Source organism: Cohnella phaseoli (genome assembly GCF_003386235.1).
GTDB classification, from domain to species: domain Bacteria; phylum Bacillota; class Bacilli; order Paenibacillales; family Paenibacillaceae; genus Cohnella; species Cohnella phaseoli.
The window spans coordinates 288358-346028 of sequence record NZ_QRDZ01000005.1; the positions used below are offsets into that span (position 1 = coordinate 288358).

Genomic DNA, 57671 nt, shown 5'->3' on the forward strand with positions numbered 1-57671 from the left:
ATGGCGCCAGCAGCTCGACGACTTCATCGATGACGTTGCCGCCCGCGATCAGGCCGCCGTTCAGCCATGCGTCATTCGCGATCTTGAATACTCGATCTTCCTTAACCGCAGGAAGGTTCCTCCATAGCGGACTGCTCTCCAGCTCCTTCAGGAATGCGTCGCCCGTACCGGCATGGTTGGCGATGAAAATATAGTCCGCATCCAGCTCCGGCAGCATCTCCAGCGACAAATCCGCGCTGCTCTCCTTCTCGACGAACTTAATCTTGCCAAAGCCCAAATCCTGGGCCAACACGTAACCGCCGTAATAATCTCCGCCCATCAGGAAGATGCCTCTATCGTTCATGCGGATGATTACGGCTTTTTTTCCTTCCGCCACCGGAGCCAGCTTGATTCGCGCCTCCTCAACCTTACGCTGATAATCGCTCAGAGCTTGCTCAGCTTCCTGCGACTTGCCTAATAGCTCGCCGAGCTTGCGCAGGGAGCCGTTAAGATCGGAGGAGGATTGCTTAAACGCATAGGTCGGCGCAATTTTCGCGTACTGCTCGTATACGCCGTTATCCGCATAATACGAGTTGCCCAGCACGATAAGGTCCGGTTTGTACGAGGCGACGACCTCGGGAGTAGGCAGCCCTGCGGAGAAATCCGCCTTAGCTACGTCGCCGAGCTGTTCCTGCAAGTATACGGGCACGATGTCTCCGTTGGCCCATTGGGCTGTCGGCTTGACGCCTAGCACGAGCAGCGAATCTTCCATGCCGGGAGCGAAAATCTTTACGGGAACGGCAGGCAGCTTCACCTCGTGTCCCAATTCGTCCTGGAAGGTTTGGGGATATGCAGGTGCGGCTGAAGGCTCGGCCGCTGGGGAAGGGACGCTTTCGGACGACGAGGATGCCGTTACCTCCGGGGAGGAAGCGGCGACGGATGAGCCTGCAGGTTCGGAGCTGTTGCTGGAGCTGCAGGCGGTCAGCAAGCCGGCGACGAGCAGCGCGCCAAGCGCGGAAAGCAGGCCGATTCTCCCGAGCCGGGCAGACAAATTGCGATAACTGGAAAACACGGAAATCCCCCTCTAAATGATAATCATTCTCACCAAATGATTATAATTCAGAGCGTCTCCCGTCTCCATGGACGTATTCCAGATCGTCGTTTGGACATTTTCCGGTAAACATCATCAGCATTTCATTCAACATGCGATTAATCGAGAAGGCGGAATACTCGAACCAGGGATCGGATGGTATCGAATAAACCCGGCCGCCGCTCACCGCGGCAAGAGTGCGCCATTCCGCCGAATGTTGAAGGGCCAGCCAGGCCGTCCGCGTCTCGTCGTCCGGACAGACCAGCAGCAAAATGCGGTCGGGATTAAGGCTTTTAAGCTGCCGGAGACTGATTTTTTCATTATACACATCGGCTTTCAGGCAAGCGGCGCGGAGCTGCAGGTCGTGGTAGACGACATCGCGAATCCCCCGATTGCAGTAGAGATAAAAGTTGTTCCCGCATAAACGCAGGACGACGAACGTATCGCGGCCGACCGCTTGACCGACGAGCTCGCGCGCTTGCTCGGCTTTGCGGCGGTAAGCGGTTATCCAGGCCTCGCAGCGTCCTTGGGCGTCCAGAAACTCGGCGATCTGACGAAGCTGGACCTCCCAGCCGAGCTGACGATCCGGTACGAACAGCGGGAGGGAGCGCCGTTCAAGAGCCGCCAGCAGGCGCGGGCTTCTCGGCTGTTCATAGCCGATCACAGCGTCGGGCCGGCCTCTCAACAGTGCGTTGTCGGCGTCCGTCGCATCCATTTCCCCTTGCTTGAGATGAATCGAAATACGGGAATAGTAGGTGTGATAGTAATAGGGAGTCCATTTGGCATCAATCGGGGCGGCGACCGGAACTATTCCGAGCGCAAGCAAGTATCCGACGGAAGACGGGGACAGGGCGGCGATCCGTCTTGTTGCGCTACGCGTGTAGGCGGAAGGGGGAACCCCTACTTCCTTTTTGAATTTGCGGCTGAAATAAAACTCGTCGGCGTAGCCGACTTTGCGCGCGATGTCGCGCAGCAGTCCGTCCGTGTCGCGTAAATAGCGTTTGGCCTGACTGATTCGAACTTCCGTTACATAGTCGGTTACGCTTTGGCCGAACTGTTTTTTGAACAGCTCTCCGAAATATTTGGGACTGAGCGACGTCATGCCGGCCAGCTGTTCCAGCGTTAACGGCTCGTCGTAATGCTCGGCCACGTATTCGCGAATTTTCTCAAGAGAGCTCCGTACTGAATCCGCCGCCGCATCGCTGTCCGCGTGTTTCAAGAGGCTCATATTCTTTTCTCCTTGAATGAGAATGATTATCATTTATTTCGCATTATAGATGATTAAGGGGAGCTTTGCAAAGCAGACTTTATTGTGCCGATTGCGTTTCACACCCGACAACTCCTGATTCGAAAATCCAATCTAAGCGCTGCGACGGGGGAGATCGGCTATTTTCCGCTGGGAAAAGCCGGTTGGACGTCAATACGCTAAAGCGGAAAATCGATCTTAAATTTGCGAAATGAGCCATTTTGAAAAAAATAGAGTGGATTTTCCAGCTTAAATTCGAAAAAAGCCGATTTTCCGAAAAATAAAGCGGGTACTCCGCTTTAATCCCGCCGAATCTGCCCGATAGCTGAAATTAAAGCGGGAAACCCGCCTTGTTTACCATGAGGTATCGGGGACGCCTGCGCATTATCGACAAGTCACTCCGCCAGCTTTGCTCATCTCATCCTAACGCTGCGAAATTTAGCCATGCACTGTGGAAAAAGCTTATCAATCAATATTGACAATGATAATCATTATCACTTATGATATTACCGAGAAAGCCAGACTTGAGGATACGCATTGCACCAAAGGCACCCATTCCTTTCGGAATACTATAGACACCTACAACGTGATGCTGCTTTGGAGGCGGCGGACGGCAAGAGAGGAGACTGCGGCTTTGGCGGACATCGTTCTGATCTACGCGAGCATGACGGGCAACACGGAGGAGATGGCCGATGCGATCGCTGCAGGCATCCGTTCGGAAGGCGGCGAAGTCGTCGTCAAATCGGTGATGGATGCCAATGCCTCCGAGTTGGAGAGGTACGACGCCGTTCTGCTCGGAGCGTATACGTGGGGAGACGGAGAGCTGCCCGACGAGTTTCTGGATTTTTACGAGGAGATGGACGACATCCGGTTGACGGGACGCAAAGCGGCGGTTTTCGGATCTTGCGATTCCTGTTACCCGGAATACGGCGCAGCGGTGGACCTGTTGATCAACAAACTGAGGGAGACGGGGGCGGATGTAGTGCTGCCCGGACTGAAAGTGGAATTGTCTCCTTCGACGGAGGAGGCGGAAACGTGCAGACGGTTCGGAAGCGAGTTCGTCAAGCTTGCCGCAAGCGGAGCTGCCCGATCCTGACAACGATCTTTAACGATAAAGGAGGAGCAAGTAATGGGTTTATTGTATAAAATCTATCAGTCCGTCCAGATCGACCGCGAGCCGGACGAAGACGACTTGGCCGGGAGAGCGGGAACGTTCGCCCCGGACGAACTTCCGGTTTCGCTGCTGCAACTGCTGGCGAATCCCGTCGGCGGAGCCGCAGGCCGGAAGGACTGAGCGGACACAATCAATCATGACGGGGGCTGCCCGATAAGCTAACCGAGTTGCTGTGAAAGATAATCGATGCTAAAGGTGCAAGGGGTATGTACCTCCTTCCGATGCTATACACTCCCGAAATCTGAATGGGGAAACCCGTGACAAGGTGATTTCGAGAGCGTATGAGGCATCTACAGGAGGTACATACCCCTTACTTTATTGATCGATTATCTCAAGCAACTCTGCTTATGGAACAGCCCCTTCCGTCTGCTTAACGTCGTATCTCCGTATCTCCGTATCGTACTCCCCCCAATTCCATAAAATGACCGAACCACGCCCGCGGACGCATGAGCTATAATGGGAGGAATAAGCATCTGCCGCCAGGGGAGGTCCGCATCATGAATACCGCGCTGCGCCGCATGCCGTTTCGCTCCCTCAGATCAAAGCTCGCGCTGCTGCTTATTCTCGCCGCAGCCATTCCGATCGTGCTGATCGGCTACATTTCTTACAGATGGATCTATATCGTTCAGACGGAAAAAATAGAAACCGAATGGGTCGAGAAAGCCGAGCGGGAGCGGGACGAGTTGGAGCGCAAGCTGGAGGAGCTGGCTCGAGTCTCGCAACTGCTGGACGTCGAAGGAGGAATCGGCCGCGAGGTCGTGCGCTTTATCTCCAGCGGCGATTCCTACGAGCGCTCCATGCTCTATCGCGATATTACCGATTCAATCGCCAACGTCAATTTCTCCAATCCGAATCTCGGAGCGATGTTCTTCTACGCACCTCAGCTGGAGGAGCCTCTGCTATTCCCCAACTTGACCGGCCCGATCTCGTTCTCACTGGAAGTGTTAACCCCGTTCTACAAACAGAAGGCGTTTACGTATTACGGCCCGCATTTTTCCAAGGCTGAGGAAAGGGATGGGGAGCCGGTGTTTTCCTTGCTGCGAAAGTTGGACTATGGGCAGGGGAAGTTTCTGTACGCCTACATCGAGACGGGAATCGGCGGGCTGGAATCGCTGTTCGAGACGGAGCCGAGGGGCGATTCGGGCAGAGCTTTTCCCGTGTACCATGCGCTTGTCGGCCCCGACGGCCGCGTCGTATACGGCAATTTTCGTGCGGAGACCGAAATCGTCGGAAAACCGTTCCGGCAGCCCGCGGGACAGTACCAGACGTTCCGGGCGGAGGGCAGGCACGGCTGGACGCTGTACCAGCTTATTCCCAGATCCGACTACGATAGGGAGATGAACAAGTGGCTGAAGCAATTCGCGCTGTTCGCTTCGCTGTCGCTGCTTGCCGGCATATCATTGGCCTGGCTGATCTGGCGTATGGTCTATCGGCCGATCCGGATCATTAACCGCGAAATTTCCAGGTTCAGCTACAATCAGACGCCTGCGAAGACGGCGGCTACCGGGCTTCCCGAGTTTGATCGCATACTCGACAATTTTCAGGCGATGGGGAGGCGCATCGCCGAGCTGATTCTCGATATCGAGGACAAGGAGAAGCGCAGAGGTCAGCTGGAGGTCGAGAAGCTGCTCGTGCAGATCAACCCTCATTTCCTGCACAATACGCTAAATACGATTCAATGGCTCGCGCGCATTCAAGGACAGGCTAATATCGCCACGCTCGTATCGGTGTTTACGCGGGTACTGCACTATAATCTCGGCAAAAAAACGATCATCGTAACCGTACGCGAAGAAGCCGATGCAGTCCGCGACTACATCGAGCTGCAAAATATTCGTTACGACCACATTTTCAACGTGCGCCTGGATATCGGCGAGGATGCGCTCGACATTCCGATTCCGAGGTTTATTTTGCAGCCGCTCGTGGAGAACGCGCTTTATCACGGCTTCGACGGAGACGAGGTTGGCGCGATCGACGTGACGATCTCTAGGGAAGACAGGACGCTATTGCTGCAGGTTAGCGACAACGGCAAGGGCATTCCGGACGACAAGCTTGCCGACATGCTGGAAGCGAGCGGCGACCGCAAATCCGGGCTCGGTATCGGTCTGCGCTACGTGAAGCAGATGCTATCCGTCTATTACGGCGAGGAGGCGACGCTGACGATGGAGAGTGCGCCAGGCGAAGGCACGCGCGTGACGATTCGGCTGCCGGACGAGATGAAGGGAGGGGACCCGTCATGGACAAGATCAAAGCGCTGATCGTGGATGACGAAAGCTTGGTTCGCAAAGGGCTCAGGCTGATCGTCCCGTGGGAGACCTACGGCATAGAGCTTGCGGGAGAAGCGGCGACTGCGGAGAAGGCGCTGGATTTCGTCCGCAGGGAGCCGGTCGATCTGCTGCTGGCGGATATTACGATGCCGGGCATGTCGGGGCTGGAACTGACCAAGCTTCTGCAGCGGGAGCATCCCGGCATCAAGGTCGTCATTCTGACCTGCCATCAGGATTTCGACTATATTCAGGAAGCGCTTCGCCTCGGAGCGATCGATTATATCGTAAAAACCCAGCTGGAAAACATGGATATGAACGCCGCGATGGAGCGGATCAGCAGGACGGTTCGAGAAAGCAGACGGGTCGAGCCTGTAACCTCCACTCGGCCTATCGAGGCTATGCGCCGATTCGCGGAGTTGTCCGCTGGAGTCGGCTGGATCGCGGAAGAAGCCGGCTTTGCTGCGATGGGGGCGACATTGCGCGATGCGGACGTCGACGGAGGAGCCGAGTTGAGCCGGACGCTGGAGGCCGCCGTCGAAGGCTGGCGGCTGAGATTGCCCCAATTCGTATGGGAGGAGCACCCGTTGCCGGAGCAGGGCGCGCTTCCTTCATGGCTGGAGCGGCTGCGCGATGCGATACTGCGCTGGCTTCGCCGCTCCCAATATTCGGAGGACGTCATCCAGGCAATTCTCAAAGCCGTCGACCGCATCGCCGAACGTCCGGGGAGCCACGAGAGGCAGGGAGAGATCAGCCAAAGCGTCAATCTGAGCAAAAGCTATTTCAGCACCTGCTTCCGCGACATTACCCGCATGACGTTTACGCAGTTTCTTCAGCATATTAGCGTCTACGCGGCGCGGGACATGCTGCTGCAGACCAACTATCCGGTGTACATCGTCGCCGAGAAATGCGGATTCGCGGACCAGCGCTATTTTAGCAAAATGTTCAAGGAGCAGACGGGTCTGCTTCCGTCCGAATACCGGCAGCAGTTTGCGGATCGGGCTTAACGAAGGAAGAGGAGCAGCCTCCGGGACGGAACGGGGAGTCGCTCCTTTTTCGCTTACACGGGAATACGATCCGAAATCGGTAGGACGACGATTCGGGGAACGATAAGAGCCCGGATAATTCTCCTACAAGACGCGGAAAAGCCTCGCTCACACCGGCTTCGGGCCGCTTGCTATAATGACGAAGAAGCTAAGTCAACGCAAAGGGGAGCCATTCGCATGAACCTTAAACAAGGAATATCGGCTATTACCGCTTCCGCTCTGCTGCTCTCGCTGTTGTCCGCATGCAGCGGCGACAACGGCGGCAGCCCGTCCGGGGAGTCAAGCCCCGCGGCAAGCTCGCCGAACGCTTCGGCATCAGCCTCGGCCTCTGCTCCGGCCGATCCGCTCGGCAAATACGAGTCTCCGATTCGGGTATCGGCCGTTCGGGCGATTTCGGAAGGGATGAAATTCAACGAAGGCGAGTCCATCGACAATAACGTCTGGTCGCGCGCCTACGAGAGCGAGCTGGGCATCGCCGTCGACTATCTGTGGACCGCGCCGGCGGCGCAATACGACCAGAAGCTGAACATCGCGATCGCGACGGACGATCTGCCGGACATCATGCCGGTAAACGCCTCGCAGCTCAAGCGTCTCGTTCAGGACGGACAGGTCGAGGATCTGACTGCGGTCTATGAGCAGTACGGCTCCGATTTTACGAAAAAGATTATGAACGAGGACGGCGGGAACGCGCTGAAATCCGCCACCTTCGACGGCAAGCTGTATGCGCTGCCAAGCATGAGCTCCGGTCTCGGCCAGACGCATGTGCTGTGGGTACGCACCGATTGGCTGGAGAAGCTGGGCCTGCCCGAGCCGAAGACGATCGACGACGTGGTCGCGACCGCCGAGGCCTTCGTTGCGCGTGATCCGGACGGCAACAGCAAGGCCGATACGTACGGACTGGGCATCAACAAGGACATTTTCGGCTTTTACGCCGGTATGGAGGGCTTCTTTAACGGCTTCCACGCTTATCCGAACATCTGGGTGAAGGACGAAGCGGGCAAGCTGGCTTACGGAAGCGTCCGGCCGGAGACGAAGGCGGCGCTGGCCAAGCTGCAGGAGATGTACAAGAACGGATGGCTCGACAAGGAATTCGGCACGAAGGACGCCTCCAAGGTGAACGAATCGGCGACCTCCGGCAAGCTCGGCCTGTTCTACGGTTTCTTCTGGAACGTAGGCTGGCTGCAGGACGCGAAGAACGCCAATCCCGACATGCAGTGGAAGGCGCTGCCGCTTCCGTCGGCGGACGATCAGCCGGCCAAGGCGCAGGTGCCGTTCGCAATCAGCAAGTACTATGTCGTGAAGAAGGGCGCGAAAAATCCGGAGGCCGCCGTCAAGCTGCTGAACTTCGGCTTGGAGAAGCTGTGGGGAGCAAGCGCGCAGCCTGACGTATACAACGTGGACGGCAACGGACTTGCGCTGTTCGACTATGCGCTGCTGTACGGAGAGGCGCCGCGCAAAAATCTGGACGCGCATCTGCACGTCGTTCAGGCGCTCGACGCGAACGATCCGTCCAAGCTGAACGCGGAGGAGAAAGGGTACTACGACAACATCGTCGCTTACCGGGGCGGAGACAACAGTCTGTGGGGCAATGAGCGCATGTACGGAGAGGAAGGCTCGCTGGCGGCGATCAACGGCTACGAGACGAACGGTTTCCTGATGGACGACGCCTATTTCGGCGCTCCGACGCAGGGAATGACGGACAACAACGCCACGCTGCAGAAGCTTCAGCTTCAAGCGTTTACCCGCATCATTATGGGCGGTTCGATCGACGAGTTCGACGATTTCGCGGCTCAGTGGAACGATCTGGGCGGAGGAACGATTACCGGGGAAGTAAACGAGTGGCAGGCGTCGCGCTAAGGCGGACGCTTAGGCTCGGCAAGGAAGAGGCGGATAACGCATGAAAAGCAGAAGCTTCCGGGAACTGCCTTTGCATTTGATGATTTTGCCGGGATTCGTGCTGGTGTTTATCTACAGCTATATTCCGATGGCCGGAATCATAATGGCATTCGAACGGCTCGTGCCTTCCAAAGGAATGTTCCTGTCTCCTTGGGTCGGCTGGCAAAATTTCGAATACATGCTGCGCATGCCCGATATCGCCCGAGTGCTGGGGAATACGTTTCTGATTGCGGCAATGAAAATGACGGCGGGTATCGTCGTTCCGGTGACGTTCGCGCTGCTGCTGAACGAGGCGAAAAATCGGCTGTTCAAACGCAGCATTCAGACGATCGTGTATTTCCCGCATTTTCTGTCGTGGGTCATTCTGAGCGGTATTCTGATCGACATCTTGTCGCCGTCCGAGGGGATCGTGAACGGTCTGCTGGGCTGGCTCGGACTGCCTTCGGTATATTTTCTCGGCAATCCCGGCTGGTTCCCGTTCACGATGGTCGTCTCCGATACGTGGAAGGAATTCGGCTATGGCACGATCGTCTATCTGGCGGCGCTGGCGGGCATCAACCCGGCGCTGTACGAGGCGGCGGAGATGGACGGAGCGGGGAGAATCCGCCAGACGTTAAGCGTAACGCTGCCCGCCCTGCTGCCGATCATCGTGCTGATGTCGGTGCTTAGCCTCGGCAACGTGCTGAATGCGGGCTTTGATCAAATTTTTAATCTGTACAGTCCGCAAGTGTACAAGACCGGGGACATCATCGATACGCTGGTGTACCGGATCGGCATCGAGAATGCCAACTACGGCGTGGCGACGGCGGTCGGACTGTTCAAATCGGTCGTATCGTTGGTCATGGTCGGGGCGTCCTACATGCTCGCTTATCGACTGACGGGTTATCGGATTTTCTAAGAGAGGAGGAAACGTCATGGCTCGGGCTTCTACTGGCAGGAAGCTGTTCGTCGTGTTCAACTATTTGTTTCTAGCGGCGACGGCAGCCGCTTGCCTGCTTCCCCTGCTGAACGTGCTGGCGATTTCCTTCAGCTCCAGCTCGGCCGTCGCCGCGGGGGAGGTTACGCTGTGGCCGGTCGATTTCAGTCTGAAGTCGTATGCCTTCGTCATCGGCAAGCCGGAGTTCGGCGACGCGTTCCTGATTTCCGTGCTGCGGGTCGCGGTCGGGATGCCGCTGAACATGCTGCTGACGATTCTCGTCGCATACCCGTTGTCCAAAGAGCGAAAGCATTTTCGCTTTCGCAATGCGTACGCCTGGTATTTCGTGCTGACGATGCTGTTCAGCGGCGGACTGATTCCCTGGTTTATGACGATCAAAATGACGGGAATTATCGATACGTTCTGGGCGCTGATTTTGCCGGGCGCGGTTCCTATTTTCAATGTGATTCTGCTGCTCAACTTTTTCAAGTCGCTGCCGGACGAGATCGAGGAGGCGGCCGAGATCGACGGGGCGGGCCGTTGGCAGGCGCTCTGGCGCATCGCCGTTCCATTGTCGGCTCCCGCAGTCGCCACGCTGACGCTGTTCTGCATCGTCACGCACTGGAACTCGTGGTTCGAGGGACTGATTCTCATGAACAGGCCGGAGCACTATCCGCTGCAGAGCTATTTGCAGACCGTCATCGTCGGTCGCGATATGGCGCTGATGACGGCGGCCGACGTTGCCAGATGGGCGGAAATTTCCGATCGTACGTCGAAGGCGGCGCAGGTGTTCGTTGCGATGCTGCCGGTGCTGCTCGTCTATCCGTTCCTGCAGAAGCATTTTGCCGAAGGGATCGTCATGGGCAGCGTGAAAGGATAAAAATACAATAGATGGGGAGCGGAGAGAAACGATGCTGAAAATCGCCTTTATCGGAGCGGGCAGCACCATATTCGCCAAAAACGTGCTGGGAGACTGCATGCTGACGCCCGCCTTGGCGGATGCGCATCTCGCTTTGCACGACATCGACCTGCAGCGGTTGAAAGAATCGGAGACGATGCTGCAAAACTTGAACGCCAATCTCGGCGGCCAAGCGACGGTTAAAGCGTATGCCGACCGCCGTGAAGCGTTGAAAGGCGCGACCTATGTCGTCAACGCGATTACGGCCGGAGCTTTTGAGCCGTACATTATGGGAGATCACGAGATTCCGCGAAAATACGGGATCAAACAGACGTATGCGGACACGCTCGGCGTCGGCGGCCTGATGCGGGCGCTGCGAACGGCAGGCCCGATGCTGGAGTTTGCGAGGGATATGGAGGAGCTGTGTCCCGACGCCTGGTTTCTGAACTATACGAATCCGATGGCGATCCTGACAGGGGCGATGCTGCGGGGAACGGGCGTCAAAACGGTAGGGCTGTGCCACAGCGTGCAGGTGTGCGCAAGCGAACTGCTCGAAGGGCTCGGCATGAGCGCCGAAGGCGTGCGCTGGCGTATCGCCGGCATCAACCATCAGGCTTGGCTGCTAGACATTACTCGCGGCGGCGAGGACCTGTACCCGGAGATCAAACGGCGGGCGGCTGAGCGGTCGGGTCCTCACGACGATAGGGTCCGTTACGAGATGATGAACACGTTCGGCTATTATGTGACGGAGTCGAGCATGCATAGCGCGGAATATGTGCCTTATTTTCTCAAGAGCGCCTATCCGGAGCTGCTCGAACGCTACAACATCCCGACGGAAAATTACAAAGGCTGGGGCGGCAGCAGACAGCAATATTGGGACAAGGTGATGAACGAGCTGGTGAACGACCGGTCAATCTCGCATGTGCGAACGCACGAATACGCTTCTTACATCATGGAAGCGATGGAGACGAACGTGCCTTTCTCGATTGCCGGCAATGTGCTCAACACCGGCGGCCTCATCTCCAACCTGCCGGAAGAGGCTTGCGTGGAGGTGCCTTGTCTCGTGGACGCCAACGGAATTACGCCGACTCGCTTCGGTGCTCTTCCGCCGCAGCTTGCCGCTTTGAACCGGACCAACGTCAATATGCAGCTGCTGGCGGTAGAGGCGGTGCTGACGGGCAAGAAGGAGCATGTCTACCATGCCGCGCTGCTCGATCCGCATACGTCCGCCGAGCTGCCGATCGACCGGATCAAGGCGCTCGTCGACGAATTGCTGGAGGCGAACCGTCCGATGCTTCCGGACCTGCATTAAGCGCAGCTCCATTCGATGCCAACGGGATTGTCCGCAAGGGCTCGGATCGATGATGATCCGGGGCTTGGGTCGATCCCGTTTTGCGCGTATTCGCGAGAGGATCGGATATTCTATTTTGCCGGCGACGGGAGAGGCGAGAATGATATAATCATAGAAACGCTAATATAGAAATCCGTATAAGTTGGAAGGAGCTTGCCGCCAATGAAAATGAAGACGATCACTCGCACCGATCTCGTCGCATCCGTCATCAGCCTGGGAACCGCCGATCTTGGAGCTTCCGTTCCGGAGAAGGAATCGGAGGAGCTGCTGAATCTGTATACGGATCGCGGAGGCAACTTTCTGGATACGGCCGAAGTGTACGCCAACTGGCTGCCTATCGAGCCTAGCAGCAGCGAAAGGTTTCTCGGAAAATGGATGAAGTCGCGCGGTAACCGCAACGACCTGATCGTCGCCACGAAAGGCGGACATCCGCGGTTGGAGACGATGACGGTCCCCAGAATCACTCCTGCGGATATGACCGCAGATCTGGAAGGCAGTCTGCGCCGATTGGGCACCGATCATATCGATCTATACTATTTGCACAGAGACGATCCTACCGTTCCGGTAGAGACGATCGTAGAGACGTTGGAGCGGTTCGTCCGCGAAGGCAAAATCCGTTATTACGGTTGCTCGAACTGGACGATCGCGCGCGTCGAGCAGGCCAACGAATACGCTGTCGGCAAAGGCTATACCGGCTTCGTTGCCGTGCAAAATCTGTGGAATCTGGCGGAGATCAATCCGGGCGCGATCCCGGACCCGACGCAAGTCGTCACCGACGCGGAGTTCGTCGAATGGCATCGCCGCACCGGAATCGCGGCCGTTCCGTACAGCTCGCAGGCGAACGGTTTTTTTAGCGGTAAGCATCGCCGGGAGACGGCGGCGGAATTGTCCGGCAGCGGAGTCGGCCGCTCTTACTATAACGAGACGAACTTCGCCCGTCTGGAACGGACCGAGCGGCTGGCCCGCGAACTCGGCTCTACCTCGACGCAGGTTGCGCTCGCTTATTTGCTGGCCCATCCGTTCCCGGTATTCCCGATCGTCGGCTGCAAGAAAAAGGAGCATCTGCTGGACAGCTTGTCCGCGGCGGACCTCGCGATCGATTACGACACGGCCGCGTCGCTTGTCGACGGCGGGAACGCGTATTGATGAGGGAATGACGGTCGCCTCGATGGGTCTTCGAAGAGGAACAAACAGGAGATGAAAATGGGAGATAAAAATGTCTTGCCATTCTCTGCGAGTCAAGGTACAATCTAACATCAAACGGAAGGGCTTCTAGGGAGCCGGGAGTCTGGCGCGCAACAGCGCCGAACTCGCCGAACCGAGCGAAGCCGGTTGCGGCTCGCGCCGCATTACACCGCGAGGGATAAAAGACCTTGGGCAAGTTCCGCTGCATTGCGGCGGGACTGGCCAGAGGTCTTTTTTGCTTTACCGAAGCAGAGGGGAGAAGGGGATTGCGATGCTGGCGTTGCAAACGAGAAAGCTGGGCAAAACGTTTCGCGTAAAAAGAAAAGCGGCCGGGCTGTCCGGAAGCTTCCGGGCGCTCTGGAAGCCGACGTGGGAGACGAAGGAAGCGGTGCGGGGCATCGATCTGGACGTAAGGCAGGGGGAGACGGTCGCTTTCCTCGGCCCGAACGGAGCGGGCAAATCGACGACGATCAAGATGCTGACCGGCATTTTGCATCCATCTTACGGGGAGGCGGAGGTGCTCGGCTTAACGCCCTGGAAGGAGCGCGAACGGCTCGCCTTCCGCATCGGCACCGTGTTCGGGCAGAAGTCGCAGCTCTGGTATCACCTGCCGCCGATCGATACGTTCGAGCTGATCGGCCGCATCTACGAGTTGAAGCGCAGCGATTACGGGCAGCGCAGGGACGACCTGATCGAGCGCTTCGAGCTCGGCCCTTATTTGCATACGCCGGTACGCAAGCTGTCCCTCGGAGAACGCATGCGCTGCGAGATCGCCGCCTCGTTCCTGCACCGGCCGCAGCTGCTGTTCATGGACGAACCGACGATCGGGCTGGACGCCGTCGTGAAGCAGCGTATCCGGGAGCTGATTCGCGAGCGGAACCGCGAGGAGGGTACGACCGTATTTCTGACCTCGCACGATGCCGGAGACGTCGAGTCGCTCTGCTCGCGGGCCGTCGTTATCCATCACGGGGGCGTATTGATCGACGAGCCGGTGGAACGGATGAAGCGGGAGGTGCTCAGCCGCAAGCTCGTCACGCTGAAGCTGGCAGAAGGCTTCGATGCGGCGGCGCTGCCGGATATTGAAGGCGCCTGCTGGGAGAGCCGCGGGGGGAGCTGTCGCTTAGCCGTCGATCTGAAGCTGACGACGATCGAGCGCGTGCTGGGGCACTTGCTCGGGCGCGTCGGCTTTACGGATGTGAACGTCGAGGACCCTCCGCTGGAGGAGATCATCAAGCATATTTACGGGATGAGAGAGGAGGCGGAGCGATGATCGAAGAGAGCGGCAGCCGCTGGGCGGCGGCAGGGCGCAAAGCGGCCGCGGTCGGCCGCATCGCCTTTCGTCATCAGCTTGCTTACAAGACCGATTTTGCGATGCGCGGCTTCTTCCTGCTGTTTATCCTGTTCGTCTTCATCCAGCTTTGGTCGGCGGCCTATGGCGGCGATTACGAGCTCGCCATCTCCGGCTTCACGCTGAAGCAGATCGTCTGGTACCTCGTCTTCACCGAAGCGCTGACGATGGCGGCTCCGCCGCTATGCTCCCGCATCGAGGAGGAGGTGAAGAACGGCGACGTCGCAATCCGGCTTATTCGGCCGCAATCGTATGTCGGCTATCACTTCTCGGTGTTCGCGTCCGAAGCGCTGACCCGTTTCGCCGTACATCTGCTCGTCGGCAGCGCCATCGCCTGGCCGTTCGTTGGCCCGCCGGCTTTCGGCCTAGGCTGGCTCGGACTGCTGGCGCTCAGCGTCGGAGCGCTGACGGTTACGTTCCTGCTGCTGATGCTGGTCGGATTGTGCGCCTTCTGGGTGGAGGAGACGAGCGGCTTGTATTTCGTCCTGCAGAAGCTGCAATTTACGATCGGCGGCATGCTGCTGCCGATCGATCTGATGCCGGAATGGCTGCAGCGGATTTGCGCTTGGCTGCCGTTCCAGGCGGCGCTGTATTATCCGGCGAAAATGGCCGTGCACTTCGATGCGGCGCTGCTTGGCCGACAGCTTGCCATTCAAATCGGCTGGATCGTATTGCTTGCGTTGGCGGTGAGCCGAATGTATCGGAGAGGGGTGACGAAGCTTCATGTCAATGGGGGATAAAGGGCTGGCGAACATCCGCTTCGTCTGGACGTGCTGGAAGCTGAATCTGGCCTCGGCTATGGAATATCGGCTCAGCTTCCTGCTCTTGGCGGGGATGATGTTCGTGAACAATACGATCTGGCTGTTTTTCTGGGGACTGTTTTTCAATCGGTTTCCCATCGTGCAAGGCTGGGAGCTGCACGACGTTATGATGCTGTGGGCGGTCAGTACGGGAGGCTTCGGCTGGGCCGCGATGCTGTTCGGGAACTTCAGCCGAATAGCGGGCATCGTGGCGACGGGCCAACTGGACGTGCAGCTGTCGCAGCCGCGGCCGGTACTGCTCAGCGTGCTTGTCAGCCGCTGTTCGGTAACGGCGGCGGGAGATTTGCTATTCGGGGTCGCCGTCTACCTGATGGTTGGGGATACGTCGCTGCGAGGCCTGCTGCTCTTCGGGCTGGCCCTTCTGATCAGCGGAGCGCTGTTTATCGCGGTGATGGTGCTCGCCGGCTGCTCCGCCTTCTGGATCGGCCATGCGGAAGGGATGACGCAGCAGCTATTCCAAAGCTTTATTGCCCTGACGACGTATCCGTCCGATATTTTTCGCGGCGTCGTGAGGCTTGCGCTGTTCTCGCTTGTGCCGGCCGGTTTTATCAGCTATATGCCGATCGGCCTGCTGCGCGATTTCGATCCGCTCTTCGCCGCAGGAGCGGTCGGAATGGCCTGCGGTTTGACGGCAGCAGCCGCGCTGCTCTTCCGTCAAGGCCTGCGCAGATACGCTTCGGGCAACGCCATCGCCATGCGAAGCTAGCTGTCCGAAGAACCGGAACGCAGCTTGGCGACGTAATGCGATGGAGGATAGCCCATTACCCGCACGAATGCTTTATTGAAGGATTGCGGCGTTTCGTAATTCAGGCGTTCCCCGGTCTCCTTGACGGTCAGGTCGCCGTAACGCAGCAGCTCCAGCGCTTTCTCGATTTTCTTCTGATTGATGTAGCGCTGCAGCGTCATGCCCGTCTTCTGCTTAAACGTTCGTGACAAATAAGTATAGCTGTAATTGAGCTCCTCGGAGATTTCCTTGATGCTGGTCAACTCGAACAGGCGATTCTCGACATAACGGATGACGCGGTAGACCGTGTGGCCGACCGAGGGAGCCGTTATGTTCGGCGCATAGGGAGAGAGCTCGCCCGTCTCGGTAAACGTGCGGTACGCCAGCACGAGAATTTGCTCCAGATAGCCGCGAATCATCGTGTGGGAGCCGGGACGGGCGGAATAAAACTCGTCGATATTACGCTTAAAAGGGATGAGCAGATTGTAGGGATCGCGGGCATGACGGTAGGGCGCGGATTGAAAATAGGACCCGATCTCGGAGAAGATGGCGTCGGCCTTCTCGTTGAAACGGAATCCCATGTAGACGTAACGAAGCATGCTGGCAGGATCTGCCGAGATTGCATGCACGTGCCCGACGGCGTTTAAGAAGATATCGCCTTCCGCGACGGGAATCAGAGTATCGTCGATGCGAAAATACCCTTTGCCGGACACGATGCAGCTTAATTCGAGACACATTTGGTTATGAGGCGCAATCTCGTAGCCGCCCTGGCAGCTGATTTCCCCGATCTGATACAGCTCGATGCCGCCGTATACCGCCATTTCCGGCTCGAACACATTATCGAAGTGAAACAGACAGCCTGCATCCCGATTTTCGTTCTCCATCCCCAGCGCCTCGATCCGTGTGAAGTTAGCGGGGGAGGTCGAACCAGCGATAAGGCTCGCGAGCGGCCAGCAGGCCGGCTTCGATAATCGAGACGACGGCGATCGTCTCCGCCGAGTTAACCGGCGTTTCCCCCGTACGGAAAAATTGTACCAGACTCGCGATGAATCCGGCAAAGAAATCCGCTTCCGCAGTCGCGCTGACGGACGAACCCGCGCTATGCTGAACGGTGAGGCGAAACGGGCTATCCTGCAGCAAATGGATCGAAGCCTGTCTGCCGCCGGAGAAGCCGATCAGCAGCGCCGGGGCCGCCTCCGTGCCGATGAACATGACCCGCTCGGCTTCGGGGCCCATCAGGGCGACGACCGGTTCGATCTGATGAACGGCATAGTTGGAGAAGCGGCCCGGTCCGACGCTGCAGATCGCATCGATCGGGCGACCGGCGGCTTCGGCATATTCCGGGGCGAAGCGCAGAGCGGATGACGAGAAGAGCGGCGTTCCGTGCTGCTCGGCTTTCCGGAAGATGCGCATTGCCGCGGCCCGGTCGGGCGCGAACGTCTTGTCGACATATACGGGCTTGCCGGACATGGCGGGCAGTTCCGCTAACGCTTCGTGAAACTCCGGGTTGTCCGGGGACAGCACAATGAGACAGTCGCTCCGCTCGACGACGGCTTCGATGGACACAAGCCGTTCGATGCCCATTTTCTCGCACCAGACGTCATTGGTCAGTCCGCCATCCTTATCCCTCAGGCCATAGGCGTATGCGACCTTCATCGTTCCTCCCGACGCTTGCTCGATCCATGTCGGGTACTGATTCGCATGCCATTCGTCCAGGAAATAATCGATAAAGCCGATTTTGATCATCCTTCGATTCGACCGCCTTCCGCCTGCAGTGCGATTTCGCCGCGTTGCTCCGAAGAGTCGTAGATTGCCTGAATAATCTGGGACGAAAGAATGACGGTATCGATATGAGAGGCCAGCTTCTCTCCGGTGCGTACACAGCGCAGGAAGGCGTCGATCTCGTTCTGGAACATATCCTCCTGCTTGAGCTTAAGCTTCGTCTCGGACAGCGCTCCGTCCTTCGTGCCGTATACGATAAAGTCTTGGCCGTATTGAAGCCGGATGCCGGCCTTGTCGCCGAGAAAGTCGATGAACATTTCTTCGACGCCGATGTTCTGGGCCCATGCGCCGTTAAGCGAAATCGTCGGTCCTTCCGTGCGGATCAGGCCGGTAACGAAGTCGTCCACGTCATAGGTGCCGGACGGATTCGGCGGCCCCGCCCACATATTGGTGTAAGCATAGCCTGCAATATCGCTTCCCAGCTTGCTGTAAGCCTGTCCGGACACGGTCACCGGACGGGGATCGCCTGCGCAGTACATCACGATATCGAGAAAATGCACGCCCCAGTCGATCAGCGCGCCGCCGCCGGCGACCGCCTTCGTCGTAAAGGCGCCGCCGAGTCCGGGAATCGAGCGATGAGAACGGAAGCTGACATAGACATGGTACAATTCGCCGAGCTCGCCGGCTTCGATCATCCGCTTGATCGCATTGACGTTGGCGTTAAAGCGATTGACGACGCCGATATTCAGCGTTGTGCCCGCGTTGTGCTGCGCCTGCTGCATCGTGAGCGCTTCCTCGTAGGTACGCGCGGCCGGCTTCTCGCACAGCACATGCTTACCCGCCTGCAGGCAGGCGATGGAGATCGGGGCGTGCAGATGGTTCGGGGTGCATACGGATACGGCCTCTACCTCGGGATCTTCCAGAATGATTCGATAATCGGAGATGGCCGTTCCGCAGCCGTTGGCGAGCACCGCTTGCTCGGCTCTGGCGAGGTCGATGTCGCAGAAATATTTGATCTCTGCGTCGGCGTTGTTCATATAAGCTTTAATATGCGCATTGCTGGCGATTGCGCCGCAGCCGATAATGGCCGCTTTGATTTTACTCATTCGTAATCCCTCCGCATGTTGTTGGGTATGCGTTCATTGTCCGGCGAACGACGTCGGAAAACAAGGCGGGAATTCGACTATTCGCTTATCCGAATTTGCCTTCGCGAACGATTTGAGATATAGAGCTGCCTCATGCTCGGAGCAATGGAAAGAAGCTGCTCTCGCTATTCATGAAAGCGGTGTTATAATGGGATACATGATTATTTTCCACTGCTTTATCATTTTCCACACGGCTTGAAGCCTTGATAAATAAGGGTTTTCTTATTTTCTGCAACAATGAAGACTTTGAAATTCCGCACTTTGTGAAAACGCTTTATTTACGAAAGCGGAGATTAGGCCCTAGCATTTGGGATGCCAGACCAAACTACGCCACATCAAATTCTGGGGAGGAAAAACAAATGACAAGAAAGCTATGGGGTCTCGTGCTTGCGGTCTCGTTGACGCTAACCGTGTTAGCCGGTTGCTCGGGCAACGATGCGGGCAATAACAAGGGAGCCGGACCGAGTCAATCGGCCCCCGCTTCCACGGAAGCGAGCGGATCGCCCGAAGCGTCATCCGCGCCGTCGGCGAACGATTACGGGGACACCGGAGGCTTGACGCTGCCGCTTGTGGATAAGCCGACTACGATCGACTGGATGCTTGTAAGCGAGTTTCCGGCCAACGACAAGCTGATTGCCAAAGAGATCGAGAAGCGCACGGGCATTAAGGTCAATCTGATCACGGTCTCGCCGACAACGTATCCGGATAAGCTGAGAGTGACGATCGCCTCCGGCAAGCTCCCGGACATTTTCCACGGGCTTAACCCGGCGGAGTTAAAGAAGCTCGGCCAGCAGAAGGCCGTCGTGGCGATCAACGACTATGCGGATATGCTGCCGAACTTCAAACGTTTGTACATCGACGAGAATCCGTGGATCGTGAAATCGTACGGCGACGAAAGCGGCAAGCTTTACTCCTGGCCGATCTACAAGATGAACCGGGCCGTCAACCACGGGATGATGTTCCGCAAGGACGTTTTCGAGAAGAACGGCATCCCGGAATGGACCGATACCGAGAGCTTCTACCAAGCTCTTAAGAAATTGAAGGAAGTTTATCCCGATTCCTATCCGTTCGCTTCCAAAAACAAGGAATATATTTTCAAAAGCTTGGCTTATGGCTGGGGCGTCGGAGGCACTAACTATCCGGCATACTACGACGAGAATGCGAAAGAGTGGAAGTATGCGGCCATCCAACCCGAGCACAAAGAGATGCTCGATTTCCTGAAGAAGCTTTATAACGAAAATCTGCTTGATCCCGAGTTTCTGACGGATACGCCGGACTCCTGGACCTCAAAAATGACGTCGGACAAATCCTTCGTCACCTACGACTGGATTGGCCGAATGGAACTGTTCCGCAATCAGGTCGGCGCGCAGAATCCCGATTACGATCTTCGCTACGGACTGCCGATCGGACCGACGGGCCGTACGCTGACTTTGCCGGAAACCGATATGAGCCTAAGCATCACCGTGGCTAACGGTCCTAAAAAGGAAGTCGCGCTGAAGCTGCTCGATTACTTGACCAGTCCGTCCGGTGCCGCGCTGGTGACGTTGGGCGTAGAAGGCGAGACATTTAACTTCGACGCGAACGGCAAGCCGGTTTATCCCGAGCTCGCCGATGTGCCGAACGTCGATATTAAAGTGCTGGATGAGCGCTACGGCCTCTGGCTGGAAGGGATGTATCTGGCGCCGGACCATCGCAGCGTCTACTACAACCTGACCGAAAGAGAGCAGGAGGCGCAGGACAAGATCATCAAGGACAATCGCTTCGAGCCGCTTGATCCGGTGCTGAATTTCACCGACGACGAGATTGCGGCCATCGCCGAAATTCAAGTGTCGCTGGAGAAGTCGGCTCAGGAATTCAACGCGCGCTACATTCTTGACAAGTCCCACGGCGAGAGCCAGTGGGAGGACTGGAAAAACAACGCGGTCAAGCTGGGTACGACGAAGCTGATCGACATCTTTAACGAAGCGCAGAAGCGCTTCGACGCCGCCAAGTAACCGCCGGACCCGGAGAGCGCATCAGAGTTCCGTTGCGGCGCCCGGACGCAGAGACGTCCGGGCGCCGCAATCGAAGACAGGAGGAATCCGCCCGTGCGGAATACTAACGCGGAGGCCGTTCGTCAGATTCGCCAGCCGGACGCCCGTACGTTCCGAGCGCGAATGTCCGCGACGGCCAAACATCTTGCAAGGGATAAACAATTGTTCGTGCTTTTTATCCCTTGTCTCATTTTTTACGCGATGTTTAGATACGGCCCGTTGTACGGCTTAATTATCGCATTTAAAGACTACAACGTTTTTACGGGAATACTGGACAGTCCATGGGTCGGCTTCAAGCATTTCGAACGCTTCTTTGCCAGCCCGGATTTCTTCGTCCTGTTTCGCAATACGCTGCTGCTCGGACTGCTGACGATGATCTGCGCATTTCCGTTTCCGATTCTGCTCGCGGTCATGTTGAACGAAGTTCGTCTGTCGTGGTTTAAGCGCACGATCCAAACGGCCAGCTATTTGCCTACCTTTTTGTCGGTCGTCATCATCAGCAGCATGATCATCGATTTCCTCTCGCCGAATAACGGTTTGATTAACCGGGTCATTCAAGCATTTGGTTTTCAAGCCAAATATTTTCTGATCGATCCGGACTGGTTTCGCCCCATCTATGTGATGTCGGAAATCTGGTCGACGACGGGCTACGAGGCGATCATCTACCTTGCGGCGATCTCGGGGATCAGTCCGACTCTGTACGAAGCGGCCAAGGTGGACGGAGCCAGCCGCATGCGGATGATTCGCCACATTACGCTGCCCGGCTTGCTGCCTACAATGCTGATTATTCTGATTCTAAAGACAGGCTCGGTCATTCGCGTCGGCTATGAGAAAGTGCTGCTGCTCTATAATTCGATGACCTACGAGGTGGCGGACGTGTTCTCGACGTATGTGTATCGCAAAGGGCTTCTGGAGTCCAACTATAGCTTCGGCGCCGCCGTAGGCATGTTCGAGGCGGTCGTGGCAATGACGCTGCTGCTGGCGGCGAACTATGCGAGCAAACGGCTTGGAGGCAACGGCATATGGTAGGACAACGCAAATGGTCGCCGTTCGGCATCTTTAACGGTCTGGTTCTCATCGCGGTAGCGGTGGCTACCCTCTACCCTATCTTGTATATTACGGCTGTTTCGTTAAGCGATACGGCGAGCGTCACGCAAGGAAAAGTGTTTCTGTGGCCAAAAGGTTTTAATCTGAGCGCTTACGCGCAGGTGCTGACGGACAACAAAATTCCGCGTGCTTATCTGAATACGATCTATTATACTTCTCTAGGCACGTTTCTTAATTTGCTGTTTACGGCGATTGCCGCCTATCCGTTGTCGCAGCCGCAGTTTTTCGGGCGCAAGTGGTGGATGCTCGCCATTGTCGTTACCATGTTTCTGCAGCCGGGCATTATTCCGAACTTCTTGATCGTACAGAAGCTGGGCTTGCTCGACACCGTATGGGCGCTTGTGCTGCCCAACGCCATCTGGACGTTCGAGCTGATCATTCTGAAAAGCTTCTACGAGAGCATGTCCAAGGCGATTCGCGAGGCCGCGCTGATCGACGGCGCGTCGGAATATCGGATTTTGTTCAACATCGTCATTCCTTTGGCCAAGCCGGCCCTGGCGTCCATTGGCTTGTTTTACTTCGTCGGGCACTGGAACAGCTTCTTCATCCCGATGATTTATTTGAACGATCAGACGATGCATCCGCTGCAGGTCGTGCTGAGGGGAATGCTGATTTTCAGCGAGGGCAATACGGCAAGTCTGGTGGACGCGGCCGCTCTGGCGCCGCAAGCGTTGAAGAACGCGACCATCGTCCTATCGATGATTCCCGTGCTGATGATCTATCCGTTCGCGCAGAAATATTTTGCCAAAGGCGTCACGCTGGGATCGGAGAAGGGATAAACGGGCTTTCGGCGAACTAAGGAGATGCGCATCATGAAGGAAAGGGATGAGCGGCGGTGAGAAAGCTATTCAAAAATCTGGGCGTACTGCAAATTTTCCTGTCTATGCTGTCGGTCATCGCCATCATGCTCGCCTCTTCTTATTTCGTGTATCAAAATTCGATTTCCGGCATTTTCGAGAAAGTCAGTGAGAACAACGCGCTTGCGGCCAAATCTCTCGTGCAGTCGTTCGATAACAACTTCCGCACGATCAACAACATCATTCATTCCATTCACGGTCTGCCCCCTTACGACGATCTTGGGACGGCCGATGAGGGCCGCCTGGATATGAGCAAGGTGTACACGATGGTGGACAATTTGTCGACACTGGTGTCGACGGCGGAATTTATAGAAGAAGTAGTCGTTTCCTATCCGGGAGCCAATCTTGCGATTACGTCCAAAGGAACGAGCAGCTTTACGTTTTTCTTCGACGAGCAGTACAAGCACGAGATGTACAATGCGAGCTATTGGCGTACGTTCGCCGCGACCAAGCATGCGTTTAAGGTGTTCCCGGAAGCGGATTTTTCCGTGCTGACGACAGCGGGCCAGAAGCCGCGGCATAAGAAGTTTCTGGTCGCCGTAGGCGGAAACAAGGTGCAGATGTCCAGCAAAAACGTGATGATGCTGATCGACGTGGATGTCTTTATGCAGCACGCGAACCGGAAAACGATGATTCCCGGAGCGTCCTTGATCGTGTTGGACCAGGATCGGAACACCATTCTCAGCACCGACAAGGAGCTGGATCTGGTGAACGTGCTGAGCGACGTCTATTTTAATGCGGATCGGGAAGCGTCCATTACGCGGGAAAATTACGAATACAACTTCTATCAGTCGGAATATAACGGATTTATTTATATCGACAAAGTTCCTTACGAGTTTAAAAACTTGAATACGGTAGCCAGAGCCAATCTGTTGATTATGGGTTCGGCGATCGCGTCGGCGGTGCTGCTGTCGGTTTTCCTTAGCGTGTACTTGAACCGTCCGGTCAAGAGCATTCTTAAGCTGCTTGGGGGCGGGAACAGCAAAGGCAACGATTTTCGGAAAATTTATAGCGGAATCGTGAAGCTGAAGACGGAAAACGAGGATTTCAGAGATCAGGCGGCGCATGACGAGACCGATTTGCGCAGAGGGGCATTCCTGCAGTGGCTTGACGAGTCCGTCCAGAGCGAAGAGCGGCAATGGCGCATGCAGAGAAGTTACCCGGAATTTTTCCGGGAGAAGCATTTCGCCATGGCGCTTATCGAATTTGGCGCGAAGGAGCAGGACAGTCGCCTGGCCCTGCCCGCAGCCGAGCTGGAAAATGCAATTCGGCAAGGGTTAAGGCGAGAGAACGTCGAGGCCCAGGTGTTCCATACGGGAAGCTCGCAATTTGTCGCCGTCATCGGGCTTAAACATCCCGGCGAGAGAGCGGGGATGATCAAGGGCATCGAGGCTTATTTGGAACGCTCGGAGCGGGAAACCTGGGAGGGCTTCGCACTCCGATGCTGCGTCAGCAAGCCGTATCCAAGCGAGCTTGAGAATGGACCGCGCGCTTATCGCGATATGATGGGCGGTCGGCGATCCCGCAGCATAATCGATGCCGACAGGGTGACGGACGCAGCGAAAATTCAGTACGCGCGGACGATCCATTTTCCGATCGAAAGCATGGAGAAGCTGTCCAATCTGTTGGCCAGCGGCAAGGCGGAGGAGAGCGTTCGCGCGATTCGCGACATGATGGAGGAGAATCGGCAGCGCGGCGTTTCTCATCATCAGTTCGTGCATATCGCCAAGACGATTTTATACTCGATGCTGCGACATGCGGGAGATTCGTCGGACGCCGAGCGTCTGTACGACCTGGAACGCCGAGTTTGCGAGCGGATCGAGTCCGCTATGGAATATGGGGAGATTGAACGGACGTTGATTGAGGCAGCCCAAGTTTTGGCGGGATTGGGCGGCAAGGAGAAGCTTAGCAAGCTGAATCCGGCGTTTATCGCCCAGTACGTCGAGCTTCATTATATGGAAAATATGTATCTGGATCATATTGCGGAAGTAACAGGGACGACTCCGAAATATTTCTCGAGCTATTTCAAGAAGACGTTCGGCGTGAACTACGTGGAATATCTTAATAAGATCAGGCTGTCCCATGCGAAAGAGATGCTTAGGGACAGAAGCCTGTCGATTGCGGAAATTGCCGAGAAGACCGGTTACTTAAACGCGTCAACATTCACGACGACGTTCCGGAAATACGTAGGAGTGTCCCCTAGCGAGTATCGCAAGCAATATGAAAGCTGAATGCGATTATTCGGGAGGTCATCGTAGATGCAGGGAATCGTTACAAGGCAGGGGAGAGTCGCTCTTGAGCAGCTGGAGACGCCGACTGTGAGGGAGGGTCATATTCTTGTTCGAACCGAGTTTTCGGCGATCAGTCCTGGCACGGAACTAAGCATCGTTAAGCGGGCGCCGGAGCAGTCGGTTAATTTGGGCTACAGTGCCGTTGGTATCGTGGAGCGGGTCGGAGAGGGAGCGGACGCCGGCTTGCTCGGCAAGCGGGTCGCCTGCTACGGCGCGCCTTATGTGCATCACGCCGAGCGGCTTGCCATGCCGACGAATTTAACGGCGCTTGTTCCCGACTCCGTCGCGGCGGAGGAGGCGGCGTTCGGCGGGCTGGGCGCGATTGCCGTGCATGCGCTTCGGGTTGCCCGGCTCAGCTTCGGAGAGTCGGTTGCTGTCGTTGGCTTGGGGATACTGGGGAATCTGATTGCGCAAATTGCCCATGCGGCAGCCTACCGCACGTTCGGAATCGATCTCGATCGGGCGCGCGTCGAGCAGTTGAAGCGGCTGGGAGTAAAGACTGTGTACGAGGAGGAAGCGCGGCTGGAGGAAGCAATGACGGCGCTCACCGGCGGCATTGGCGTCGATGCCGTTATGGTCTGCGCCAGCGGTCCGGGCGAGCGTCTGCTGAACAAGGCGCTGCAATGGATTCGCCCGCAGGGTAAAGTAGTCGTCGTCGGCGATGTGACGATGGAATTTTCCCGCGAGCTGCTGTTCGCCAAGGAAGCGCAAATGCTTATTTCGCGCGCCGGCGGACCGGGGAGATACGATGCGGCTTACGAGAGGGACAATTGCGATTATCCGATCGGTTATGTGCGCTGGACGGAAGGGCGTAATCTCGGGGAGTATATTCGTCTTCTTTCCGAAGGAAGGATAACGACAAAGCCGCTTGTCACCGGCATATATCCGTTGGCGCAAGCCCCCGAAGCTTATGCGGGAAGCCCCGGGGCGCTGGCGACTCTGATAAGCTATTAGCTGCGTAAGTTGAACCAAATATACATCGAAGAAAGGACCCAATGGAATGGAGAAAGGGAATGGTTTTGCCGCGAGTTTTGGCTTTGGGCTGCTTACCTCTATCGTTCTTATTGATCCAAGCAGCCCAAAACAACCTGTCTGAAGTCGGCAAAACCATCCCTTTTGCAATGAAATGGGCCTCCCCTTCATTGGTTCAACTTTACATAGGCATGACGATCCGCTGCGGATGCGTATACACGTTTAACGAGTCCGCGCGGATGAAGCCGACGCAGGTGATGCCCAGATCGTCGGCGAGGCGCAGGGCGAGATCGGTCGGCGCGGACTTGGACAGCAGAATCGGGCAGCCGATCTTCGCCGCCTTCAACACGACCTCGGAGGAGAGCCGCCCGCTGAAGGCGATGATGCGCCGCTTTGTCGACAGACCGCGGCGCAGGCAGTGGCCGAACAGCTTGTCGAGCGCGTTGTGGCGGCCGATGTCGGCGCGCACGACGAGGCCGTCGCCTGTCTCGTCGCACAGCGCCGCATGGTGGATGCCGCCGGTCAGATGGAAGCCCGCCGAGCTGGCTTGGAGTCTGCTCATCAGCTCAAAGCAGCGCTCGGCCGGGATTGCGGCTCCTCCGGTTATCGTTCTGGCTGTACGGGCATCGTTGTGAAAATAAAACTGTCGACTCTTGCCGCAGCAGGAGCCGATAATTCGTTTGGAATGCAGTTCCTTGGCCGTGGATTGCGGCCGCTGCAGCTCGACGTAGGCGAAGCCGCGCTGCTCGTCGAGAGACCAGTTGCGGATATCGTCTGCCTCGCGGATAACGCCTTCGGAGGCTAGAAAGCCGAAGACGAGATCCGCCAAGTCGTCCGGCGAGCAGACCAATGTCGCAAACTCCTCTCCATCCAGCCGGATCGTCAGCGGGAACTCCGCCGCGATCTCGTCCTCCTTTTCCTCGATATCCCCGCCGCTCAGTCTGAGCGTTCGCCATGCGATGCTGGAGCGGTTTTCCGCTTCCGGTTTTGTTTCCTCTCTTGTCTCCTCGCGATGTTCGCTCATTCCGGCACCTCAAGCTCCAATTCGGCAATTCTTCGTTCGACGTAACGAGTATCCTTCAGCGCATGATACGTGTCCGCCTTCTCGACGATAACGGCCGCGTTGTATTCCGGAATGCCGGCATAAGGCTCGTAAACGCCTTTGGGCAGCAGCACGTTCCCTTCCGGCCAGTACAGCTCGATGTTGCCGGGAGCAATGTCGGCGGACTTGGCCCGCCCGTGAAAAACGCCGTACCGATTGTAGGCGACAATCGCGTCGCCCGTGCGAAGATGAAGCTGCGCGGCGTCCTCGGCGTTCATGAGCACATCGTAGCGATCCGCTCCGTTAAACGGATCGATCTCCCCGTATACCATCGAATTAAACTGCTTGCCGCGTCTTGTCGTCGCATAGAACCGTCCCTCCGGTTTGCGCAGCTCGGGCAGCTCGATCGGCAGCAGCCGTCCCCGGCCGTCCTCCGTCGGACAGACGCCGCCTTCGCACAGCCAGGCGTTGCCCCATTGGAACACGTCTCCCTGCTTTTCCAGTCGTTCGATCCCGGCGTAGTTCGGCGCGGCCAGCGCAATCTCCGCACGAATGCTTGCCGCGTCCTTAAACGCGGCTCCTGCGGCTTGGCCTTCCGTTGCCGGCTTGACCCGCAAAGCCAGTTCGCCATAGATCGACCACTCCGGCCGGGCTTCCGGCATTCGCGGACCGGGAATCTCCGGCGAGAAATAAACGATGCGCTCCGTAGACGTCGACGTTCCGCCGCCCGGCTGCTCGTAGCGCGTCATCGCGGGCAGCACCCACACCTCTTCGCGCGCGTCGGCCAAGGTGGAGGTATTGAACACGATGTCCTGGTGCACGCGCAGCTCGACGTTTTCGAGGCAGCTTCTGACGAAGTCCGGCTCGGGCATCGTTTCGAGGAAGTTGCCTCCGGACGTGTAGAACAGCTTCAGTCTGCGCTCGTGGTCGTCCGGCAGCAGCGCATTCTCCAGCGAGACGCCGACGATATCGCCCTGCCACTTGGGCAGCTCGAAGCCCCACAGCTTCTCGATCCGCCCGATGTCCGTGCCGGCGAACTCTCCGCCGGGCAAGCTGAACGGGTCGGCGCCCATCTCGCCGGAGCCTTGCACGCCGCTATGGCCGCGAATCGGCATGACGCCGCAATGCTCGCGTCCGAGGAAGCCGCGCAGCAGCGCCAGATTGGCGACCTGCGAGACGTTGTCGGTGCCGAAGCGATGCTGCGTCAGCCCCATGCTCCAGACGAAGATGCCGGAATGCGAGGCCGCCAACAGCCGGGCGAACTGGCCGATTCGCTCGCGCGATAAGCCGGAGGAGCGCTCAAGCGTCTCCCAGTCTTGTTTGTCTACGTGCGATCGCAGCTCCTCATAGCCTGACGCATGCTCGCGGACGAATGCATGATCGATCGCCGAGCCCGGTTTCTCCGCCTCCATCTCGAACCACGTCTTCATCACGCCGTTCATAAAAGCGATGTCTCCGCCGATATTGACCTGGTAGAAGTCGTCGGCCAGCTTCGTTCCGAACAGGGCGGATTCCGCGATCGAAGGGATCCAGTAGCCTTCCATCGCAGGCTCGCGGTAAGGATTGATGACGATGATTTTGGTTCCTTTGCGCTTGGCCGCATACATGTATTTGGTCGATACCGGCTGGTTGTTCGCCGCGACGCTGCCCCAGAAGACGAGCACGTCGGTGCCGATCCAGTCCTTGTAATTGCAGCTTGAAGCGCCGATGCCGAGCGATCGCTTCAGCGCCGTCTTCGAAGGGGAATGGCAAATCCGCGAGGCGTTGTCGATATTGTTCGTGCCGATGTATCGAGCCGCCTTCGCCGCTGCATAGTAAGACTCGTTCGTAATGCCGCGCGCGGTAAGGTAGAAGGCGAGCTGCTTCGGGTCGATGGAGCGAATTTTGCCTGCGATTCGCTCCATGGCTTCTTCCCATGTGGCGCGGCGGAAAGCTCGTTCTCCGTTGCGCCGAACGAGCGGGTACGGGATGCGGCCCAGCTTGCGAAGCTGAGCGCTGTCTAGCTTCCGCAGCTCGTCGATGTCGGCGTGCAGCGTCTCGGGCTTCATCGCGGGCATCGTGTTCAGCCGCAGCACGTTAAGCCGTGTCGTGCACAGATGCGGGCCGGTTAACGTCTGGTCGTACAGGCCCGCCACTCCCAATGCGCACCCGTCGCACACGCCCCGGGTCAAAATCCGATACGCATAGGGGAGGTTGTCGCGATTGTCCCACATCACCTTCACCGTGTCGCGAATATGCTTAGGCTTTATTTTTCCCAGTCCGAACGGCACTTTGCTGACCCACAGCTTCGGATCGGGTCTGCCGGGCAGCTTAATTCTTCCGGTATGTTTGGTCGTTCCCACTTGGTCATCCCTCGTCTCCGCGTCGCATCCGTCTGCCGATGGCAGGGGCGTTGATAGACTTATCTTAACAAGAAAACGCATACAGCAGCAATTGGGAGTTTGCTCGCGGCAGGCTTAACGGGAGAGAACCTGCAAAACGGGGCACGAAAAGTCGGATGGGCGGCTGCGGCTTTTGTTAGGCTATATTTAGGAAGGAGGCGCTCAAGATGAATTTTCTGGAGGGCATGAACGCGGCGCTCGGCTATATCGAGGATCGGCTGGCGGAGGAGATCGATTATCAGGAAGTTGCCAGGCGGGCTTATTGTTCGGAATATCATTTTAAGCGGATGTTCTCGTCCTTGGCCGGTGTATCGCTGTCGGAATACATTCGCCGCAGGCGGCTGACGCTTGCCGGGCTTGAGCTGATCGGGAGCGGAGAGAGAGTATTGGACGTCGCGGTAAAGTATGGCTACAGCTCCGCAGATGCGTTCGCCAGAGCGTTCCAGACGGTTCACGGCATGACGCCGTCGGAAGCCCGCAGCGGCAGCCGGACGCTCAAAGCGTATCCCCGCCTTACCTTCCAGCTAACTGTAGGAGGAGGAGATGCCATGCATTATCGGATCGTGGAAAAGGAAGCTTTTCGTCTTGTCGGCGTTATGAAGCGGGTTCCCATCGTTTTTCAGGGGGTTAACCCGGATATTGCGGCGTTGGCGCAGAGTTTGGATGGGGAAGGGATTGCGGAGCTTAAGCAGCTCTCGAACGTGGAACCGCGTGGGATGATCAGCGCTTCGGCCAACTTTTCCGAAGGGAGAATGGAAGAGCGGGGCGAGCTCGACCATTATATCGGAGTGGCGACGACGGAGGATTGTGGGGAGCGCTGGGCGCAGTTGGAGGTGGCGGCTTCTACGTGGGCCGTGTTCGAGGCGGTCGGTCCGTTTCCCGCCGCGCTGCAGAACGTATGGGGCCGAATCTATTCCGAATGGTTCCCGTCGTCCAGCTATGAGCTGGCTGTCGGCCCGGAGGTGCTCTGGAACGAAAGTCCGGACACTTCCTCGCCGACTTACCGGAGCGAGATTTGGATTCCGGTTAGGCTAAGGGAGAGGATGGAGTAGAACTTGTCATTTTAATTCGGTAACAATTGACAAACCGTCTTATTTTCGCTTAAATTAGAGTAAATACTCTAATTGTGGGCGGTGGGAAGGTTTGAACGCCAAGGAACGCATCGTGCAAGCGGCGGCGGTTTTATTCAACGAGCAAGGGACAGGCAAAGTTTCGACGAATCATATCGCCGCCGCGGCCCATATGAGCCCGGGAAACCTGTATTATCACTACAAAAATAAAGAGGAAATCATCGAAGCCATCCTCGACCGGATGTATGCGGAGTGGAACCCCGTATGGGAGCTGCCGGACGAACCCGTCACGAGACAAACGCTGCATGATCGGCTGCTGCGAAACTTCGAAATTTTGTGGCAGTACCGCTTCTTCTATCGGGAAGCGGTCGCGCTGCTGCAGGCGGACGAGCGGCTTAAGCAGAAGCATATTCGCATGACGGAGAGTCGGATGGCGGAACAGGAGCGGTTCGCGCACCGGTTCGTCGTTGACGGCGTCTTGCGGTTTCCGGAAGGTTTCGCAGACGTGCGCAAGCTGGTTACAGCGTGTTGGATCGTGGCGAACAACTGGCTGGCCTTTCTGGAGATGAACGGGGAGGCTGTAGACGCTCGGAGTTTCGGAGAGGGACTAGAGCTGATCTGGACGATTCTAGGACCTTATTTGGCGGAGGGGGAGACGGGGAAATGACGATGATGTCGCGTAGAAGTTTTCTGAAAGGGGCAGCTGCAGTCGCAGCATTGGTATCGGTAGGGGGTGTAACGCATGCCGTGAAGCAGGGGGCGTTCTCTACGGGAACCGGGCCGGCGTACGAGCCTTGGCATACGTGGGAGAACGTGGAGGAAGGAGACTTGCCGCTGCTTCGCATCGTCCGGGCGGCGGTGCTGGCCGCGAATGCGCACAACACGCAGCCTTGGCTGTATCGCATCGGAGACCGCTCGATCGATTTGTTTGCGGACGTCTCCCGCAACATCGGAACGATCGATCCTTGGTTGAGGGAAATGTATATCAGTCTGGGCTGCGCCGTCGAGAATGCCGCACTGGCTGCCCGGGCATACGGATATCAGCCGAGTATTAAGCTGTATTCCGGCGGATTGGAGCGGATTCATGTCGCGGGAATATCGCTTGAGGAAGGGCTGGAAGAGCCTTCCGAGCTGTACCGGGCGATTGGTAATCGTCACACGAATCGCGCGGCGTACGACTCGGAGAAGCCGGTAGAGGATTCGGTTATGAGTGAGCTGGAAAAGCTGACCGATGTGCAGGATGACGCTCGTATCGTCTGGTTTGCCGACGATGCCGGCAGGAGGGAAATGGGCAAGCTGATCGTCGGCGCTACGGAAGCGGTCGCAAGCGATCGGAATCAGTCTGCGGACAGTCATCGATGGTTTCGGAACGACTGGGGCGAAATTCAGAGGCACAAGGATGGCCCTACCATGGATGCAACGGGCAATTCGTCCTTTACGCGCTTTATCGGCAAGCTTTTCCCCGTATCCGAGCAAACGTCCAACGACTATTGGATGAAGGCGACGGAAAATACTTATGTCGCTACGGCGTCGGCCTTCGGTACAATCGCGATCAAGGATCAGACGGATCGCGTGCAATTGATGCAGGCGGGCAGACTGTGGCAGAGAATGCATCTGTGGACGGCCGCAAACGGCCTGGCGGCACAGCCGTTAAACCAGCCGCATGAGCGACGGGATCGCGAGCTGCAGCTTGGCATTGAACCGGTATTCGGCCGGGAATTGGCTCGTCTTGTAAACAAGCCCGGATACGAGGGAGTGTTCACCTTCCGTCTAGGTTATCCCATCAGCCGAGGGCTTCCTAGTCCCCGTCGCTCCGCGGAAGAGGTGCTTTTAGGCGCCTCGAATCCGACTCCTTCGCCTTCTCGGTAAGCCCGAGCGGCTTGTCCGAAAACGAGATGCCAACCTTCCGCGGATTTGATACAATGGAGCTATCCATCAGGAAAGGAGGGAAAGCTACCGTGGATCAAGAGCTGAAAGTGATACTGGAGTCGATTCAAGGCGAACTGAAATCCGTGAAGGAAAATCAGGTAACGTTTGCGAAAGAGGTCAATCAGCGATTTGACGGGATTGACAGCAGGTTTAATGAAGTTGACGACAGATTTAACAGAATTGACAACAGGTTTAATGAAGTTGACGACAGATTTAACAGAATTGACAACAGGTTTAACGAAGTTGACAACAGGTTTAACGAAATGGACGGCAAACTGGGCGAAATTAAGAGTCAGTTGGATCGAATTGAAGCCGAATCCAACGATGACATCGTTGCCCTGCTCGAAACCATCAATGGAAAGCTTGAGACGCTCGCTACGAAAGAAGATGTCGAATATTTGGCAGGGCGAGTAGGCAGAACGGAGCTGGAGATCGATCGGCTCAAGCGCGCGAAATGAGAGTAAGTTTGTACAGTCTGCAAGATGAAGGCTTCTTAGATCAGTCCTCTTTATAACCCGCCGGTATATGCGCAATACATTTCAAATCTGAACCTATGCAAGCTCAATTGTTCGAGGGACCCCGAGGTACTCGAACACTCCCGCCAATCCGACCCCCACTAAGGGAGCACAATAAGAAAACGGCCGCTATCGCCGAAGCCGTCCCTGAAGGGATGAGCAGCGCGAGCAGCAGCCGTTTTTGTTATTTATGCGGAGATCTGTGAATTAGCCTTCAAGCAGCAGCGTTTCCGGATCTTCAAGCATTTCTTTGATTTTGACCAGGAATTGAACAGCCTCTGCGCCGTCGACGATTCTGTGGTCGTAGGAGAGTGCGATGTACATCATCGGACGGTTCTCCATGCGCTCTGCGTCGATCGCGACAGGGCGAAGCTGGATTTTGTGCATGCCGAGAATGCCGACTTGCGGTGCGTTCAAAATCGGCGTCGACAGCAAGGACCCGAAGGTGCCGCCGTTCGTAATGGTGAACGTGCCGCCTTGCAGCTCGGACAATTCCAGCGTATTGTTGCGGGCCTTGCCAGCCAGTTGCACGATCGAGCGCTCGATTTCCGCGAAGCCGAGACGGTCGGCATCCCGAACGACCGGAACGACCAAGCCTTCTTTCGCCGACACGGCGATGCCGATATCGTAATATTTCTTGACGATGATGTCGTCGCCGCTGATTTCCGCGTTCAGGTGAGGGAACGCCTTAAGCGCGCCAACGACAGCCTTCGTGAAGAAGGACATGAAGCCGAGGCCGACCTCGTGCTTCTCCTTGAAAGAGTCTTTACGACGCTTGCGAATTTCCATAATCGCGCTCATGTCGACTTCGTTAAATGTCGTCAGCATAGCTGCCGTATGCTGCGCTTCGACCAGACGCTTGGCGATCGTCATGCGACGACGGGACATGCGCTTGCGTTCTTCCGGCTTGTTGGCGTTGGAAGTCGGCTTGTCGATCGCTGCTGGAGCGGCCGGCGCGGCTTGCGGAGCGGCAGCAGTTCCTGCCGAAGCGACGTCGCTGGCGTGAATACGGCCGATCGGATCGCGAGCAGGTACCGCGTTCAGGTCGATGCCCTTCTCGCGAGCCAGCTTGCGCGCCGCCGGCGTAGCCAGAGTTGCGCTGCTGCCTTCGTTCGAAGAAGGGACGGCTGCAGGGGCCGAAGCGGGAGCTGCAACAGGCGCAGCCGCTTGCTCTTGCGCTGGAGCTGCTGCCGGAGCTGCAGCAGCCGGCGCGGCGCCTGCTGCGCCGATTCTGCCAACCGGATCGCCGATTTTGACAGTGTCGCCTTCGTTGGCCAAAATCTCGGAAATTACGCCGTCCTGTTCAGCGCTGATTTCCAGGTTGACTTTGTCGGTTTCCAGCTCAAGCAGGAGGTCGCCTTGTTTGACGCTGTCTCCAACTTTAACGAGCCATTTCGAGATCGTTCCTTCCGTAATGGATTCGCCCATCGCCGGTACAAGAATGTCATGCATTGAAGTTACCTCCCGGATTTAACTGCGGATTTCGTTTTTTTCTTCTGGACCAAAGTTTGGTTGATAATGAACTGTTGTTCGAACGTATGGATTTGTTGATAGCCGCTTGCCGGGCTCGAGCGCTTCGGACGACCGTTATAAGTAACGGATACTTTGACGTTATCGACAAGCTCGCGCAGACGAGGCTCGATGTAGCCCCACGCGCCCATATTTTTCGGCTCTTCCTGAACCCAGAGCATTTCGGACAAGTTCGGGAAGCGGCTGATGATCGCCTTAAGCTCTTGTTTCGGGAACGGGTACAACTGCTCTACGCGAACAATGTGCAGCCAGTCGCGATTCGTATCCGGCGTCTTGGAGAGCTCTTCGGCCAAGTCGATGGCGACCTTGCCCGTGCAAAGCACGAGACGCTCCACTTTATCCGGTTGGCTGCCGAGTCCGGGCTGCTCGAGCACGGTCTGGAACGTTCCTTCGCTCAGCTCTGCCGCAGACGAAGCGACGTAAGGATTACGAATCATGCTTTTTGGAGCCATCAGCACGAGCGGACGAGCTTGATCCGTATTGAGGATCGAGGCTTGCCGACGCAGCAGATGGAAGTATTGGGCCGCGCTCGACAAGTAAGCGACCGTCCAGTTTTCTTCGCCCGACAGCTGCAGGAAGCGCTCAAGCCTTGCGCTGGAGTGCTCCGGCCCTTGGCCTTCATAGCCGTGAGGAAGCAGCATCGTCAAGCCGGAACGCTGCGTCCATTTCGATTGGCCTGCCGATATAAACTGATCGATCAGCACTTGCGCCGAGTTGGCGAAGTCGCCGAACTGCGCTTCCCAGATCACCATCGTTTCCGGGGCGAACACATTATAGCCGTATTCCAATCCAAGTACGCCGGCTTCCGACAACGGGCTGTTATGGATGGCGAACGAAGCCTTCGCCTCGGGAATCGCGTGCAGCGGGCAGAACGTATCTCCGGTTTCCGTATCGTGCAGCACAAGGTTGCGGTGAGCGAACGTCGCTCTCTCCGCATCCTGTCCGCTAAGACGAATAGGCGTACCGTCGGCGAGAATCGAAGCGAAAGCAAGCGTCTCGGCATGGCTCCAATCGACCTTCTCGCCCTCGTTCAGCGCGTCTGCGCGGCGTTCGAGAATCCGCTTGAGCTTGCCGTATACGGTGAACGTTTCCGGGAATTGCAGCAAACCTGTGTTGATGCTGCGCAGCTTATCCATCGGCACGGCGGTTACGGGCTTCGGCGCGTCGAGCGAGAATTCCGGAGGATGCGAAGCGCGCACCGGGGAGCCGCCTTCCTTGCCCTTCATTTGCTCATAGGCGTCCTTCAGCCTGTTCTGCACGTCGCGCTTGATTTGCTCGACGGCTTCCTCGGACAGAACGCCTTCGCGAGCCAATTTCTCTCCGTACAAGCGGGCGACGTTGGCGTGAGCTCTGACCTTCTTATAAATAAGAGGCTGGGTCGTTTCCGGATCGTCCGTCTCGTTGTGGCCGTAGCGACGGTAGCCGATCAGATCGATAACGAAATCCTTCTTGAACAGCGTCCGGTATTCACTGGCCATTCGCGCCGCTGCGATAACCGCATCCGGCTCGTCGGCATTCACGTGGATAATCGGGATTTCGAAGCCTTTGGCCAAGTCGCTCGCATAATGCGTCGAACGGGAGTCTTGGCTTTCGGTCGTAAATCCGATCCGGTTGTTGGCGATAATATGGATCGTTCCGCCGCATGTATAGCCTTTAATATTGTTGAAGTTCAGCGTTTCCGCGACGATGCCTTCGCCGATAAACGCGGCATCGCCATGAATAAGAATAGACGCCGCTTGTTCGAGCTTCAATACAGGATAACCCGGAGCGGAGCGGTCTTCTTGAGCCGCGCGGGCGAAGCCGCCTACAACCGGGTTGACGTATTCCAAGTGGCTCGGGTTGTTGGCGAGAATAATGCGGGTTTCCGCGGTTTCCCCGGAAGTGATCGAACGATTGGCTCCGAGATGATACTTCACGTCTCCGGTCCAGCCGTAGTTGATGCTGAGCGAACCTTCCGCCGGATTGAGATTTTTGTTCGGCGCATGATGGAACTCGGCGAAGATGGCGCTGTAAGGCTTGCCCAAAACGTGAGCAAGCACGTTAAGACGACCGCGATGCGCCATTCCCATGGCGATATGGCGGGCGCCGTCATTGGTAAGCTCATGTACAATCTCGTCGGTTAACGGAACGAGCGATTCGATACCTTCGGCGGAAAAACGCTTCTGACCGACAAAAGTGCGCTGAAGGAAATCTTCGAACTGCTCCGCTTCAAACAGCTTTCTTAGCAGCGATTCGCGTTCGGACGCGAGCAGCTTCGTGGACGGGATAACGTACTCGGCTCGTTGGCTGAGCCACTTCCGTTCCTCTTCGACGTGGACGTGGCCGAAATCGAAAGCGATCGGGCCGGTGTATACCTGCAGCAGCTTCTGCACGGCCTCCCAGGCGTTGTTCAGAGGATAAGGAGCGTCTTCCCATATGCAATCGGGCGGGAGCTGCTTCAGATCGGCCTCGGTAAGGCCGTAAGTAGCGGGCTCAATCATTTCCGTATTGGCTTTCGGACTGAGTCCCAGCGGGTCGATGTCGGCGGCCAAATGGCCGAACGAACGTATATTCCAAGCCAGTTGACCGGCTGCGATAGCTTTTTTAAGCAAATTGGCGTCGAGTGCGATCGATCCGCCGGCAGTCTGCGGCGCGTTGGCCGGGGAGGCTGCGGGATCGTCTAAGCGAGGCGGAGCGCCGTATTGGGCGAATAGCTCGCGGTACTGGGGACTTACCGCTTCCGGGTTTTGAAGATAGATGTCGTACTGCTCTTGGACGTAACCGAGATTGGGGCCAAAAAACTGCTTCCATAATTCTTGCAAATTTCCATTGTCTACTGACATTGTGCATCCCTCTGCATTCATGTTAGTCATACACGGGTGCCATGACGCTATGTGCGCACCTGATACCATTCTAATGCATTTTTATGTTCGGAAATAGTCATTATTGTGCATAGGAATGATCTATAAAATAGATCGATCCTCGTTTGACCTCATAAAGATTAGGTTCCCGCGCATGATCTGCTTCTATACTTTGTCAACTGGATAATTGTGCAAATTCGAGGAGGGTGTTATAGTTAGCCATAGATGGGTATTGAACGGATATAACTTAATGAAGGGAGAGAATTGAGATGATCTACTCGGCAATGAACTCCGTCCAAGCTTTAAAACCGGTTTCCCCTTATATGTATTCTCCATTTCAGCAAGCCGGATACCGTCAATCGACCGGAATGTGGGCTCAAGCTACGCCTTATCAGGAATACGTCAAGAAGGCGGCCGCGGGCATTGCCGATTTTCTGGAGTCGGCGGGCAAGCTTCAGCAATCGGCGCAAGGGCTAAGCCGTAAGACGGACTTGCCCTTTCAGGCAAGAGAGACGACATCTTCGAACCCCTCGGCAATTTCGGTCCAAGCGAAGGACGGCGCTTCGGCACAGTCGTATCGCGTACAGGTTTATTCTCTTGCATCCGCGCAGAAGAACGCCGGAACGCAGATGGCGCGCGACGATCAGGCGACAGGGCTGCAGAGCGGCGTACAGAGCCTGAAGCTGTCGATCGGCGGCCGGGAGAAGACGGTGTCGGCGAACATTGCGGACACGGATACGAACGAGCAGGCGCTAAGCAAGCTTCGCGACGCGATCAACGGAGCCAAGACGGGCGTCACCGCCAAGCTTGTAACGGATCAGCAGAGCGGCACGACCAGATTGGAGCTTTCCGGCGATCGAACGGGTACGGACAATTCTTTTACGGTGACGGACGAGACGGGCAACGCCGCCGCATGGTCGGGAATTTCCGCAGTGAAGGAGCAGGCGGAGAACGCCTCGTATTCGGTGAATGGCGCCGCGGCCCAGTCGTCCCAATCGAACGCGATCGATCTTGAAAAAGGCAAAGCGACCGCCACGCTGCTCCAAACGACGGAATCGGCCGCTACGATAGATGTGCGAGTCGATAGTAAGAAAGCATTGGAGCAGGCGAATAAGCTGATCGACAATTATAATGAAACGATAAATCGGCTGAAGGACGCTGCGGGCTACGTGAATCCGCTCATCCGCAAAAGCTTTGACGGAGCGGTAAGCGGCTCTGAATACGGAGCGATCGGCATTCGCAAAAACAGCGACGGCACGCTGCGGCTGGACGAGAAGACGCTTCAGGCAAGCTTGAGCGCGGATCCCCAGCGAGCGGCGCGGGCGCTGGGCGGAATCGCCAGAGGACTGGAGAAGGAAGCCGCGCGTTTCCAGGACGTGCCGGCCAGCGGTCTGCTGAACAAGAATATGATGGCCTTGCAGCAATTCGCCTCCTATCAGTCGACGATGCAATCCTATCTGCAAATTCCGACGACAGGCCTTCTGGTCAACAGCTTCTTTTAATAAAAAAGTCGCGCGTCTCCCGAACGACAAGTTCAGGGAAGCAGCGCGACTTTTTTGTTAGGGCGTGTCTGAAAACCCGCTCAGGGGCATCTTTCACCGCCTGGTGCGTCACTTTTGCTTGACGTACCCCCGGTACGCCTTCACAAAAGTTCCTTGCATGGAACGAAAATTCGGCAAAATCTGCTACCCTCGGAGTATTCAGACACGCCCTAGGAACGAAGCTTGTCTAGATCCATCTTCGGCACGAGGTCTTCCTCCATGGCCCGTTGCAGCAGCGTAGTTACGGCAGCCAGGCCGTCGTCCCCCAGATTGGCTGTAAATTCGTTGACGTACAGGTCGATGTGCGATTTGGCTACCCGCGGATCCATCTCCTGCGCATGCTCCATGACGTAATCTCGGGAAGCTTCAGGATGCCGCCAAGCATAAGCGACGGATGCTTGAATCCAATCGCGAATCTGCTGCAGGTCCAGGGAGCGACGGGCAATGATCGCGCCGAGCGGAATCGGCAGACCGGTATCGCTCTCCCACCAGCTGCCCAAGTCGACGATTTGCGACAGGCCGTATTCCTGGTAAGTAAAGCGAGCTTCATGAATGACCAGCCCGGCATCGATCCGACCGTCGCGAACGGCAGGCATGATTTCGTGGAACGGCATGACGACGATTTCGCCTACGCCTCCCGGTACGTGCCGAGCCGCCCATAGCCTGAACAGCAAGTATGCCGTGGAGCGCTCGCTCGGGACGGCTACCCGTTTTCCGGACAGCGCCGCGCCGTCAGCTTCCGCCGATGGGGACGAGTCGTTCGCTCCGGCTTTGAGCACGAGCGGTCCGCAGCCTCTGCCCAGCGCTCCGCCGCATGGCACCAGTCTGTATTCAGGCAGCGCCCACGGCAAAGCGGCGTAAGAAATTTTCAGAATGTCGAGCTCGTCCGAGCTTGCGGCAAGACGGTTCGTAATGTCGATGTCGGCATAAGTGACTTCGAATTTCGGCGCTCCCGGTACAAGACCGTGAACAAGCGCGTGGAAAACGAACGTGTCGTTGGGACATGGCGAATAAGCGATTTTCATAACGATAGTACCTCCTCGAGATGTGTGCTGGCCGATTCCAGCGCAGCAAGGGCTTCGCCGATGCGCCATGCGGCTCTGTCGCGCGGTCCGACCGCGTTGGAGATGGCCCGTATTTCCATGAAGGGAATGCCGAAGCGGCTCGCCGCCTCGGCAACGCCGTAGCCTTCCATCGCTTCGGCGGCCGCTCCCGGAACTCTCGCTGCCAACAGCTCCGCCGTCTCGGCTGTTCCCGTCACCGTCGACAGCGTCAAGACGGGACCGCAATGCGTCGGAATTCCCGAGCTGCGAAGCGAATTCGTAAGCCGCGAGGCGAGCGCGGCGTCCGCACCCACCCGATTTGTGCCGAAGCCCAGCTTGTCCACTCCAGCGAAGCCTTCCGGGGTTTCGGCTCCAAGATCGGCTGCGACCGATTCGCTGGCGACGACGATCGACCCGATTGGCGCGACGTTCGCAAAGCCGCCCGCGATTCCGGCGCTGACGACGAGTCCGTAATCCGCGTCCTTCCCGGCGAGCGCGAGCGCCGTGCTCGCTGCCGCGGCGGCCGGCCCGACGCCGGCAACCGTCACCTCGACATTCGAGTTTCCGCGCAGTCCCCTTACCACTGCATCTTTTTCCGCCTCAACGGCAGTTAACACCAATATTTTTCGAGACATATCGGCTACCTCTCCTTTCTGAACCAAGACAACACCGAACTTGCCTGCCTGATTAAGTATAGTCCTCCTCCCCTGCAGAGTAAATCGTTCGCGCGAGTCGCAAAAAGAGGATCGAATCCGCTCCCCGATTGTTATATGATGGAGGCATGAACAAATCATTGACGATATTGCTGGGGACTATTTTCCTGTTCGTCTTCGTAACGGGTATTAATATGTTTACTTGGCTTAATCCGCTGGCAGAGTATCCCGAGGCGAAAGACGGAGTGCTGGACTCGTCCGGCTGGAACTATGGCGAACGCGGGATTATTCCATTGAGCGGCGAATGGGAGTTCTATGAAGGAATGCTGCTGCGGCCGGAAGACTTTCGCGGAGATGGCGCGGCTCGCCTGAAGGGGCAAAGGAAGCTCGCCGAAGTTCCGGGGAATTGGAAGGGAATGGTCGGATCGAAAGGTCAGGACGGCTACGGCGCAGGTACATACCGTCTGCTCGTACATGTGGGCGAGTCGGAATCGTTTAGTTTGCGGGCGAAGAAAATCCGCTTGTCCAGCCGTGTGTTTATGAATGGGGAGGATCTAGGGGGCAATGGCCGTCCGGCGCTGAACGAGGAGCAATTCGTTCCGAGCAACCTTCCATTTTTCGGGACGGCCGCGGCAAGGGACGAAACGGTGGAGATCGTCATTCAGGTTGCAAGCTTTCAGTTTATCGAAGGCGGGCTGGTGCAAGCGCCGGAGTTCGGCCTGACCGGAGACGTGATGAACCGCCGCGATCATTCCCGTCTGGCCGACATGATTCTCGTGACGACGATGTTTGTCTTCGGGTTGTATTACGTCGGAATGTTTAAACAATGGCGCCAAGAGCGGCACCTGATGCATTTTTGTTTGTTCTGCTTGTCGACGGGGCTGTTTTTTTCAATCGATAACGAAATTTTGGCTACCGCGCTCGTTCCGGGCCTCTCCTTCCCTTTGCTGCAGAAGCTGATCTTCTTGTTTGCCTATTTGACGTTCGTGTTTTTCGGGCTGTATGTCTATCGCTATCTGGGCGAGAAGAACAACTCCCTCTATTTATGGCTGTGCAAGTTCGGCTTTGTCTACGTAGCGCTGTTTATGGTTGTTCCCAGCCGTTATTTGTCCATCTTCTGGCCAACTGCGTTCGCGCTGCAGATCGTCGCTCTCGGATTGATCATTTATGCGATTTTTCGCAATCATCGCCGCAGTCCGCATGACAGCTATTATATGCTGTTGGGCAGCTTTTTCCTGATCGTCACTTGGATTTACGGGCAAACCCGATATCATCTGGCGTTGGACAATCCGTATTACATGATTGTGACCCCGCTGCTGCTCGTCTTTTCGCAAGCCTTTCTTATGTCGGACCGGCTGCAGACGGCCGTTCGGAAGAGCGAGCGCTTAACGGCGCAACTGCTCCAGTACGATCGCCAGAAGGACGAATTTTTGGCGAAAACGTCGCACGAGCTGCGAACGCCGCTTCACGGCATCGTGAATTTATCGCAAGCGCTGCTGGACGATCGGGACGCGCCGTTGCAGGAGGAGCAGCGCGAGAACATACGAATGCTGCATCTTCTGGGACGCCGGCTCTCGGGTCTGGTGCACGATATTCTGGATTTGAATCGGATACGTCACGGTCAGCTCGTTATCCAACCGACTTTGGTTGACGTGGCGATGTCGGTGCGCTTCGTCATCGAGACGCTCTCCATTGCTTCGACCAACCGGGACGTCAAGCTGGTCAATGCGCTCCCGTCGACTCTTCCGCTGGTGAGGGCGGACGAAAACCGGCTTAGACAGATCTTGCACAATTTAATGGAGAACGGCCTGAAATATACGGAAAAGGGCACTGTGCGGGTGACGGCGGAACGGCGCGGCGGAGAGCTGGCGATCTCGGTGACCGATACGGGGAACGGCATTCCCCGGGAAATTTTGCCCGGCCTGTTCGAGCCGTTCTTTCAATACAAGGAGGGACAGGGCAAAGCTCTTGATTCGGGCCTAGGCCTTGGACTGAGCATTTCCAAGCAATTGACGGAGCTGCAGGGAGGAAGGCTCGAGATTGAATCCGAGGTTGGAGTCGGCTCGAAGTTTACGTTTACGTTGCCTATCGATGCCGGAGCGGAGGAGGCTGCCGCTGCGACTGCCGAGCCGGAGATGCCCGCGTTCCCCGGCCTCTCCGGGATGACGCATCACGAACCGGGTCAGCAATTTCATATTTTGATCGTAGACGACGAGCCCTCCAATCTGAAAATTTTGATCCATGCGGCGTCGGCCATGGGCTATGGATACACGGCGGTCGGCGGCGGGGAGGAGGCGCTTGCTGCGCTGCTGCGTCATCCGAAACCCGATCTGGTGCTGCTCGATCTCATGATGCCGGGGCTTTCCGGGCTCGACGTGTGCCGGGAGATTCGAACGCTGCACGGCTTGGCGGAGCTTCCGGTGCTAATGCTCACCGCATCGGGGCAGACCGGCGATACGATGGCTTCGTTTGCCGCGGGGGCGAACGATATTTTGCAGAAGCCGTTCGAGCTGGCCGAGCTGAAGGCGAGGGCCCAGTCCTTGCTTGCGATGAAGAATTCATCCGAGCAAGCGGTACGAAGGGAGATGGATTTTCTCCAGGCTCAGATCACGCCCCATTTTCTCTATAACAGCATGAATGCGCTAGTTGGACTTAGCTATAAGGACGTAGACAAGCTCAGGGAGACGATACATCACCTGACGACGTATTTGCGGGCGAAGTTCACCTTCGTTTTTCAGGGACAACGAGTGGAATTGGAGAGAGAGCTGGAATTAGTCAAAGCTTATCTTGCCATCGAGCAGCTTCGTTTCGGCGATCGGCTGCGGGTCTGCTATCAGATTGAAGAAGGGAGCAGTTGCATGCTGCCTCCCCTTACGCTGCAGCCGATCGTAGAGAATGCCGTCCGACACGGCATCGGGCCTAAGCCCGAGGGAGGCATTCTGAATATTATCGTTAGCCGTAACGAGAACTCCGTGCAAATTCTGGTGGAAGACGACGGCGTCGGTATGGACGAGCAGACGCTGGATGCGTTGGATAAAGGACAAGCGGGCGGCGTCGGCATTCGCAACGTGAACAGGCGGCTGCAGATGCTGTACGGAGGGAAATTGGAGTATCGCAGTCTGGCCGGGCGCGGCACGCAGGTCAAGCTGCATATACCGGAGGGAATCTATGCTAAGAGCGCTGTTGATAGACGATGAAGAGATTGCCCTCGACGTTCTGGAAATATTGCTCCGAGAGATCGGGGGCGTCGAGGTCGTCGGAAAATTCGGCAAAGTGTTTGAAGCGGTGGATCAGGCGGAGTCGCTGAAGCCGGATTTGATTTTTCTGGATATCGAGATGCCTGGAATGAACGGGCTCGCAGCGGGAGAGCTGCTGAGCGGGCGCTGCCCCGAAGCCGAAATCGTCTTCGTGACCGCGTACCACCAATATGCGCTTGAGGCTTTCGACAAAAATGCGATCGGCTATTTGCTGAAGCCTGTTGCGAAAGACCGGCTGCGCAAAACGATTGAGCGGTACGAAACGCTTCGGAAGAAAGCGGCGAGAAGAGCGGCGGCGCCTTTGGACCAAGCAGAGCTAAGAGCGAGCGATCAGCCGCCTCAGTCGGTGTCGCCGCATAAGCTGAATTTGAAGGCGATGGGAAGCCTGGAACTGTACGACGGTGAAGGGCGCCTTGTCACTTGGCGAACGCGGAAAACCAAAGAGCTGTTCGCCTATTTGTGGAACCATGGGGGAGAGCCGGTCTATCGCTACCATATTCTCGATCATCTCTGGCCCGAGGTCGATTCCGAACGAGCCAAAGCGTTGTTTCATACGACGCTGTACAATGTGCGCAACATGCTGAGAGCGGAAGGCTTTGCGGATATGGTAGCGTTCGGGGATGAGCGTTATTGGATGCATACGGATCGCGTCAGCAGCGATATCGAACGGCTTGACGTCCTGATGCGGCGCGGGAATTTAGAGGATGCGGACGAGCTGCTGGCGCTGTATCGGGGAGACTATTTGGACACCGAGCATTACGATTGGGCTAATAGCAGAAGAGGCGAGCTGCGGGCGATGTACGTGCGTCATCTGGATCGACTCGCCGAAGAGGCGGACGGCTCCGGCCCTGTTCTGGGGCGGCTGCTGTGGAAACTGCTCGAGCTCGATCCTTATCGGAGCGGCGTTTATGAACGTTTGCTCCGGCATCTGCTCGAGGTCGGCGACGCGGCGTCCATTCGGAAGCTGGAAGGCTGGAAGCGGCAGTTGGACGGAGAGCTGGCTGACGGGAGCTATACCGGCTGAGGACATCCGCTGCAGCCCCAATAGGATGGGACTGCTCGTCGATGGATCTAAATCTAAAGGTCCCCGTTTCTCCACTCCGTCGGCGACATCTTCTTCAGCTTCTTAAACGTTCGGCTGAAATAGTAAATATCGCTGAATCCCGTCGCCATGGCGATCTCCGATATGTTCATGCTTTTGCCGCGAAGCATGTTCTCGGCTTTGTTGATCCGGATCAGATTGACGTATTCGATCAACGACTTGTCCGTGAGCTGCTTAAACAGCCGGCTGAAGTGGTAACGGCTCAGCCCGGCGATGCTCGCAAGCTGCTCGACGGATAGCTTTTCCTTATAATGATCGTCGATATAGGCGAATACCGGCGCGAGCCGTTCCAGTCCCTTCAGCCGGTGGCGGTACGCGTCCAGCTTGGACGTCGCGGCTACATATTTACGCACGAGCAGGGAAAGCAGGCCGTAAAGCTGGGATTTGACGGACAACTCGTAGCCTAGCTCCTGCTGATGAAGCTCATGGATGAGCGTTTGCATGCAGCGGTTGATCTCTTCGTCACCCGAGACGAGGTTCTGAAACAAAATCTGGTTGCGGGCAATGGGGGTAATAAACTTCGTCTCCACCGCGTCCATCGCATGGCTGTGCAGCAGGGAGATGTCCACGATCATCGCATAATAGGATAAATTCTCCGAAGTGCTGAAGCCGTAATGAAGCTCGTTGCTGTTCACGACGCACAAATCTCCGCTGCGGCAAGCGATTGGCGTAGAACCGCATTCAATCACCGCACTGCCCGAGGTGAAAAATAGAAATTCCATATGCTCGTGCCAATGGTGGACGAACAAGGTCTGACCGCTGACGAACTTATGTGAAAACGGAGGGTTTACTTTAATTGGGAAGGACGGATTGGGCATCGGCATCGGTTCTTTGTAATCCGCGTGTTTTTCCATCTGTCATCCTCCAACACAGCACGATTGTGCAAATAAAGAGCATGCTTTTACATGGTATCGGCACTTTATCACATTATAATACAAATTGAAAACAAATGTGAGCATAGGGAGTGTTGGGCAGGTGCAAAAAGTTCGAATTGGTGTCGTCGGTACAGGATCGATTTCGGAAATGCATTTGGGTTCGTACGCGCGCAATCCGGACGCGCAGATCGTCGCGATTTGCGACGTTAACGAGGCCAGAGCGCGTCAAGTGGCGGACAAGTACGGAGCGGACAAGGTGTACACCGATTACCGCGAGTTGCTCGCCGATGCGGACGTGGATGCGATCAGCATTTGTACTTGGAACAATACGCACGCTCCGATCAGCATCGCCGCTCTGAAGGCCGGCAAGCATGTGCTCGTAGAGAAACCGCTGTGCCGGACGATGGAAGAGGCTCATGAGGTCGAGGCGGCGGTACGCTCCTCCGGCAAGCTGCTTCAAGTCGGTTATGTGCGCAGATACGATCCGAACGTGAAGATGCTGCGCGAATTCGCGGATCAGGGAGAATTCGGCGAACTGTACTACGCCAAGGCGTCGACGCTGCGCCGGCTGGGCAATCCGGGCGGATGGTTCGCGGACGTCGAGCGCTCCGGAGGCGGTCCGCTTATCGATATCGGCGTTCACGTCATCGACTTGTGCTGGTATTTAATGGGCAAGCCGAAGGCAGTCGCGGTCAGCGCGAACACGTATCAGAAGCTGGGCAACCGTTCCAACGTCAAGCATCTCTCTTTCTATAAAGCGGCCGATTACGACGCATCGAAGAACACGGTCGAAGATCTGGCAAGCGCGATTATCCGCTTCGAGAACGGAGCATCCATCATGGTCGACGTCAGCTACTCGCTGCATGCGAAGAAGGACGAAGGCATGGTTCGGGTATACGGGGAAAAGGGAAGCTTCGAGATCGATCCCGAGGTTGTGATCGTGACCGAGAAGCATGACACGATTTTGAATATCCAGCCTCAGACCGACAGCACGGCCGGTTTCTCCGGCGATGCGGCGTTCCAGAACGAAGTCGATCACTTTGTCGACTGCATCGTGAACGGCACGGAGCAGATTAGCCCGGTCGAGGACGGCGTTGAGATTATGAAAATTTTGTGCGGCATCTACGAATCCGCGGCGAAAGGCGAGGAGGTTCGTCTATGAAGCTCGGGGTCAGTTCTTACAGCTTGTGGCAAGCGGTAGAAAAAGGAGAGCTGGACTACGTCGGCGTTGTCGCCAAGGTAGCGGAGCTGGGCGGCGAGCATGTCGAGATCGTGCCGCTGGGCGAGGTGAATCTGACGGCAGATCCTGCATTGGTCGAGGCGATTCGCAGCAAGGCGGCCGAAGTGGGCATCGACATTTCCAACTATGCGATCGGCGCGAACTTCGCAGGCTTGGACGACGAAGCGTTCGAACGTGAAATCGCGCGCGTCAAGCGCGAGGTGGACGTCGCGGCAGCGCTGGGCGCGAAGCTGATGCGCCATGACGTGGCGAACTCCGAGGATCGGTCCATCGCTCAATTTATGAAGGACCTTCCCAAGCTGGTGGAGGCTTGCCGCCAGATCGCCGACTATGCGGCGCAATATGGCATCACGACCAGCATCGAAAACCATGGCTACTACGTACAAGCGAGCGACCGGGTTCAGGCGATCGTGAACGAGGTCGCGCGGGACAACTTCCGTACGACGCTGGACATCGGCAACTTCGTCTGCGTCGACGAGAACCCGCTAGCGGGCGTGCGCAACAACGCCAAGATTGCGTCCATCGTTCACGTGAAAGACTTCTACATCCGGCCGGCCGAGAACAACCCCGGCGACGGCTGGTTCAAGTCGGCGAACGGCGCCTACCTGAGAGGCGCGATTGCCGGTCAAGGAGACCTCGACACTCGCGGCGCGCTGCGCATTGTGAAGGAGTCGGGCTTCGACGGTTATCTGTCCATCGAGTTCGAAGGCATGGAGCCATGCATTCAAGCGACGAAAATCGCTCTCGACAACGCCAGACGGATTTGGAATGAAATTTAATTAAGGAGTGAAGGGAATGTCCGGTATCGTAACCCCTTGGAAAATCGGAGTCATCGTCGACAGCTTCAGAGTCGGCGTACGCGAAGGTTTGGTGAAAGCGAAAAACGTGGGAGCCGACGGCGTGCAAATCTATGCCGTTACCGGCGAGATGGACCCGGCGAACCTGTCGCCCGCTGCACGTAAAGAGTGGAAGTCGTACATCGAATCGCTCGGATTGGAAATTTCCGCACTCGTCGGCGATCTGGGCGGCCATGGCTTTCAGGACAAGCAGGCGAATCCGGCGAAGATCGAGAAGTCCAAGCGTATTCTCGATTTGGCGGTAGAGCTCGGCACGAACGTCGTTACGACGCATATCGGTATCGTGCCGGACGACAAGAACAGCGAAGTGTACGAAGCGATGCATCTGGCGTGCGACGAATTAAGCCGTTACGCGACGAGCATGAACGCCTTCTTCGCGATCGAGACCGGACCGGAAACTTCGGCGCATCTGAAGAGCTTCCTTGACGGACTCAGCTCCAGAGGCGTCTCCGTCAACTTCGACCCGGCGAATATGGTCATGGTCACCGGAGACGATCCGGCGCAAGGCGTCTACAACCTGCGCGACTATATCGTGCACACGCATGCCAAAGACGGTATTCGTCTGCGCGAAGTCGATCCGCGTCTGATTTACGGCGCGCTGGGCTTCGAGCCGCTTGACCACGAGAAGATCGCTCACGATGCGGAGTCGGGAGACGCATTCCGCGAAGTTCCGCTCGGCGAAGGCGGCGTCGATTGGGACGCTTACCTGAAGGCGCTTCGCGACATTGGCTACGGCGGCTACCTGACGATCGAGCGCGAGGTCGGCACGAATCCGGAAGCGGACATCTCCGCTGCGGTGAAGTTCCTGAAAGCGAGAATCTAGTCGTTGTGAAGAAGGCTGTCTCATAAGCCAACCAAGTTGCTGAAAAAGATAATCGACAATAAAGGTGCAAGGTGTATATATCTCCCTCCGATGCGATACGCTCCCGAAATCTGAATGGGTAAACCCGTTATAGGGTAATTTCAGGAGCGTATGAGGCAGTCTCCGGGAGGTATATACACCTTACTTTACATATCGATCGTTCCAGGCAACCTTGCTTATGGGACAGCTCCTTTTTTTGTCATTTTATCAGGGAGACGGACGGCGATGACAGGAAACGATGCGTTAACCATCGACCCGGGCAAATGCCCGCTGTGCGGCCAAAGCAATTCGTGCGGACAGCTTGCGGACAGGCCGCATGGTTCCTGTTGGTGCGCAAAAGCGGAGTTTCCGCCCGAAATATTCGATGCGATTCCCGCTGAATCGCGAAACAAAGCCTGTATCTGCGCGAATTGTTTGGCACGCTTCAAGAAGCTCTGACTGTTTGAAAATGCAAATTCGACCGGCCCATCGTTAGCGGGGACGGTTTTTTTGTCTTGGATAAAAATAGCGAGCGTCGTATACTGTGGAGAAAAAAAGGAGGGCCCGTCTTGATAGCGATAAAGCGAAGAATCGATAACATACCGATATTTCCGAAGCTTGTGCTTACTTTTCTGATCATCACCCTGCCGCTGTTCACGCTCAGCCTCGTACTGAACGATCTGGGCAAGCAAGAGGTCAAAAACCAAATCTCCAGCTCGATTACGATGAACATTCACTATTATTTCACGACGCTCGAGAAAGAATTGGAGCGAATTATTCGGAACCAGCAAGGCTTCATTAATGACGAGGATTTAATACAGCTTAGCAATTCCTTGACGATTTTATCTGATTATCAGCGTACGAAGACGATCAACGACTTGAAGCTTAAACTTACGGCTCTGAAGGAGTCCAGCATTTATATTAAAAATATTAGCGTTTATATCCGCTCGCTTAACGGCACAGTTTCGACCTCAAGCTTGGAAGAAGTGTCCGGCAACGGCGAGGAAGCGGAGGCGATCGCCAAGGCCACCTATACGAGCGGAATTCCGATTACCGTGTGGCAAGACCGCTTGTTTCTGAATTTAACTTACCCGCTTAACTTATCGAAAACAGAGAAGGAGCCTCAGTTCATTCAAAATATCGAACTATCTATGGAAGCGCTAACAGGCGCTTTGAATTCGTTTCCGCAGGAAGGCGGGGCTCTCCTGTTTAACGATAAGTGGCAAATTGCCAACGATAAGTACACCTCGCCGCAAGCGGAAATCAGGGAAGCGTTGACGGAGCGTATGAGGGAGTCGACGGCGTTTACGATGCAGGTGGACATCGGCAAGCAACCGTATATGGCCGTATATGAGAAATCGACGTTTCTGGACGCTTCACTCCTGTTCTACTTTCCGGAAAACGTGGTCGTAGGGCAATTAAAAACGTATGGCGTCTGGTTTTGGCTGCTTGTCGCCAGTTCGTTTATCATTGTGGTTCTGTTCTCCTACGGAATTTATCTGTTGATCCACCGTCCTCTTCAAAATTTGGTCAGACGTTTTCGGAGCGTGGAGGCGGGCGATTTCAGCGCCGTGCTTTCCTCGTCCCGGGAGGATGAGTTCGGATATATCTTTAATCGGTTCGAGAGGACGGTACTGAATCTGAAGACGCTGATCGACGAGCTTTACGTGCAGAAGATCCGTCTCCAACAATCCGAACTCAAGCAGCTGCAGATGCAAATTACTCCTCATTTCCTCTACAACAGCTTTTTTATTTTACATCGGTTGATCAAGAACGACGAGAACGAGACGGCCGAACTGATATCCAAAAATCTTGGCGACTATTTTCACTATATTACGAGGAACGGGCTGGAAGAGGTTCCGTTAGAGCATGAAGTCAACCACGTCCGTTCGTATGTGGAAATTCAGAACGTGCGGTTTTCAAGCCGAATTGTTGTAGATTTCGATCCGCTTCCGCCAAGTTTCCATGGGATATTAATTCCGCGTTTGATCTTGCAGCCGCTCGTGGAGAACGCTTATGAACATGGGCTCGGAGAAGTGGTGCGAGAGGGGAGATTGTCGATTCGGTTCGCTGTGGAGGCGGATAAACTCATCTTCTCGGTCGAAGATAACGGCGCCGGGTTGACGCAAGAACGACTGGCCGAATTGAACGGGGCGCTGCACCGGTCCGATGAAGGAGAAACCACGGGGCTGATCAATATCCACCGTCGCTTGAAGCTGAAGTACGGCGAACGCGGCGGGTTGGAGATCGGGCGGGGTTCCATGGGAGGCGCAAGAGTTCGAATTTATATCCCTAGCGACAAAGGAGAGCAAATATGAAACGAATACTCATCGTCGACGACGAGCCCATCATCGTCAACAGCATTTTTCGTATGCTGGAGGAAACCTCGCATCTGGACCTGGAGGCTTATCGCGCTTACAACGTTTACGAGGCGCTGGATCGCCTCAAGCAAACCCGTATCGACGTCGTTATTTCGGACATTCGCATGCCGGGAATGAGCGGAATCGAACTGCATAAGCAAATCATCGAGAGCTGGCCGCGCTGCAAAGTGATTTTTCTGACGGGCTACAATGAATTCGAGTACGCGCGTCATGCGATAAGGACTGGCGGGGTCGTGGATTACGTCTTGAAGAACGAAGACGACCACGCTATTGTATCCGCCGTGGAAAAGGCGTTCGCGGAGATGGAGAAAGCGGAAGACGGTGCCGTCCATATGCTGAGGGCAAGAAAGAAATTGCAGCTTGCGCTTCCGGCTTTGCAAAGAAATACGCTCTTCGACTTGATGCGCGATCCGTCATCCTCCTCGAAAGAAGTCGAGAAAAGATTCGAAGAGTCCGAGATTCTGTTAAAACCGGACAAAAAGGTATTTCTGGTTTTGGGAAGAGTGGACGAATGGATGGAAGGCGCAAGCGAAGCGGATCGTACGCTCTTTCTCGGCGCTTGCCAGAACATAGCGGAGGAATATTTGGCTCCAACAGTCGAGAGCGTATCCGTAACCTTCGAATCCGGCAAGCTTGCATGGTTTATGCAGCCCAAATCCTATGCGGGGAAGGGTGAATTTGAAGAGGTTGGGGAAGAAGAGCGTTGGGCCTACGAGCACATGAAAACAAGAGTATACGGCATTTTGGAAGCCGTTCAACAGACGTGCAAACAGCTGCTGAAGCTATCAATCTCTTTTGTTATGGCGCGAGAGCCTTCCGAATGGAGCCAGGCAGGCGCGCAATTTTATTTTCTGAAAGCCTTGCTCGGACAGAGCTCGTATAACGGGCAAGAGCTATTAATCCAGGATTCGAATCAGCTTGGGCTTCGTTCGGCGTCCGACCGAGACATTCCCTTCTCGGAATCTCAACACAATAAAAAGCAATTCGAGCTTTTGGAGCAGTATTTGGCAGGCGGGAAACGAGACAGCTTTCACCGGCTTTACGGAGAAATCGCCAATCAAGTCGCTTTGCCCGAATACCCTTATCGGCTGGAAACCTTCCATATCTTATCGCTGAATCTGATTTCTTATGCGATTCGGGTAGGGCTGTTCCATGAGCTGTTCATGAAAATGGATCTTGGTAAAACGACGCAATACGACGCGCACGAATGTTGGGAAGAGGCCATTGCTTACTTAGCAGCGGTAGCCGACTATCTTCTGGACTATCGCGAACCCGCGCCCGAAGAACAAAGCGAACGGCTGATCGCGACTATTCATAACTATGTTCAGGCCCATCTCGGCGGAGACCTCTCTCTGACTCGGTTATCTATGGTCGTTCACCATAGTCCGACTTATTTATCCCGTATCTACAAGCGAATGACCGGAAGAATGCTGTCGGATTACATCACCGAAGAGCGGATGAACAAAGCGAGGGATTTACTGGCGCAATCCGATCTCAAGATTCAAGAGATCGCGACTCGAGTCGGCTACGAAGCCGCCCCTCAATTCAACCGTTCGTTCAAGAAAACGTTCAAAATGACGCCGCAGGAGTACAGAGATCTGAGTTACCGGATTAACGACGAATAGATCAGCGCAACAAATGTCAAGGAAAGCAACAATGGCAAATAGCTACGCTATTTGCCATCTTCTATACTTACGGAGCAGGCAAAAATAAGTAGGGGGATACGACATGAAGAGGAAGTCCGTAAAATGGATCGCGATGACCGCACTGGTGTGCATGCTTGTACTTGCTTCGGCTTGCACGAAGCAAAACGAAGGAAATAACGCGCAACCAACGGGTACACAGGATGTCGGCTCGAAAGAAAGCGCCGCGAATAGCGGAGGAGAAACCGTGGTTGAACCGATGGGCAAGATCGATCCGCCTATCGAGGTGACGGCGATAAGAACGTTGGATTCAACGACGAAGTTTGAAAACGGAGAAACGATCGAGAATAACGCTTGGACGAAATTATACGAGAACGAATTCGGAATCAAGCTGAAATATTTATGGGTTTCCGATCCGACGCAATATGAGCAGAAATTCAACATTGCCATGGCTTCCGGTCAATTGGCGGATATTATGCCCGTCAATGGCATTCAATTTAATCAATTGGTTGAAGCCGATCAATTAGCCGATCTAACTGAGGCGCTCGAAAAGTACGGTACTCCTCTTGCAAAAGAGATGTTAAAGAAGGATGGCGGAGTTGGTCTTGAATCGGCTACGTTTAACGGCAAGCTGTTGGGATTGCCGGTGAACCCGGGCTCATTCGATTTCGCTTCCCTGCTTTGGATCCGTACGGATTGGCTGGAGAAGCTTAATCTGCCCGAGCCGAAAACGATGGAGGATGTATTCAAAATCGCGGAAGCTTTTGTCAATCAGGACCCGGACGGAAACAATAAGAAGGATACTCAGGGATTGGGAGCCACTAAAGAATTCTACGGCTTAGAACCGGGTCTGGACGGATTCTTCAACGGTTATCACGCCTATCCGAAAAGCTGGGTTGCGGATGCATCGGGCAATCTTGTATACGGAAGCATTCAGCCTGAAATGAAGCAAGCGTTAGAAAAGCTGCAGCAGTTGTATAAAGACGGGTACATTGATCGCGAGTTCGGAGTCAAAGATAAAGAGAAATTCATCCAGAATGTAAATTCAGGCAAGTTGGGAATGTTCTATGGCGCCGACTGGTCGCCGCTGCTGTTCTTGGACGGAAAAGCGCTGGATGAAAAAATGGAATGGAAGCCGTTCGCGCTGCCATCGATCGATGATCAGAAAGCTAAGCCGCAAACCCCTTACAATGTAAATCAATATTACGTCGTTCGCAAAGGGATGGAGCACCCGGAGGCCGCGGTAAAAATGCTTAACGCAGCCAGCTATCAATGGGATAGAACGAAGTATCCTCTCACCGACATGAACCAAAATGGGGATGTCGCCAAATGGCAGTATGCATTGGTGCAAGCGGCCAATCCCATTCAGAACGTCGAGTTGTACGAGGACGTGAAGAACGCGCTAGAGAAGCAGGACGAATCTCTTCTGAATGTGGCGAGCAATCCCGGTCAAGCGAATTTCTATAAAGCGCTTAACGATTTCAACAACGGCGATCAGTCCGGATGGGGATATACCCGATTCTACGACGCGATAGAATTACTCTACGACTACCACAAGAACGATGGATTCCATATGACCGAATTTATTTCCGGTCCTACGCCGACGATGGTCGAGAAACAAGCGACATTGCTGAAAATGGAGCTGGAAACGTTTACGAAAATTGTAATGGGAGAGTCTTCGATCGATGCTTTCGACGAATTCGTGGCGAATTGGAAGAAACTTGGCGGGGATACCATTACGGATGAAGTAGCTAAGTGGAAAGCTAGCAGATAACGTATTCATTCCCGGGGAGTCCTCCTTGCGTAGCGATTGAAATTTAAGAGGAGAAGCTTCCCGGGACGTATGAAACACGAGTAAGCAGGAGGCGAAAAGGAATGTCCGTTATGACCGTAACGGGAAGCGTTCGAGCGGATAGCTTGGGATGGGTATTGCCGCATGAGCACGCTTTTATCGATTTGCGAAGACTGGTACCAACTGTTAGCGAAATCTCGCGTAAGAAATTGGCGCAGGAGCAAGTCGATCTCACGAATATCGGAAAATTAATGCGTAATCCGTATGCGGTTCTGGACAACGCGGTAATTGACGATGAAGGCTTCGTAAGGGACGAGTTGTTGAAGTTTAAGAAAGCGGGCGGAACGACTTTCGTAGATCTTACGCTTCGCGATATCGGCAGAGACCCCGCTTTGCTCGTCGGGTTATCAAGGGAGCTGGATATCAAGATCGTAGCCGGCTGCGGTTACTACATTAACAAGTCCCATCCCGGCGACATGGACGGGAAGACCGTGGAGGGAATCGCCGAAGAGCTATTGTCGGAGATCAGATACGGTATGGACGGAACGGATATTAAAGCAGGCGTTATAGGCGAAATCGGAACAAGCGAGATCGTCTATCCGAATGAAAAGAAAACTCTGATCGCATCGGCGATCGTTCAGAAGGAAACCGGTCTTGGTTTGCATGTGCATACGGACCTGTACGCAACGAACGGTTATGAAGTCGTAAACATTCTTACCGAGCATGGCGCTGCGGCTGAAAAGATATGTATCAATCACATTGATGTGGATATCAAGATGGATTATATAAAGGACCTTCTTAATCTAGGCGTTTACGTGGAGTTCGATAATTTCGGCAAGGAATTTTATGCGGACAAGAGGGACAGAAGCGTCTTAAGGGGACTCTTCGCCAGAGACATTGAGAGAGTCAGAGCGATTAAGCAACTCATTGATGCGGGCTTTCTTTCGAAAATATTAATCTCCAACGACGTTTGCCTGAAAACCTGTTTGCACCGGTATGGCGGTTGGGGGTATGACCACGTCCTTACGAACATTATTCCCATGATGGAAGACGAAGGGATTACATCCGAGCAGATTAAGATTTTAATGTGCCGAAATCCGGCCGAGTTTCTGGACGACGGCAGAGATTGAGGTCAAAGAGGTAAACCTGAGGAGGCGCTGTTTCATGTTCAAAATTTCTAAAGAAGAATTCGCTGCAAGAGTCGATAAATTAAAAACTCTGATGAAAGAGCGCGAGATGCAGGCCTGTTTGATCTACGGCGATGAGTACAGGAAGGAAAATTTGCGTTACATGAGCAATTATTGGCCTTTGTTCGAACGAGGGGCCGTCATGGTTACTCTGACAGGCGAGCCATTCGTGATCGCCGCGCCCGAAGGCGAAATGTTCTGCCGCGAGATGAGCGCCTGGTCGGATGTGCGGCTGCTTCCGGAATTCGCTTGCGTGACCGTACCGGATAAGATCGAATATCCGCAAGCGCACTATACGAGCCTGACCGAGATTCGTCAGGAGATACAGGGAAAAGAACCCTTACTCCGGATAGGAATCGTCGGCATCGATGCGATGCCGGAGCCTTTAATGAAGGTCATCGCGGACAGCTTCGCAGACATCGAAATCGTGGATGCGAACGATCTGTTGTTCAAACTCAGAATGACGAAGACGGCGAGCGAAGTCGCCTGTTTGCAAGAAGCGGCAAGGATTGCCGACGAGGGCTACAAGCTTATGATCGAGCGGGCGAAGCCGGGGATGACGGAGCTTGAACTGGCCTCTCTTGCTTATGGAGAATGCACGAAACAAGGCGCGGAGAATATTCCGTTCTGTCTCCTAACGAGCGGGAAGCGAGTCGATACGATTATCGGAAGAGCATCGGGCAAAGTGATCGAAGACGGAGATATGATTATGGCCGCTTTAGCGGTCCAGGTCGAGGGATACGTGGCTACGGTAAATTTTCCGTTTGTCGCAGGCGAGATGAGCGAGGAACAAAAGGCGTTTATCGACATTCTGGTCGAGGCCGAGAATCAAGCATTAAGCAAAATAAAAGCCGGGGCAAATCAGAACGAAGTGGTACGGACGGTCAAAGGGTACTTCAAAAAGATGAACGTCACCGAATACGACCTGTACCCTCCTATGCACGGCTGCGGGCTTGCGGAAGCCGAATCTCCTTACCCGGACGAGAACTCCGAAGCGATTTTCGCTGCGGGAATGACTGTAAATATGGACGTGAGTCTTTTCGGACATCCGCACGGTTCCAACCGGATCGAAGAAAGTCTGCTCGTAACCGAAGCCGGATACGAGTCGATGTCGAAGCTGGTCAGGCATTTAAGTAAAACCTGGAAGGAATCGGCGACGATTTCGGTTTGCTAAGGAGAATTGGACATGAGCAAAGAGGGAGCCAAAAACTGGTACGTCGTCGATGGGTATTTGCCTTATAAGGGCAAAGTCGACGATGACATTTTCGAAGGCCATGAAGCGATCATGATTTTGAATTGCCACGATGAAGATGCGGAAATCTTCATGGATATTTATTACGAGGATCGCGATCCTGACGAAAATATTAAAATTGCTTCGCCGGCCAAACGGGTCAAATGCATTCGAATGGACCACCCGGAAGAAATCGGAGGAATTCGGCTCGATAGACAACGCCAGTATTCGCTGCGGTTCAGAAGCAATATCGAAGTCGTTATCCAGTATGGCAGGATGGACATTGCCCAATCCAATCTAGCTTATATCGGGATGATGGGATACTCGGAATAAAGGAATGAACAAGATGAATATGAAGAAAACGAAACGCGAGCTGCCGCTGCATCTGATGCTCGTACCCGGAGTGCTCATCCTATTAATCTATTGCTATTATCCGATGGTCGGTTTCGTTATCGCCTTTCAGAAATTTATTCCCATCAACGGCTTGTTCGGCTCCGATTGGATCGGTTTGGGAAACTTTCGCTATGTGCTGCAAATGCCGGATATATGGCAAGTGCTCGGCAATACCGTGTTCATCGCTTCTATGAAGATTCTCTTGGGCTTAGCGGTACCTATTCTAGTTGCCGTCTTATTAAACGAATTGAAGCACGTGCTCATTA

48 protein-coding genes (3 of these 48 cut by a window edge) are annotated in these 57671 nt (G+C 55.6%); 35 read left to right on the forward strand and 13 right to left on the reverse strand.

Going from position 1 to position 57671, the window contains the following annotated elements; translation table 11 throughout:
* On the reverse strand, positions 1-2 hold a 2-nt sliver of the coding sequence (locus tag DFP98_RS08820; RefSeq protein WP_116060198.1) for an alpha/beta hydrolase. The gene continues 811 nt to the left of window position 1, outside the view; only 2 of the gene's 813 nt are visible here; the start codon is cut by the window's left edge — 2 of its three bases fall inside, at positions 1-2; its stop codon lies off the left edge, out of view.
* Positions 1-1051: the 5' portion of an ABC transporter substrate-binding protein gene (locus tag DFP98_RS08825; RefSeq protein WP_116060199.1), read on the reverse strand. It extends 2 nt beyond the left edge of the window; only the first 1051 of its 1053 coding nucleotides appear in the window; it begins with the start codon at positions 1049-1051; only part of the stop codon is in view: it crosses the left edge, with 1 base visible at position 1. Before DFP98_RS08825 ends, DFP98_RS08820 begins: the two co-directional genes overlap by 4 nt.
* A gap of 40 nt (positions 1052-1091) precedes the next feature.
* Positions 1092-2297 carry a helix-turn-helix domain-containing protein gene (locus tag DFP98_RS08830; RefSeq protein ID WP_116060200.1) on the reverse strand — a complete coding sequence of 402 codons (1206 nt, stop codon included), beginning with the start codon at positions 2295-2297 and terminating at the stop codon, positions 1092-1094.
* 652 nt (positions 2298-2949) lie between these two features.
* Between DFP98_RS08830 and DFP98_RS08835 the strand changes: the two genes are divergently transcribed.
* The 12 genes from DFP98_RS08835 (at position 2950) to DFP98_RS08885 (ending at position 15917) form a co-directional block, all read left to right on the forward strand.
* The gene (locus DFP98_RS08835; protein WP_116060201.1) at positions 2950-3411 is read left to right on the forward strand and encodes a flavodoxin; all 462 of its coding nucleotides are present in this window, start codon (positions 2950-2952) and stop codon (positions 3409-3411) included.
* Positions 3412-3444: 33 nt separating this feature from the next.
* A complete protein-coding gene (locus DFP98_RS39000; RefSeq protein WP_181917576.1) occupies positions 3445-3609 on the forward strand; it encodes a hypothetical protein in 165 nt (54 codons plus the stop codon).
* Positions 3610-3986: 377 nt separating this feature from the next.
* A complete protein-coding gene (locus DFP98_RS08840; protein WP_181917577.1) occupies positions 3987-5744 on the forward strand; it encodes a sensor histidine kinase in 1758 nt (585 codons plus the stop codon).
* A complete protein-coding gene (locus DFP98_RS08845; protein WP_116060203.1) occupies positions 5723-6757 on the forward strand; it encodes a response regulator transcription factor in 1035 nt (344 codons plus the stop codon). The genes DFP98_RS08840 and DFP98_RS08845 overlap by 22 nt, the downstream gene beginning before the upstream one ends.
* A gap of 216 nt (positions 6758-6973) precedes the next feature.
* Positions 6974-8653 (forward strand): extracellular solute-binding protein, encoded by a 1680-nt coding sequence (locus DFP98_RS08850; protein WP_116060204.1) that lies wholly within the window; start codon positions 6974-6976, stop codon positions 8651-8653.
* A gap of 40 nt (positions 8654-8693) precedes the next feature.
* A complete protein-coding gene (locus DFP98_RS08855; protein ID WP_116060205.1) occupies positions 8694-9590 on the forward strand; it encodes an ABC transporter permease in 897 nt (298 codons plus the stop codon).
* A 16-nt stretch (positions 9591-9606) separates the two neighbouring features.
* Positions 9607-10488 (forward strand): carbohydrate ABC transporter permease, encoded by an 882-nt coding sequence (locus tag DFP98_RS08860; RefSeq protein WP_116060206.1) that lies wholly within the window; start codon positions 9607-9609, stop codon positions 10486-10488.
* A gap of 31 nt (positions 10489-10519) precedes the next feature.
* On the forward strand, positions 10520-11818 hold the full coding sequence (melA, locus tag DFP98_RS08865; protein ID WP_116060207.1) for an alpha-glucosidase/alpha-galactosidase: 1299 nt from the start codon (positions 10520-10522) through the stop codon (positions 11816-11818).
* A 201-nt stretch (positions 11819-12019) separates the two neighbouring features.
* Positions 12020-13003, forward strand: a complete 984-nt coding sequence (locus DFP98_RS08870; protein WP_116060208.1) for an aldo/keto reductase — start codon at positions 12020-12022, stop codon at positions 13001-13003.
* A 310-nt stretch (positions 13004-13313) separates the two neighbouring features.
* The gene (locus DFP98_RS08875; RefSeq protein WP_116060209.1) at positions 13314-14312 is read left to right on the forward strand and encodes an ABC transporter ATP-binding protein; all 999 of its coding nucleotides are present in this window, start codon (positions 13314-13316) and stop codon (positions 14310-14312) included.
* Positions 14309-15130, forward strand: coding sequence for an ABC transporter permease (locus DFP98_RS08880; RefSeq protein WP_116060210.1), 822 nt, complete (start codon positions 14309-14311; stop codon positions 15128-15130). Before DFP98_RS08875 ends, DFP98_RS08880 begins: the two co-directional genes overlap by 4 nt.
* The gene (locus DFP98_RS08885; RefSeq protein WP_116060211.1) at positions 15114-15917 is read left to right on the forward strand and encodes an ABC transporter permease; all 804 of its coding nucleotides are present in this window, start codon (positions 15114-15116) and stop codon (positions 15915-15917) included. Before DFP98_RS08880 ends, DFP98_RS08885 begins: the two co-directional genes overlap by 17 nt.
* Here DFP98_RS08885 and DFP98_RS08890 read toward each other — a convergent pair.
* Genes DFP98_RS08890 through DFP98_RS08900 form a run of 3 tightly spaced genes read right to left on the reverse strand, consistent with a single transcriptional unit; the run spans position 15914 to position 18763 of the window.
* Positions 15914-16819: a helix-turn-helix domain-containing protein gene (locus DFP98_RS08890; RefSeq protein ID WP_116060212.1), complete on the reverse strand. Its 906-nt coding sequence runs from the start codon at positions 16817-16819 to the stop codon at positions 15914-15916. The genes DFP98_RS08885 and DFP98_RS08890 overlap by 4 nt on opposite strands.
* Before the next feature lie 25 nt (positions 16820-16844).
* On the reverse strand, positions 16845-17681 hold the full coding sequence (locus DFP98_RS08895; protein WP_116060213.1) for a Gfo/Idh/MocA family oxidoreductase: 837 nt from the start codon (positions 17679-17681) through the stop codon (positions 16845-16847).
* Positions 17678-18763: a Gfo/Idh/MocA family protein gene (locus DFP98_RS08900; RefSeq protein ID WP_116060214.1), complete on the reverse strand. Its 1086-nt coding sequence runs from the start codon at positions 18761-18763 to the stop codon at positions 17678-17680. Before DFP98_RS08900 ends, DFP98_RS08895 begins: the two co-directional genes overlap by 4 nt.
* A gap of 398 nt (positions 18764-19161) precedes the next feature.
* Between DFP98_RS08900 and DFP98_RS08905 the strand changes: the two genes are divergently transcribed.
* The 5 genes from DFP98_RS08905 (at position 19162) to DFP98_RS08925 (ending at position 26044) form a co-directional block, all read left to right on the forward strand.
* Positions 19162-20796, forward strand: a complete 1635-nt coding sequence (locus DFP98_RS08905) for an extracellular solute-binding protein (RefSeq protein ID WP_116060215.1) — start codon at positions 19162-19164, stop codon at positions 20794-20796.
* Between the two features lie 162 nt (positions 20797-20958).
* Positions 20959-21864, forward strand: a complete 906-nt coding sequence (locus DFP98_RS08910; protein ID WP_116060295.1) for an ABC transporter permease — start codon at positions 20959-20961, stop codon at positions 21862-21864.
* On the forward strand, positions 21858-22721 hold the full coding sequence (locus DFP98_RS08915) for a carbohydrate ABC transporter permease (RefSeq protein ID WP_116060216.1): 864 nt from the start codon (positions 21858-21860) through the stop codon (positions 22719-22721). The genes DFP98_RS08910 and DFP98_RS08915 overlap by 7 nt, the downstream gene beginning before the upstream one ends.
* Positions 22722-22777: 56 nt before the next feature.
* Positions 22778-25030, forward strand: coding sequence for a helix-turn-helix domain-containing protein (locus DFP98_RS08920; protein ID WP_116060217.1), 2253 nt, complete (start codon positions 22778-22780; stop codon positions 25028-25030).
* 27 nt (positions 25031-25057) lie between these two features.
* Entirely contained in the window at positions 25058-26044 is a 987-nt protein-coding gene (locus DFP98_RS08925; RefSeq protein WP_116060218.1) for a zinc-dependent alcohol dehydrogenase, read from the forward strand.
* 199 nt (positions 26045-26243) lie between these two features.
* Here the strand turns inward: DFP98_RS08925 and fdhD are convergent, their stop codons facing one another.
* Together fdhD and DFP98_RS08935 are read right to left on the reverse strand one after the other, a co-directional pair.
* Positions 26244-27086 carry a formate dehydrogenase accessory sulfurtransferase FdhD gene (fdhD, locus tag DFP98_RS08930; protein ID WP_116060219.1) on the reverse strand — a complete coding sequence of 281 codons (843 nt, stop codon included), beginning with the start codon at positions 27084-27086 and terminating at the stop codon, positions 26244-26246.
* Positions 27083-29446: an FdhF/YdeP family oxidoreductase gene (locus DFP98_RS08935; RefSeq protein ID WP_116060220.1), complete on the reverse strand. Its 2364-nt coding sequence runs from the start codon at positions 29444-29446 to the stop codon at positions 27083-27085. The genes fdhD and DFP98_RS08935 overlap by 4 nt, the downstream gene beginning before the upstream one ends.
* 206 nt (positions 29447-29652) lie before the next feature.
* Between DFP98_RS08935 and DFP98_RS08940 the strand changes: the two genes are divergently transcribed.
* From DFP98_RS08940 to DFP98_RS08955, 4 genes are all read left to right on the forward strand, one after another.
* The gene (locus DFP98_RS08940) at positions 29653-30537 is read left to right on the forward strand and encodes an AraC family transcriptional regulator (protein WP_116060221.1); all 885 of its coding nucleotides are present in this window, start codon (positions 29653-29655) and stop codon (positions 30535-30537) included.
* 91 nt (positions 30538-30628) lie between these two features.
* On the forward strand, positions 30629-31222 hold the full coding sequence (locus DFP98_RS08945) for a TetR/AcrR family transcriptional regulator (protein WP_116060222.1): 594 nt from the start codon (positions 30629-30631) through the stop codon (positions 31220-31222).
* On the forward strand, positions 31219-32424 hold the full coding sequence (locus tag DFP98_RS08950; RefSeq protein ID WP_116060223.1) for a twin-arginine translocation signal domain-containing protein: 1206 nt from the start codon (positions 31219-31221) through the stop codon (positions 32422-32424). Before DFP98_RS08945 ends, DFP98_RS08950 begins: the two co-directional genes overlap by 4 nt.
* 89 nt (positions 32425-32513) lie before the next feature.
* Complete coding sequence (locus tag DFP98_RS08955; RefSeq protein WP_116060224.1) at positions 32514-32942, forward strand: hypothetical protein; 429 nt, start codon at positions 32514-32516, stop codon at positions 32940-32942.
* A 264-nt stretch (positions 32943-33206) separates the two neighbouring features.
* Here the strand turns inward: DFP98_RS08955 and odhB are convergent, their stop codons facing one another.
* Positions 33207-34451, reverse strand: a complete 1245-nt coding sequence (odhB, locus tag DFP98_RS08960; RefSeq protein ID WP_116060225.1) for a 2-oxoglutarate dehydrogenase complex dihydrolipoyllysine-residue succinyltransferase — start codon at positions 34449-34451, stop codon at positions 33207-33209.
* Positions 34452-34456: 5 nt separating this feature from the next.
* On the reverse strand, positions 34457-37351 hold the full coding sequence (locus DFP98_RS08965; RefSeq protein WP_116060226.1) for a 2-oxoglutarate dehydrogenase E1 component: 2895 nt from the start codon (positions 37349-37351) through the stop codon (positions 34457-34459).
* Positions 37352-37638: 287 nt separating this feature from the next.
* Between DFP98_RS08965 and fliD the strand changes: the two genes are divergently transcribed.
* A complete protein-coding gene (gene fliD / locus DFP98_RS08970; RefSeq protein WP_116060227.1) occupies positions 37639-38871 on the forward strand; it encodes a flagellar filament capping protein FliD in 1233 nt (410 codons plus the stop codon).
* A 209-nt stretch (positions 38872-39080) separates the two neighbouring features.
* Here fliD and DFP98_RS08975 read toward each other — a convergent pair whose 3' ends face one another.
* Positions 39081-39935 carry a 1,4-dihydroxy-6-naphtoate synthase gene (locus DFP98_RS08975; protein WP_116060228.1) on the reverse strand — a complete coding sequence of 285 codons (855 nt, stop codon included), beginning with the start codon at positions 39933-39935 and terminating at the stop codon, positions 39081-39083.
* Positions 39932-40588 carry a futalosine hydrolase gene (locus tag DFP98_RS08980; protein WP_246016467.1) on the reverse strand — a complete coding sequence of 219 codons (657 nt, stop codon included), beginning with the start codon at positions 40586-40588 and terminating at the stop codon, positions 39932-39934. Before DFP98_RS08980 ends, DFP98_RS08975 begins: the two co-directional genes overlap by 4 nt.
* Positions 40589-40734: 146 nt before the next feature.
* Here DFP98_RS08980 and DFP98_RS08985 point away from each other — a divergent pair, with 146 nt between their 5' ends.
* A complete protein-coding gene (locus tag DFP98_RS08985) occupies positions 40735-43803 on the forward strand; it encodes a hybrid sensor histidine kinase/response regulator (protein WP_116060229.1) in 3069 nt (1022 codons plus the stop codon).
* A complete protein-coding gene (locus DFP98_RS08990) occupies positions 43775-44887 on the forward strand; it encodes a response regulator (RefSeq protein WP_116060230.1) in 1113 nt (370 codons plus the stop codon). The genes DFP98_RS08985 and DFP98_RS08990 overlap by 29 nt, the downstream gene beginning before the upstream one ends.
* 53 nt (positions 44888-44940) lie before the next feature.
* Here DFP98_RS08990 and DFP98_RS08995 read toward each other — a convergent pair whose 3' ends face one another.
* Entirely contained in the window at positions 44941-45819 is an 879-nt protein-coding gene (locus tag DFP98_RS08995) for an AraC family transcriptional regulator (RefSeq protein WP_116060231.1), read from the reverse strand.
* Positions 45820-45940: 121 nt separating this feature from the next.
* Between DFP98_RS08995 and DFP98_RS09000 the strand changes: the two genes are divergently transcribed.
* The 11 genes from DFP98_RS09000 to DFP98_RS09050 all read left to right on the forward strand — a co-directional run.
* Complete coding sequence (locus DFP98_RS09000) at positions 45941-47002, forward strand: Gfo/Idh/MocA family protein (protein WP_116060232.1); 1062 nt, start codon at positions 45941-45943, stop codon at positions 47000-47002.
* Positions 46999-47859, forward strand: a complete 861-nt coding sequence (locus DFP98_RS09005) for a sugar phosphate isomerase/epimerase family protein (RefSeq protein WP_116060233.1) — start codon at positions 46999-47001, stop codon at positions 47857-47859. The genes DFP98_RS09000 and DFP98_RS09005 overlap by 4 nt, the downstream gene beginning before the upstream one ends.
* Before the next feature lie 16 nt (positions 47860-47875).
* Positions 47876-48760 carry a sugar phosphate isomerase/epimerase family protein gene (locus DFP98_RS09010; RefSeq protein ID WP_116060234.1) on the forward strand — a complete coding sequence of 295 codons (885 nt, stop codon included), beginning with the start codon at positions 47876-47878 and terminating at the stop codon, positions 48758-48760.
* Between the two features lie 264 nt (positions 48761-49024).
* Positions 49025-49237: a cysteine-rich CWC family protein gene (locus DFP98_RS09015; protein WP_116060235.1), complete on the forward strand. Its 213-nt coding sequence runs from the start codon at positions 49025-49027 to the stop codon at positions 49235-49237.
* Between the two features lie 110 nt (positions 49238-49347).
* A complete protein-coding gene (locus DFP98_RS09020) occupies positions 49348-51096 on the forward strand; it encodes a sensor histidine kinase (protein WP_116060236.1) in 1749 nt (582 codons plus the stop codon).
* Positions 51093-52784, forward strand: coding sequence for a response regulator (locus DFP98_RS09025; protein ID WP_116060237.1), 1692 nt, complete (start codon positions 51093-51095; stop codon positions 52782-52784). Before DFP98_RS09020 ends, DFP98_RS09025 begins: the two co-directional genes overlap by 4 nt.
* A gap of 103 nt (positions 52785-52887) precedes the next feature.
* Complete coding sequence (locus DFP98_RS09030; RefSeq protein WP_116060238.1) at positions 52888-54576, forward strand: extracellular solute-binding protein; 1689 nt, start codon at positions 52888-52890, stop codon at positions 54574-54576.
* A 101-nt stretch (positions 54577-54677) separates the two neighbouring features.
* A complete protein-coding gene (locus DFP98_RS09035) occupies positions 54678-55724 on the forward strand; it encodes a phosphotriesterase family protein (RefSeq protein ID WP_116060239.1) in 1047 nt (348 codons plus the stop codon).
* Between the two features lie 34 nt (positions 55725-55758).
* Positions 55759-56955, forward strand: coding sequence for a M24 family metallopeptidase (locus DFP98_RS09040; RefSeq protein WP_116060240.1), 1197 nt, complete (start codon positions 55759-55761; stop codon positions 56953-56955).
* A 12-nt stretch (positions 56956-56967) separates the two neighbouring features.
* Entirely contained in the window at positions 56968-57345 is a 378-nt protein-coding gene (locus tag DFP98_RS09045; protein WP_116060241.1) for a sensory rhodopsin transducer, read from the forward strand.
* Between the two features lie 13 nt (positions 57346-57358).
* Positions 57359-57671, forward strand: partial view of an ABC transporter permease gene (locus tag DFP98_RS09050; protein ID WP_209074217.1) — the start only. The gene runs 587 nt beyond the window's last position; 313 of the gene's 900 nt are visible here — the first part of the coding sequence; the start codon lies at positions 57359-57361; the stop codon falls past the right edge of the window.

Bases quoted from the DNA above. Each gene is read 5' to 3' on its own strand.
- DFP98_RS08895 (WP_116060213.1), bottom strand. From the start codon at position 17,681: ATGATCAAAATCGGCTTTATCGATTATTTCCTGGACGAATGGCATGCG.
- fliD (WP_116060227.1), top strand. From the start codon at position 37,639: ATGATCTACTCGGCAATGAACTCCGTCCAAGCTTTAAAACCGGTTTCC.
- DFP98_RS08890 (WP_116060212.1), bottom strand. From the start codon at position 16,819: ATGGAGAACGAAAATCGGGATGCAGGCTGTCTGTTTCACTTCGATAAT.
- DFP98_RS08940 (WP_116060221.1), top strand. From the start codon at position 29,653: ATGAATTTTCTGGAGGGCATGAACGCGGCGCTCGGCTATATCGAGGAT.
- DFP98_RS08990 (WP_116060230.1), top strand. From the start codon at position 43,775: ATGCTAAGAGCGCTGTTGATAGACGATGAAGAGATTGCCCTCGACGTT.
- DFP98_RS09040 (WP_116060240.1), top strand. From the start codon at position 55,759: ATGTTCAAAATTTCTAAAGAAGAATTCGCTGCAAGAGTCGATAAATTA.
- DFP98_RS09015 (WP_116060235.1), top strand. From the start codon at position 49,025: ATGACAGGAAACGATGCGTTAACCATCGACCCGGGCAAATGCCCGCTG.
- DFP98_RS09035 (WP_116060239.1), top strand. From the start codon at position 54,678: ATGTCCGTTATGACCGTAACGGGAAGCGTTCGAGCGGATAGCTTGGGA.
- odhB (WP_116060225.1), bottom strand. From the start codon at position 34,451: ATGCATGACATTCTTGTACCGGCGATGGGCGAATCCATTACGGAAGGA.
- DFP98_RS08900 (WP_116060214.1), bottom strand. From the start codon at position 18,763: ATGAGTAAAATCAAAGCGGCCATTATCGGCTGCGGCGCAATCGCCAGC.
- DFP98_RS08830 (WP_116060200.1), bottom strand. From the start codon at position 2,297: ATGAGCCTCTTGAAACACGCGGACAGCGATGCGGCGGCGGATTCAGTA.
- DFP98_RS08910 (WP_116060295.1), top strand. From the start codon at position 20,959: ATGTCCGCGACGGCCAAACATCTTGCAAGGGATAAACAATTGTTCGTG.
- DFP98_RS08915 (WP_116060216.1), top strand. From the start codon at position 21,858: ATGGTAGGACAACGCAAATGGTCGCCGTTCGGCATCTTTAACGGTCTG.
- DFP98_RS08905 (WP_116060215.1), top strand. From the start codon at position 19,162: ATGACAAGAAAGCTATGGGGTCTCGTGCTTGCGGTCTCGTTGACGCTA.
- DFP98_RS08975 (WP_116060228.1), bottom strand. From the start codon at position 39,935: ATGAAAATCGCTTATTCGCCATGTCCCAACGACACGTTCGTTTTCCAC.
- DFP98_RS08855 (WP_116060205.1), top strand. From the start codon at position 8,694: ATGAAAAGCAGAAGCTTCCGGGAACTGCCTTTGCATTTGATGATTTTG.
- DFP98_RS08995 (WP_116060231.1), bottom strand. From the start codon at position 45,819: ATGGAAAAACACGCGGATTACAAAGAACCGATGCCGATGCCCAATCCG.
- DFP98_RS09045 (WP_116060241.1), top strand. From the start codon at position 56,968: ATGAGCAAAGAGGGAGCCAAAAACTGGTACGTCGTCGATGGGTATTTG.
- DFP98_RS09010 (WP_116060234.1), top strand. From the start codon at position 47,876: ATGTCCGGTATCGTAACCCCTTGGAAAATCGGAGTCATCGTCGACAGC.
- melA (WP_116060207.1), top strand. From the start codon at position 10,520: ATGCTGAAAATCGCCTTTATCGGAGCGGGCAGCACCATATTCGCCAAA.
- fdhD (WP_116060219.1), bottom strand. From the start codon at position 27,086: ATGAGCGAACATCGCGAGGAGACAAGAGAGGAAACAAAACCGGAAGCG.
- DFP98_RS08845 (WP_116060203.1), top strand. From the start codon at position 5,723: ATGGACAAGATCAAAGCGCTGATCGTGGATGACGAAAGCTTGGTTCGC.
- DFP98_RS08950 (WP_116060223.1), top strand. From the start codon at position 31,219: ATGACGATGATGTCGCGTAGAAGTTTTCTGAAAGGGGCAGCTGCAGTC.
- DFP98_RS09030 (WP_116060238.1), top strand. From the start codon at position 52,888: ATGAAGAGGAAGTCCGTAAAATGGATCGCGATGACCGCACTGGTGTGC.
- DFP98_RS39000 (WP_181917576.1), top strand. From the start codon at position 3,445: ATGGGTTTATTGTATAAAATCTATCAGTCCGTCCAGATCGACCGCGAG.
- DFP98_RS08850 (WP_116060204.1), top strand. From the start codon at position 6,974: ATGAACCTTAAACAAGGAATATCGGCTATTACCGCTTCCGCTCTGCTG.
- DFP98_RS08925 (WP_116060218.1), top strand. From the start codon at position 25,058: ATGCAGGGAATCGTTACAAGGCAGGGGAGAGTCGCTCTTGAGCAGCTG.
- DFP98_RS08885 (WP_116060211.1), top strand. From the start codon at position 15,114: ATGTCAATGGGGGATAAAGGGCTGGCGAACATCCGCTTCGTCTGGACG.
- DFP98_RS08985 (WP_116060229.1), top strand. From the start codon at position 40,735: ATGAACAAATCATTGACGATATTGCTGGGGACTATTTTCCTGTTCGTC.
- DFP98_RS08870 (WP_116060208.1), top strand. From the start codon at position 12,020: ATGAAAATGAAGACGATCACTCGCACCGATCTCGTCGCATCCGTCATC.
- DFP98_RS08965 (WP_116060226.1), bottom strand. From the start codon at position 37,351: ATGTCAGTAGACAATGGAAATTTGCAAGAATTATGGAAGCAGTTTTTT.
- DFP98_RS08860 (WP_116060206.1), top strand. From the start codon at position 9,607: ATGGCTCGGGCTTCTACTGGCAGGAAGCTGTTCGTCGTGTTCAACTAT.
- DFP98_RS08875 (WP_116060209.1), top strand. From the start codon at position 13,314: ATGCTGGCGTTGCAAACGAGAAAGCTGGGCAAAACGTTTCGCGTAAAA.
- DFP98_RS09005 (WP_116060233.1), top strand. From the start codon at position 46,999: ATGAAGCTCGGGGTCAGTTCTTACAGCTTGTGGCAAGCGGTAGAAAAA.
- DFP98_RS08980 (WP_246016467.1), bottom strand. From the start codon at position 40,588: ATGTCTCGAAAAATATTGGTGTTAACTGCCGTTGAGGCGGAAAAAGAT.
- DFP98_RS08880 (WP_116060210.1), top strand. From the start codon at position 14,309: ATGATCGAAGAGAGCGGCAGCCGCTGGGCGGCGGCAGGGCGCAAAGCG.
- DFP98_RS08840 (WP_181917577.1), top strand. From the start codon at position 3,987: ATGAATACCGCGCTGCGCCGCATGCCGTTTCGCTCCCTCAGATCAAAG.
- DFP98_RS09025 (WP_116060237.1), top strand. From the start codon at position 51,093: ATGAAACGAATACTCATCGTCGACGACGAGCCCATCATCGTCAACAGC.